The 56,357-nt window shown below is 70.5% G+C and carries 49 protein-coding genes and 2 pseudogenes (2 of these 51 cut by a window edge); 31 read left to right on the top strand and 20 right to left on the bottom strand.

What is annotated here, in order from left to right; translation table 11 throughout:
• Positions 1-356, top strand: the final stretch of a protein-coding gene (locus AB0Q90_RS07085; protein ID WP_363157991.1) for a MarP family serine protease. It extends 838 nt beyond the left edge of the window; only the last 356 of its 1,194 coding nucleotides appear in the window; its start codon lies beyond the left edge, outside the window; the stop codon is at positions 354-356.
• 2 nt (positions 357-358) lie between these two features.
• Here the strand turns inward: AB0Q90_RS07085 and AB0Q90_RS07080 are convergent, their stop codons facing one another.
• Positions 359-868, bottom strand: a complete 510-nt coding sequence (locus AB0Q90_RS07080) for an N-acetyltransferase (protein WP_363157990.1) — start codon at positions 866-868, stop codon at positions 359-361.
• Positions 869-939: 71 nt separating this feature from the next.
• Here AB0Q90_RS07080 and AB0Q90_RS07075 point away from each other — a divergent pair, with 71 nt between their 5' ends.
• Entirely contained in the window at positions 940-1,836 is an 897-nt protein-coding gene (locus AB0Q90_RS07075; protein WP_363157989.1) for a TIGR01777 family oxidoreductase, read from the top strand.
• Between the two features lie 173 nt (positions 1,837-2,009).
• Entirely contained in the window at positions 2,010-3,329 is a 1,320-nt protein-coding gene (locus tag AB0Q90_RS07070) for an NAD(P)/FAD-dependent oxidoreductase (protein WP_363157988.1), read from the top strand.
• A gap of 75 nt (positions 3,330-3,404) precedes the next feature.
• On the opposite strand, the gene AB0Q90_RS07065 is transcribed toward AB0Q90_RS07070, so the two are convergent.
• Positions 3,405-4,847: a regulator gene (locus AB0Q90_RS07065; RefSeq protein ID WP_363157987.1), complete on the bottom strand. Its 1,443-nt coding sequence runs from the start codon at positions 4,845-4,847 to the stop codon at positions 3,405-3,407.
• A 272-nt stretch (positions 4,848-5,119) separates the two neighbouring features.
• Between AB0Q90_RS07065 and lipB the strand changes: the two genes are divergently transcribed.
• The 4 genes from lipB to AB0Q90_RS07045 all read left to right on the top strand — a co-directional run bounded on the left by lipB (position 5,120) and on the right by AB0Q90_RS07045 (position 8,163).
• A complete protein-coding gene (gene lipB / locus AB0Q90_RS07060) occupies positions 5,120-5,917 on the top strand; it encodes a lipoyl(octanoyl) transferase LipB (protein ID WP_363157986.1) in 798 nt (265 codons plus the stop codon).
• A 106-nt stretch (positions 5,918-6,023) separates the two neighbouring features.
• Positions 6,024-6,989: a lipoyl synthase gene (lipA, locus tag AB0Q90_RS07055; RefSeq protein WP_363157985.1), complete on the top strand. Its 966-nt coding sequence runs from the start codon at positions 6,024-6,026 to the stop codon at positions 6,987-6,989.
• A gap of 224 nt (positions 6,990-7,213) precedes the next feature.
• Positions 7,214-7,414: a hypothetical protein gene (locus AB0Q90_RS07050; protein WP_363157984.1), complete on the top strand. Its 201-nt coding sequence runs from the start codon at positions 7,214-7,216 to the stop codon at positions 7,412-7,414.
• A 47-nt stretch (positions 7,415-7,461) separates the two neighbouring features.
• The gene (locus tag AB0Q90_RS07045; protein WP_363157983.1) at positions 7,462-8,163 is read left to right on the top strand and encodes a DUF4191 domain-containing protein; all 702 of its coding nucleotides are present in this window, start codon (positions 7,462-7,464) and stop codon (positions 8,161-8,163) included.
• Positions 8,164-8,235: 72 nt separating this feature from the next.
• On the opposite strand, the gene AB0Q90_RS07040 is transcribed toward AB0Q90_RS07045, so the two are convergent.
• A complete protein-coding gene (locus AB0Q90_RS07040; protein WP_363157982.1) occupies positions 8,236-8,703 on the bottom strand; it encodes an RDD family protein in 468 nt (155 codons plus the stop codon).
• 198 nt (positions 8,704-8,901) lie between these two features.
• On the opposite strand from AB0Q90_RS07040, the gene glnA (AB0Q90_RS07035) reads away from it, so the two are divergent.
• The 4 genes from glnA (AB0Q90_RS07035) (at position 8,902) to AB0Q90_RS07020 (ending at position 12,282) form a co-directional block, all read left to right on the top strand.
• Positions 8,902-10,311, top strand: a complete 1,410-nt coding sequence (gene glnA, locus AB0Q90_RS07035; protein WP_363157981.1) for a type I glutamate--ammonia ligase — start codon at positions 8,902-8,904, stop codon at positions 10,309-10,311.
• A gap of 100 nt (positions 10,312-10,411) precedes the next feature.
• Positions 10,412-10,675: a hypothetical protein gene (locus AB0Q90_RS07030; RefSeq protein ID WP_363157980.1), complete on the top strand. Its 264-nt coding sequence runs from the start codon at positions 10,412-10,414 to the stop codon at positions 10,673-10,675.
• A gap of 99 nt (positions 10,676-10,774) precedes the next feature.
• Positions 10,775-11,692 carry a zinc metalloprotease HtpX gene (gene htpX / locus AB0Q90_RS07025; protein ID WP_363157979.1) on the top strand — a complete coding sequence of 306 codons (918 nt, stop codon included), beginning with the start codon at positions 10,775-10,777 and terminating at the stop codon, positions 11,690-11,692.
• A gap of 2 nt (positions 11,693-11,694) precedes the next feature.
• Positions 11,695-12,282 carry a hypothetical protein gene (locus AB0Q90_RS07020; protein ID WP_363157978.1) on the top strand — a complete coding sequence of 196 codons (588 nt, stop codon included), beginning with the start codon at positions 11,695-11,697 and terminating at the stop codon, positions 12,280-12,282.
• 20 nt (positions 12,283-12,302) lie between these two features.
• On the opposite strand, the gene AB0Q90_RS07015 is transcribed toward AB0Q90_RS07020, so the two are convergent.
• The gene (locus tag AB0Q90_RS07015) at positions 12,303-12,593 is read right to left on the bottom strand and encodes a hypothetical protein (RefSeq protein WP_363157977.1); all 291 of its coding nucleotides are present in this window, start codon (positions 12,591-12,593) and stop codon (positions 12,303-12,305) included.
• Positions 12,594-12,802: 209 nt separating this feature from the next.
• Between AB0Q90_RS07015 and AB0Q90_RS07010 the strand changes: the two genes are divergently transcribed.
• On the top strand, positions 12,803-13,318 hold the full coding sequence (locus AB0Q90_RS07010) for a DUF1269 domain-containing protein (RefSeq protein WP_363157976.1): 516 nt from the start codon (positions 12,803-12,805) through the stop codon (positions 13,316-13,318).
• A gap of 55 nt (positions 13,319-13,373) precedes the next feature.
• On the opposite strand, the gene AB0Q90_RS07005 is transcribed toward AB0Q90_RS07010, so the two are convergent.
• Positions 13,374-14,714: a DUF2252 domain-containing protein gene (locus tag AB0Q90_RS07005; protein ID WP_363157975.1), complete on the bottom strand. Its 1,341-nt coding sequence runs from the start codon at positions 14,712-14,714 to the stop codon at positions 13,374-13,376.
• Positions 14,715-15,241: 527 nt separating this feature from the next.
• A pseudogene (locus tag AB0Q90_RS07000) lies at positions 15,242-15,574 on the bottom strand (SARP family transcriptional regulator); the annotation flags it as partial.
• A 27-nt stretch (positions 15,575-15,601) separates the two neighbouring features.
• Between AB0Q90_RS07000 and AB0Q90_RS06995 the strand changes: the two are divergent.
• A pseudogene (locus AB0Q90_RS06995) lies at positions 15,602-16,087 on the top strand (alpha/beta hydrolase); the annotation flags it as partial.
• 87 nt (positions 16,088-16,174) lie between these two features.
• A complete protein-coding gene (locus tag AB0Q90_RS06990; protein ID WP_363157974.1) occupies positions 16,175-17,362 on the top strand; it encodes a winged helix DNA-binding domain-containing protein in 1,188 nt (395 codons plus the stop codon).
• Positions 17,363-17,462: 100 nt separating this feature from the next.
• Here the strand turns inward: AB0Q90_RS06990 and AB0Q90_RS06985 are convergent, their stop codons facing one another.
• The gene (locus AB0Q90_RS06985; protein ID WP_363157973.1) at positions 17,463-17,777 is read right to left on the bottom strand and encodes a hypothetical protein; all 315 of its coding nucleotides are present in this window, start codon (positions 17,775-17,777) and stop codon (positions 17,463-17,465) included.
• Positions 17,778-18,016: 239 nt separating this feature from the next.
• Here AB0Q90_RS06985 and AB0Q90_RS06980 point away from each other — a divergent pair, with 239 nt between their 5' ends.
• Positions 18,017-18,376: an arsenate reductase family protein gene (locus AB0Q90_RS06980; RefSeq protein ID WP_363157972.1), complete on the top strand. Its 360-nt coding sequence runs from the start codon at positions 18,017-18,019 to the stop codon at positions 18,374-18,376.
• A 113-nt stretch (positions 18,377-18,489) separates the two neighbouring features.
• Positions 18,490-19,161, top strand: coding sequence for a hypothetical protein (locus AB0Q90_RS06975; protein ID WP_363157971.1), 672 nt, complete (start codon positions 18,490-18,492; stop codon positions 19,159-19,161).
• A 2-nt stretch (positions 19,162-19,163) separates the two neighbouring features.
• Here AB0Q90_RS06975 and AB0Q90_RS06970 read toward each other — a convergent pair whose 3' ends face one another.
• Positions 19,164-20,003 carry an alpha/beta fold hydrolase gene (locus AB0Q90_RS06970; RefSeq protein WP_363157970.1) on the bottom strand — a complete coding sequence of 280 codons (840 nt, stop codon included), beginning with the start codon at positions 20,001-20,003 and terminating at the stop codon, positions 19,164-19,166.
• Between the two features lie 66 nt (positions 20,004-20,069).
• On the opposite strand from AB0Q90_RS06970, the gene AB0Q90_RS06965 reads away from it, so the two are divergent.
• From AB0Q90_RS06965 to AB0Q90_RS06940, 6 genes are all read left to right on the top strand, one after another.
• On the top strand, positions 20,070-20,525 hold the full coding sequence (locus AB0Q90_RS06965) for a MarR family transcriptional regulator (RefSeq protein WP_363157969.1): 456 nt from the start codon (positions 20,070-20,072) through the stop codon (positions 20,523-20,525).
• 224 nt (positions 20,526-20,749) lie between these two features.
• Entirely contained in the window at positions 20,750-21,778 is a 1,029-nt protein-coding gene (gene glnII, locus AB0Q90_RS06960; RefSeq protein WP_363157968.1) for a glutamine synthetase, read from the top strand.
• A gap of 134 nt (positions 21,779-21,912) precedes the next feature.
• The gene (locus tag AB0Q90_RS06955; protein ID WP_363157967.1) at positions 21,913-22,932 is read left to right on the top strand and encodes an NAD-dependent epimerase/dehydratase family protein; all 1,020 of its coding nucleotides are present in this window, start codon (positions 21,913-21,915) and stop codon (positions 22,930-22,932) included.
• Between the two features lie 52 nt (positions 22,933-22,984).
• Positions 22,985-24,241: a sensor domain-containing protein gene (locus tag AB0Q90_RS06950; protein WP_363157966.1), complete on the top strand. Its 1,257-nt coding sequence runs from the start codon at positions 22,985-22,987 to the stop codon at positions 24,239-24,241.
• Positions 24,226-24,882, top strand: a complete 657-nt coding sequence (locus AB0Q90_RS06945; protein ID WP_363157965.1) for a response regulator transcription factor — start codon at positions 24,226-24,228, stop codon at positions 24,880-24,882. Before AB0Q90_RS06950 ends, AB0Q90_RS06945 begins: the two co-directional genes overlap by 16 nt.
• A 137-nt stretch (positions 24,883-25,019) precedes the next feature.
• Entirely contained in the window at positions 25,020-26,558 is a 1,539-nt protein-coding gene (locus AB0Q90_RS06940; protein WP_363157964.1) for a DUF1996 domain-containing protein, read from the top strand.
• A gap of 59 nt (positions 26,559-26,617) precedes the next feature.
• On the opposite strand, the gene AB0Q90_RS06935 is transcribed toward AB0Q90_RS06940, so the two are convergent.
• On the bottom strand, positions 26,618-27,031 hold the full coding sequence (locus AB0Q90_RS06935) for a hypothetical protein (RefSeq protein WP_363157963.1): 414 nt from the start codon (positions 27,029-27,031) through the stop codon (positions 26,618-26,620).
• A gap of 99 nt (positions 27,032-27,130) precedes the next feature.
• On the opposite strand from AB0Q90_RS06935, the gene AB0Q90_RS06930 reads away from it, so the two are divergent.
• The 5 genes from AB0Q90_RS06930 to AB0Q90_RS06910 are packed head-to-tail and all read left to right on the top strand — an operon-like array spanning position 27,131 to position 32,368.
• Entirely contained in the window at positions 27,131-27,631 is a 501-nt protein-coding gene (locus AB0Q90_RS06930; protein WP_363157962.1) for a tetratricopeptide repeat protein, read from the top strand.
• Positions 27,632-27,680: 49 nt separating this feature from the next.
• Complete coding sequence (locus tag AB0Q90_RS06925) at positions 27,681-29,603, top strand: hypothetical protein (RefSeq protein ID WP_363157961.1); 1,923 nt, start codon at positions 27,681-27,683, stop codon at positions 29,601-29,603.
• 60 nt (positions 29,604-29,663) lie between these two features.
• On the top strand, positions 29,664-30,578 hold the full coding sequence (locus AB0Q90_RS06920) for a metal-dependent hydrolase (protein ID WP_363157960.1): 915 nt from the start codon (positions 29,664-29,666) through the stop codon (positions 30,576-30,578).
• A complete protein-coding gene (locus tag AB0Q90_RS06915; RefSeq protein ID WP_363157959.1) occupies positions 30,578-31,621 on the top strand; it encodes a PDR/VanB family oxidoreductase in 1,044 nt (347 codons plus the stop codon). The genes AB0Q90_RS06920 and AB0Q90_RS06915 overlap by 1 nt, the downstream gene beginning before the upstream one ends.
• Before the next feature lie 57 nt (positions 31,622-31,678).
• A complete protein-coding gene (locus tag AB0Q90_RS06910) occupies positions 31,679-32,368 on the top strand; it encodes a TetR/AcrR family transcriptional regulator (protein ID WP_363157958.1) in 690 nt (229 codons plus the stop codon).
• On the opposite strand, the gene AB0Q90_RS06905 is transcribed toward AB0Q90_RS06910, so the two are convergent.
• The 3 genes from AB0Q90_RS06905 to pulA all read right to left on the bottom strand — a co-directional run bounded on the left by AB0Q90_RS06905 (position 32,365) and on the right by pulA (position 39,862).
• A complete protein-coding gene (locus tag AB0Q90_RS06905; RefSeq protein WP_363157957.1) occupies positions 32,365-32,718 on the bottom strand; it encodes an isomerase in 354 nt (117 codons plus the stop codon). The two genes, AB0Q90_RS06910 and AB0Q90_RS06905, sit on opposite strands and share 4 nt — an antisense overlap.
• Before the next feature lie 57 nt (positions 32,719-32,775).
• Positions 32,776-34,392: a fused response regulator/phosphatase gene (locus tag AB0Q90_RS06900; RefSeq protein ID WP_363157956.1), complete on the bottom strand. Its 1,617-nt coding sequence runs from the start codon at positions 34,390-34,392 to the stop codon at positions 32,776-32,778.
• A gap of 79 nt (positions 34,393-34,471) precedes the next feature.
• Positions 34,472-39,862: a pullulanase-type alpha-1,6-glucosidase gene (pulA, locus tag AB0Q90_RS06895; protein WP_363157955.1), complete on the bottom strand. Its 5,391-nt coding sequence runs from the start codon at positions 39,860-39,862 to the stop codon at positions 34,472-34,474.
• Between the two features lie 222 nt (positions 39,863-40,084).
• Between pulA and AB0Q90_RS06890 the strand changes: the two genes are divergently transcribed.
• Positions 40,085-42,142 (top strand): carbohydrate-binding module family 20 domain-containing protein, encoded by a 2,058-nt coding sequence (locus AB0Q90_RS06890; protein WP_363157954.1) that lies wholly within the window; start codon positions 40,085-40,087, stop codon positions 42,140-42,142.
• A gap of 4 nt (positions 42,143-42,146) precedes the next feature.
• Here the strand turns inward: AB0Q90_RS06890 and AB0Q90_RS06885 are convergent, their stop codons facing one another.
• From AB0Q90_RS06885 to AB0Q90_RS06865, 5 genes are all read right to left on the bottom strand, one after another.
• Positions 42,147-43,526, bottom strand: coding sequence for an alpha-amylase family protein (locus AB0Q90_RS06885; RefSeq protein ID WP_363157953.1), 1,380 nt, complete (start codon positions 43,524-43,526; stop codon positions 42,147-42,149).
• Between the two features lie 120 nt (positions 43,527-43,646).
• Complete coding sequence (locus AB0Q90_RS06880; RefSeq protein ID WP_363157952.1) at positions 43,647-45,317, bottom strand: glycoside hydrolase family 13 protein; 1,671 nt, start codon at positions 45,315-45,317, stop codon at positions 43,647-43,649.
• Positions 45,318-45,432: 115 nt separating this feature from the next.
• Positions 45,433-46,341 (bottom strand): carbohydrate ABC transporter permease, encoded by a 909-nt coding sequence (locus AB0Q90_RS06875; protein ID WP_363157951.1) that lies wholly within the window; start codon positions 46,339-46,341, stop codon positions 45,433-45,435.
• Between the two features lie 13 nt (positions 46,342-46,354).
• Positions 46,355-47,359, bottom strand: coding sequence for a sugar ABC transporter permease (locus AB0Q90_RS06870; protein WP_363157950.1), 1,005 nt, complete (start codon positions 47,357-47,359; stop codon positions 46,355-46,357).
• Between the two features lie 104 nt (positions 47,360-47,463).
• A complete protein-coding gene (locus AB0Q90_RS06865; protein ID WP_363157949.1) occupies positions 47,464-48,732 on the bottom strand; it encodes an extracellular solute-binding protein in 1,269 nt (422 codons plus the stop codon).
• 381 nt (positions 48,733-49,113) lie between these two features.
• On the opposite strand from AB0Q90_RS06865, the gene AB0Q90_RS06860 reads away from it, so the two are divergent.
• Positions 49,114-50,148, top strand: a complete 1,035-nt coding sequence (locus AB0Q90_RS06860) for a LacI family DNA-binding transcriptional regulator (RefSeq protein WP_363157948.1) — start codon at positions 49,114-49,116, stop codon at positions 50,146-50,148.
• A 131-nt stretch (positions 50,149-50,279) separates the two neighbouring features.
• The gene (locus AB0Q90_RS06855; RefSeq protein WP_363157947.1) at positions 50,280-51,137 is read left to right on the top strand and encodes a phosphatase PAP2 family protein; all 858 of its coding nucleotides are present in this window, start codon (positions 50,280-50,282) and stop codon (positions 51,135-51,137) included.
• A gap of 64 nt (positions 51,138-51,201) precedes the next feature.
• Here AB0Q90_RS06855 and AB0Q90_RS06850 read toward each other — a convergent pair whose 3' ends face one another.
• A complete protein-coding gene (locus AB0Q90_RS06850; protein ID WP_363157946.1) occupies positions 51,202-54,192 on the bottom strand; it encodes a bifunctional [glutamine synthetase] adenylyltransferase/[glutamine synthetase]-adenylyl-L-tyrosine phosphorylase in 2,991 nt (996 codons plus the stop codon).
• Between the two features lie 405 nt (positions 54,193-54,597).
• Between AB0Q90_RS06850 and AB0Q90_RS06845 the strand changes: the two genes are divergently transcribed.
• The gene (locus AB0Q90_RS06845) at positions 54,598-55,047 is read left to right on the top strand and encodes a VOC family protein (RefSeq protein WP_363159445.1); all 450 of its coding nucleotides are present in this window, start codon (positions 54,598-54,600) and stop codon (positions 55,045-55,047) included.
• 70 nt (positions 55,048-55,117) lie between these two features.
• Here the strand turns inward: AB0Q90_RS06845 and AB0Q90_RS06840 are convergent, their stop codons facing one another.
• Together AB0Q90_RS06840 and glnA (AB0Q90_RS06835) are read right to left on the bottom strand one after the other, a co-directional pair.
• Positions 55,118-55,360 carry a hypothetical protein gene (locus AB0Q90_RS06840; RefSeq protein WP_363159446.1) on the bottom strand — a complete coding sequence of 81 codons (243 nt, stop codon included), beginning with the start codon at positions 55,358-55,360 and terminating at the stop codon, positions 55,118-55,120.
• 138 nt (positions 55,361-55,498) lie between these two features.
• Positions 55,499-56,357: the 3' portion of a type I glutamate--ammonia ligase gene (glnA, locus tag AB0Q90_RS06835; RefSeq protein WP_363159447.1), read on the bottom strand. The gene runs 503 nt beyond the window's last position; 859 of the gene's 1,362 nt are visible here — the last part of the coding sequence; the start codon falls outside the window, past its right edge; the stop codon is at positions 55,499-55,501.

Raw genomic sequence — 56,357 nt, 5'->3', positions numbered from 1 at the left:
GGGACGACGACGCGGCCCGCGGTGACGCCGCGGTCGTCGCCGGTTATCCGCAGGACGGCGCGCTGAACCTCCAGGCGGCCACCGTGGCGAGCCGGTTGCGGGCGACGGGCCAGAACATCTACAACGACGGGACCGTCACCCGCGAGATCTACTCGATCCGCTCCACCGTCCGCCCCGGCAACTCCGGCGGCCCGCTGCTGACCACCGACGGCCGGGTGTACGGCGTGGTGTTCGCCCGCTCCACCTCGGACGCCGAGACCGGCTATGTGCTGACCGCGGCCGAGGTCGCCGAGGAGGCCGAGCGGGCGGCGGGGGCGACGGCGCCGGTGGACACGGGCGAGCCGGTCACGTCGTAGCCCTACAGGCCGCGCCCCATGACGACGTCGTCGACGTAGGCCCCGTCCAGGAGGAACTCCTCCGGCAGCACCCCTTCGACCACGAAGCCCTCGGCCTCGTACAGCTTGCGGGCCGGGGTGTTGTGGCCGAGGACGCGCAGGGTGATGCGGCGGGCGCCGCGGCGGCGGGCCTCCTCGACGGCGCCGCGGACGAGCGCGCGCCCCACTCCGCGCCCCCGGGCCTCGTCGGCGACGGCGAGCCCCTGGATCTGGCGCACATGCGCGTTCGAGGCGAGGGGGGTGGGGAAGCCCAGCCGGATGTATCCGACGACGCGGCGGTCGAGCTCGGCGACGAGATAGTCGTCGGGGACGTGGCGCTCGTCGAAGAAGGAGCCGTACGGCGGCTGCGGCGGGGGCGTGACGGCGTGCAGGGTGGACCAGGTGACACGGTCCAGGAGGGCCAGCGCCTCCTCGTCGCCGGGGAGGGCGGTGCGTATGTGCGGGGGCTGGTGGTACTCAGGCACGGCGGACATGGCGGACACCTTACGGCGGCGGCAGGGGGGACTGACCAGGCATTTACGAGTCCCCGGGGCATGATGAAGTCATGGAACCTTCAAGAATCGCGGTGGCGGGCGCGTCCGGTCTGGTCGGCGGCGCGCTGGTGCGGTCCCTCCGGGCGGACGGGCACGAGATCGTGCGGCTGGTCCGGCGCGCGCCGCGGTCGAAGGACGAGGTCCGGTGGGACCCCGAGGGCAAGTACGTCGACACGGCCGGGCTCGCCGGGTGCGACGCGGTGGTCAACCTGGCGGGGGCGGGCATCGGCCTGCGGCGCTGGACCGACGCCTACAAGACGCGGATCCGGAGCAGCCGGGTGCTGGGCACGGCCGCGCTCGCCGAGGCGGTGGCGTCCCTGGACGAGCCGCCGCGCGTCTTCGTCAACGGCAGCGCGATCGGCTACTACGGCGAGACCGGCGACCGGATCGTCGACGAGGACACCCCCGCCGGGCGGGGTTTCCTGCCCGAGCTGTGCGTGGAGTGGGAGGCGGCCGCCGCGCCCGCGCAGGAGGCGGGCGTGCGGACGGTGCTGGCGCGGACCGGGCTGGTGGTGGCGCGCCGGGGCGGCGCCTGGGGCCGGCTGTTCCCGCTGTTCAAGGCGGGGCTGGGCGGGCGGCTGGGCGACGGGCGGCAGTACTGGTCGTTCGTCTCGTTGTACGACGAGGTGGCCGCCGTCCGGCATCTGCTGGAGACCGACGGTCTGTCGGGGCCGTTCAACGTCACCGCGCCGACCCCGCTGACGAACCGTGAGATCACCGCTGCGATGGGGCGGGTGCTGCACCGGCCGACGCTGTTCACCGTCCCGGCGCCGGTGCTGCGGGCGGTGCTGGGCGAGCTGGCCGGGGATGTGCTGGGCAGCCAACGGGTGGTGCCCAAGCGGCTGTTGGAGTCGGGGTTCACCTTCACGTTCCCGGACATCGAGGGGGCGGTCCGGTCCGCACTGTGATGCCGTACGGACCTCCCCTCCTGTTCGTATGCGACCGCCGTGCGACCGTGCCCTGTCGATGCGCGACTGACCTTGACCGATCACGGGCCTAACCTCGACGCGAACTCGGGTATCCCCGGAGCCAGTTGGGGGCATGACGTCTCCACCGGCCGCGCTACGTCGAGGAGGGGCACGTGCTTGAGCCCGCGTATCAGGCGGATGTCGTCGTCGTGGGAGCCGGGGTTGCCGGACTCTCCGCAGCGCATCGGTTGACCAGCGCAGGAGTGAGGACCGCAGTCCTGGAGGCCGCCCATGGGGTGGGCGGCCGGATGTCGACCGAGAAGGTCGACGGCTTCCGGCTCGACCGCATCGGGCAGTTGCTGTCCACGGCGTATCCCCAACTACGCCTGGCACCCTGGCTGGACGCGCTCGAACTGCGTACGTTCGCGCCGGGGGTGCTGCTGCACAGCGACGGCCGCCGTCACCAGGTGAGCACTCCGGCGGCCCCCAGGAGCGCAAGAGGCGCACTCCACGCGGTGCGCGCCCTGGCGAGCGCCCCCCGCTTCCCGGGGACACCCGGAGAACTCGGCACGGTCCGGCTGCGCGCCGAGCTCGCCCGGTTCGCGGGCACGCCCGTCGAACGGCTGCTGGCCCGCCCCGAGTCCTCCGCCGGCCATGCCCTCGCGGCCCGCGGCACACCCGCCCGCACGATCGACGGCTTTCTGCGCCCCCTGCTGGCGGCCCTGCTGTGCGACCCGGACCTGACGACGTCCAGCCGGTGCGCCGACCTCGCGCTGCACGCCTTCGCGAACGGGCGGCTGTGCCTGCCGGAGGGCGGCGCCGAGGTCCTGCCGGAGCTGCTCGCGCGCTCGCTGCCGCCCGGCACGGTGCACACCGGGGTGCGGGTCACCTCGGTCTCCACGACCTCGGTCACCACGGCCGAGCACGGCGAACTCCCCTGCCGTGCCGTCCTGCTGGCCACCGACGCGCGCACCGCCGCCGGGCTGCTGCCCGGACTGCGCGTGCCGGACTTCCACCCGGTGACGGTGGTGCACCACACGACGGACGAGCCGCCCGCGACCGGCGCCGCGCTGCTGCTGGACGCGGACCGGGGCGGACCGGTCGCGCACACGGCGGTGATCAGCTCCGTCGACCCGACCCGCGCCCCCGCCGGCCGCGCCCTGATCTCCTCCACGGTGCTGGGCACGCCCCCGCCCGACCTCGACACAGCCGTCCGCGCCCACCTGGCCCGCCTGTACGGCACCTCCACCGCCCGCTGGGAGACCCTCACCGTCCACCACACCGCGGAGGCCGTCCCGGCCATGCGCGCACCGCACGACCTGCACCGCCCGGTGAGGCTCATGGCGGGCCTGTACGTGTGCGGCGACCACCGGGACACGAGCACGGTCCAGGGCGCCCTGCACTCGGGACAGCGGGCGTCGGAGGCACTCCTGACGGACCTGGGAACGACGGGTTCGCTGCACAGGGCGGACCCGCTACCCCGGGCCGCATGAGAGCGCCCTTAGGGGCGCGGGGAACTGCGCGACAAGCCCCCACCGGCCCGCACACGGCAAACAACCGGTCAGCCGCTACCCCAACGCCGCGACCTTGTCGCGATACCCCCTGACCGGCGCAGCATCCTTGTACGGCTCCAGCCTCCGCTCGAAGTCCTTGACGTACTCGACCGCCCGCACCGACCGCATCTCCGCGGCAGCGCCCGCCGCCTCCGCGCCCAGCGCGCAGGCCTGGTCGAGTTCGCCGAGACCGAGTCGGGCGGAGGCCAGGACCACCCGGCAGAACAGCCGGCTGCGGGCGAACGCGGGCGCACGCAGTTGCAGCGACCGCTCCGCATGCTGCACGGCGGCCCGGAACTGCTGAAGGTCGCGATGGCAGTGCCCGAACTCGTCGGCGAGCTGCGCCTCGTCGAAGAAGCGCGCCCAGTGCGGCGCCTCGTCGCCGGGCCGGGCCGCTTCGAGCGCGCGCTCGGCGCGGACCAGGGAGGCCGTGCAGGCGCGCACCTCCCCCAGCACCCCGTGCCCGCGCGCCTCGGCCGCGTGCAGCAGCGCCTGGACGACGGGCGGGGCGTTGGTCCCGACGCCCTGCTGCGCCACCCGCGCCAGCTGTACGGCCTCCCGCCCGTGCCCGAGGTAGACCGCCTGCCGGCTCATGGTGACCAGCACGTACGAGCCGTAGGGCCGGTCCCCCGCCGCCTGCGCCAGCCGCAGCGACTGGACGTAGTACCGCTGCGCGAGCCCGTGCGCGGCGATGTCGTACGACGTCCAGCCCGCGAGCCGGGTCAGGTCGGCGGCGGCGGCGAACAGCCGGCGGCCGGTCTGTTCGCCGTAGGTGCCGCGCAGCATCGGCTCGCACTCGTGCTCCAGGTAGCGCACGAGGGCCTGCCGGGCGTGCCCGCCGCCGTACATGTTGTCGAGGGTGCGGAAGAGTTCGGCGACCGAGCGGAGTGCGGCGATGTCCCCGCCGGTGACCTTCTGGCCGGGGCCACGCTCGGCCTGGCCGCGCTGGCGGGGCACCCCCGGGCGGCCCTGGACGGGGACCCGGACGGGGGCCGCCTCGCCGCCGCGGGCGACCTTGTCGTCGGCACGGCCGATCAGCCAGTCGCGGCTGGGCACGACGAGTCCGGCCGGGGTGAACGCGATCTTGCGGAGTTCGGCATGGCTGCCGGAGTCCTTGCGCCACAGGCCGCTGATGATGTCGACGGCCTCCTCCGGGGTGGCGGCGAACTCCAGGCCCGCGTAGACGGGCGCGCAGGCGTCGAGACCGAGGTCCTGGGCGGTGAGCCGACGGCCGAGGCGGCGGGTGAAGACCTCGGCGATGAGGGCGGGGGTGGTGCCGCGGGGCTGCTGCCCGCGCAGCCACCGGGTCACGGATGTCTTGTCGTATCTGAGGTCCAGCCCGTGTTCGAGACCGAGCTGGTCCACTCGACGGGCGAGTCCCGCGTTGGAGAACCCCGCTTCTGCGATGAGCGCGGCGAGCTGGCGGTTGGGAGTGCGCTGCGCGGGTCGTTCCGTCATCTGCGGTGCGGTCTCCTGCCTTTCGGGCCCCCGAGAGGCCTTGGTGGCCTGCGGTGCCCGGATTGCCTGTGAGCAGCCCTTTTGGCCTCGTGAACGGCGCGAATGTAGCGGAGCGTAAGCACCCGATCGCACACTTCCACGTCCATTCATCCGATCGTGTGAGGATCGCCCTGCGGGGCTGACGCGGGGCTGGCCGACCTGGTCCGCGGCGGCCGGTCGTACAGTGGCGTAGGCACCATTCGTGCCTTACGACGTGCAGGGAGGCGCTTGCCGTGAGTGAGTTGCGGTTCGTCCGTATGGGTTTCGGTGCGGACGCCGTCGAGTACCAGGAGGCCTGGGACGAGCAGCGCCGGGTGCACTCGGCGCGGTTCGCCGACGAGATCCCCGACACCGTGCTGCTCCTTGAGCACCCGCCGGTCTACACCGCCGGCCGGCGCACCGCGGAGAGCGAACGGCCGCTCGACGGCACCCCGGTCATCGACGTGGACCGCGGCGGCAAGATCACCTGGCACGGGCCGGGGCAGCTGGTGGGCTACCCCATCCAGAAGCTGCCGCGTCCGGTGGACGTCGTGGCGCACGTCCGCCGCCTGGAGGAGGCCCTGATCCGCACGTGTGCGGAGTTCGGCCTGGAGGCCACCCGCGTGGAGGGCCGCAGCGGTGTGTGGGTGCTCGGCGACCCGGTCGAGCAGCGCCCCGCCATCGGTGGACTCTCCCTCGACTTCGACCCCAGGCTGCACGACGACGAGTTCGACCCGCGCCTGAACGGCCCCGAGTACGCCCCGTCCAACGCGGGCCAGCGTCGCGAGGACCGCAAGATCGCGGCGATCGGGATCCGGGTGGCCAAGGGCGTGACCATGCACGGCTTCTCGTTCAACGTGAACCCGGACAACAAGTGGTTCGACAGGATCATCCCCTGCGGCATCCGCGACGCGGGCGTCGCCTCGCTCGCCGACGAGCTCGGCCGGGACGTCACGATCGACGAGGTGCTGCCGGTGGTCGAGCGGCACCTGAGGGACGTACTGGAGAACGCGGAGCTGAAGCCCCGGGAGATCGAGAAGGCGTCGGCCTAGGCAGGGAATGGACCCTGGGGGCCACAGGTTGGCCTGACCGGGGGACCGCACAACCACGGGCGTACTCTGGTGTACGCCGAAGAATCGAAGTTACAGGGAGCCGGTCGTGTCCGCAGTCGCACCCGACGGACGCAAGATGCTGCGCCTGGAGGTCCGCAACAGCCAGACCCCCATCGAGCGCAAGCCCGAGTGGATCAAGACCCGGGCGAAAATGGGTCCCGAGTACACCGCCATGCAGAAGCTCGTGAAGAGCGAGGGCCTGCACACGGTCTGCCAGGAAGCCGGCTGTCCCAACATCTACGAGTGCTGGGAGGACCGCGAGGCGACGTTCCTCATCGGCGGCGACCAGTGCACCCGGCGCTGTGACTTCTGCCAGATCGACACCGGCAAGCCCGAGGCGCTGGACCGCGACGAGCCCCGCCGTGTCGGCGAGTCCGTGGTCACCATGGACCTGAACTACGCCACCATCACCGGCGTCGCCCGCGACGACCTGGAGGACGGCGGCGCCTGGCTGTACGCCGAGACCGTGCGCCAGATCCACCAGCAGACCGCCGAGCGCGAGGGCGGCCGCACCAAGGTCGAGCTGCTCGCCCCCGACTTCAACGCCGTCCCGGAGCTGCTCCAGGAGGTCTTCGCCTCCCGCCCCGAGGTCTTCGCGCACAACGTCGAGACGGTCCCGCGCATCTTCAAGCGCATCCGCCCCGGCTTCCGCTACGAGCGCTCCCTGAAGGTCATCACCGAGGCCCGGGACTACGGTCTGGTCACGAAGTCGAATCTGATCCTCGGCATGGGCGAGACCCGCGAGGAGGTCAGCGAGGCGCTGAAGCAGCTGCACGAGGCCGGCTGCGAGCTGATCACCATCACGCAGTACCTGCGCCCCTCCGTGCGCCACCACCCGGTGGAGCGCTGGGTCAAGCCGCAGGAGTTCGTGGAGCTGAAGGAGGAGGCCGAGCAGATCGGCTTCTCGGGCGTGATGTCCGGCCCGCTGGTGCGTTCCTCGTACCGCGCCGGGCGCCTGTACCAGATGGCGATCGAGAAGCGTGGCGCGTACGTCGCCTCGCAGGCTGTGTGAATTCGCGCACAAGCAACTACTGGCCGGTAACGGCCGATTCGACGCGGCTCTGACCGTCCTCGCTGATGAGGGCTTCGTCAGGGCCGCGTCAGCATGTGAGGGCCACGCATCAAGGCTTCATTGGCGTTTGACCGGTCGGTCACGCCCTGGTAACACCAATCAGTGACGCTGGACTTACGCCACGTACACCCATAGCCAAGGCCTTTTCGAGGGGGGACCTCACCATGCAGGCCGCGCCGGTTCGCGCCACCGCCATACCGTCCTTCACGGACGCACTCCGTGCCGTCGAGTCACTGCTCATGAGCGGCGGCCAGCGCACCGCCCGCCGCAACGCCTGGACCTCCGTCATGGAGGACCGCCGCCGGGCCAAGGACCGGGTCGAGGCCCAGCGCGTCCTGGAGCAGACCTTCACCCCGCGCTCCTGACGGCACTGCCGTCGTCGGCACTCCGGGGGACACGTAGACTTCGTGGCATGGCGAGGAAGGACACGGCAGCGGACGCTGCGAATCCCGGGCGACTGAAGCAGATCGCCCTGACCTACAAGATGACCCGCAGGGCCGACACGAAGATCGGTCTTGTACTCGCGGCTGTCGGCATCATCACCTTCGGTGTCTTCCTCGCGATCGGTTTCTTGATCGGTCACCCCATCTATCTCGGCATCCTGGGCCTCCTGCTCGCCTTCCTCGCGACGGCGATCGTGTTCGGGCGCCGGGCCGAGCGGGCGGCCTTCGGGCAGATGGAGGGCCAGCCGGGCGCCGCAGCGGCCGTGCTGGACAACATCGGCCGGGGCTGGACGACGACCCCCGCGGTCGCGATGAACCGCAGCCAGGACGTGGTGCACCGGGCCGTCGGCAAGGCCGGCATCGTCCTGGTCGCCGAGGGCAACCCGAACCGGGTCAAGAGCCTGCTGGCCGCCGAGAAGAAGAAGATGAACCGGATCGTCGCGGACGTACCGGTGCACGATCTGATCGTCGGCGTCGGCGAGGGCCAGGTGGAGCTGAAGAAGCTGCGCACGACCATGCTGAAGCTGCCGCGCGTGCTCTCCGGCCCCCAGGTGACCGCCACCAACGACCGGCTGCGCGCCCTGGGCGACCTGATGAGCAATATGCCGCTGCCGAAGGGCCCGATGCCCAAGGGCATGAAGCTGCCGAAGGGCGGGCCGAAGGCTCGCTGACCTCCCTACGTCAGAAAGGGGGCGCCCGGAGTTCACACTCCGGGCGCCCCCTTTCTCGTTCCCGTGGACGGGCTAGACGCGCACCTCGACCGTGCGGGCCAGCTGGTCGTGCAGGCCGCGGCCGTCGCGGTCCCAGATCAGGGCGGGGACGGCGAGGAACAGCAGGACCGTGCGCAACAGGGCCCGGACCGGGTGGGGGCGGCCGGTGGCGAGGGCGACCACCCGCAGGCCGAAGAGCCGCTTGCCCGGGGTGAAGCCGACCGTGCCGACGGTGAGGACGATCAGCGCGAAGAGCACGATCGGGGCCCAGAGCTGGGCCGCTTCGTTATAGCTGTCCGTGATCAGGCCGTATGCGATCAAGAGGCACAGGCCCCAGTCCACCGCCAGGGCGCCGAACCGGCGGCCGGGACGGGCGATCGATCCCGGCCCCTCCTCCGGCAGGCCGAGCTGTTGGCCCCGGTATCCAAAGTCGACACCGGCTTCCTCGGCGGCCGCGCGGGGGCCGGAGAGCCAGGATCCGATTGCTTGCCTCTTGTCCACGCATCCACGGTACTGCGACCGTTTTGGGATACGGACAGGTGGGGTACGCCGGGCGATGTCCGGTTAACGTGTGCGAAACAAATGGGTCACGCCCGAGAAATCACGCGTCCCTAGGGTCGAGTGCAGCGTGTGCCACCGCACTGGCCGCACGAACGAACTACCACCCCGGCACGGACGGTCGGGAGTAGGAGGAGCTGGATGTTCCAGAACGCCGACGAGGCCAAGAAGTTCATCGCGGACGAGGACGTCAAGTTCATCGACGTCCGTTTCTGCGACCTGCCGGGTGTGATGCAGCACTTCACGATTCCGGCCGAGGCCTTCGACCCGGCCGAGGAGCTCGCGTTCGACGGCTCCTCGATCCGCGGCTTCCAGGCCATCCACGAGTCCGACATGGCGCTGCGCGCCGACCTGTCCACCGCGCGGATCGACCCCTTCCGCCGCGACAAGACGGTCAACATCAACTTCTTCATCCACGACCCGATCACCGGCGAGCAGTACTCCCGTGACCCGCGGAACGTGGCGAAGAAGGCCGAGGCCTACCTCGCGTCGACCGGTATCGCGGACACCGCGTACTTCGGCCCCGAGGCCGAGTTCTACGTGTTCGACAGCGTGCGCTTCAAGACCTCGGAGAACGAGTCCTTCTACCACATCGACTCCGAGGCGGGCGCCTGGAACACCGGTGCGGTCGAGGACAACCGCGGTTACAAGGTCCGCTACAAGGGCGGCTACTTCCCGGTCCCGCCGGTCGACCACTTCGCCGACCTGCGTGCCGAGATCTCCCTGGAGCTGGCCAAGTCCGGCCTCCAGGTCGAGCGCCAGCACCACGAGGTGGGCACCGCCGGCCAGGCCGAGATCAACTACAAGTTCAACACGCTGCTCGCCGCGGCCGACGACCTCCAGCTCTTCAAGTACATCGTGAAGAACGTCGCCTGGCGCAACGGCAAGACCGCGACCTTCATGCCGAAGCCGATCTTCGGTGACAACGGCTCGGGCATGCACGTGCACCAGTCGCTGTGGCAGGGCGGCTCCCCGCTCTTCTACGACGAGGCCGGCTACGCGGGCCTGTCGGACACCGCCCGCTACTACATCGGCGGCATCCTCAAGCACGCCCCGTCGCTGCTGGCCTTCACCAACCCGACGGTGAACTCGTACCACCGTCTGGTCCCCGGCTTCGAGGCCCCGATCAACCTGGTGTACTCGCAGCGCAACCGCTCCGCCGCGATGCGTATCCCGATCACCGGCTCGAACCCGAAGGCCAAGCGCGTCGAGTTCCGTGCGCCCGACTCCTCCGGCAACCCGTACCTGGCCTTCTCGGCGCTGCTCCTCGCGGGCCTGGACGGCATCAAGAACAAGATCGAGCCGGCCGAGCCGATCGACAAGGACCTCTACGAGCTGGCTCCCGAGGAGCACGCGAACGTCGCGCAGGTCCCGACCTCGCTCCCGGCCGTTCTCGACTCGCTGGAGGCCGACCACGAGTTCCTCCTCCAGGGCGACGTCTTCACGCCGGACCTGATCGAGACGTGGATCGACTTCAAGCGCGCCAACGAGATCGCTCCGCTGCAGCTGCGTCCGCACCCGCACGAGTTCGAGCTGTACTTCGACGTGTGATCGACGCCTGAACCGTCCGACGGCGCCCCCGCTCCTGTTTCTCAGGGCGGGGGCGCCGTCGTATCGTGGGGGTACTGCTGTTCGAGAAGGGTCAACGGGGATGTCCGAACGGGACGACGGCGAGCGGGAGTTCGACATCAAGTGGGCTGACTCCGCCGAGCACAAGGAGCCCTCGGCGCGGGCCCGGATGCTGGCTGCCCGCTGGAAGGAGAACCCGCCCGACCCCGCGCCCTTCCGCGCCGACCCCGACCATGTGGCACGGCGGCAGCGCCGGTCGGGCTGGATATCCACGGCCGTGGTGCTCGGCTGTGTCGCGGCGGTGATCGTGCTGCTGGGGTACGTCAATTTCCGGGCGTCGTACTAGGGACCTTTTGCCGCCCCTGGGGCCGTTCGGGACCGTCGCTCGGCGGGGGTGCGGTGCACACTGGCAGTGGGACGAGTGCCTGACTGCGGGGTGATGCAGATGCACAGTCGCTTCCGGAGCGACCCGCGGCTGACCGCCCGTATGGGGATCACGCTGTTCCTGCTCGGGCTGTTGTACGTGGTGTTCGTGGCCGCTTTGGTCGTGCTGCTGAAGTCCTGGGTGCTGGTCGTGGTGGTCGCGGCGGGGCTCCTCGGGGCGCAGTACTGGTTCTCCGACCGGGTCGCGCTGTTCGCGATGCGGGGACGGGTCGTGGAGCGGGAGGAGTATCCCGAGCTGCACGGGGTGGTCGACCGGCTGAGCGCCATGGCCGACATGCCGAAGCCCGTCGTCGCCGTGTCGGACATGGATATGCCGAACGCGTTCGCCACCGGGCGCAATCCCGATCATGCCGTGGTGTGTGTGACGACGGGGCTGCTGCGGCGGCTGGAGCCCGCGGAGCTGGAGGGTGTGCTGGCGCACGAGCTGTCGCACGTGGCGCACAAGGACGTCGCCGTGATCACGATCGCGTCGTTCCTCGGGGTGATCGCGGGGCTGATCGTGCGGTTCGCCTTCTACTCGCAGCTGTTCGGCGGCGGGCGCAGGGACCAGAACACGGCCGTGGTCTTCATGGCGGTGATGGGGGTCTCGGCGGCCGTGTACGCGATCAGCTTCCTGTTGATCCGGGCCCTGTCCCGGTACCGGGAGCTGGCGGCGGACCGGGCCGCGGCGCTGCTCACCGGCCGGCCCTCGGCGCTGGCCTCCGCGCTCACCAAGGTCTCCGGCGACATCGCGCGGATCCCGACCAAGGACCTGCGGACGGCGCAGGCCTTCAACGCCTTCTACTTCACCCCGGCGCTGGGCCGGGAGCCCTCGCTCGCGCGGCTCTTCTCGACCCACCCGAGCCTGGAGCAGCGGCTCGACCAACTGGGGCGGATCTCCACCGAGCTGGGTGAGGCGACGGCACCCGGAGGGGCGTGAGCATGGGGCTGCTGGACATCCTGCTCGGCCGTACGAAACCGGTCGCGCCCGATCTCGACCAGCTCTTCGCGCTGCCCTCGGCCGCGGTGACGCTGGAGGCGGCGGCCGGGTTCCGGCCGACCGGGAGCGGAGCGGTGTGCTTCGCCACGGTCGAAGGGGCGGTGTTCGAGCAGACGCACCGCGAGGTGCAGGCGCTGCTCGACGCGGACGCCGAGCGCGACGGGCCCCCCGTCCGTCTGCACCGGGACGACTACGGCTACTCCTGGCTGGTCTCCGAGCGCACCCCCGACCAGCTTCCGCAGCTGGTCAACGATCTGCACGCGGTGAACAGCTCGATGGAGGTCAACGGCTTCGGCCCGCAGCTGCTGTGCTCGCTGGCGGGTTTCCGGCACACGGCCGACGACCGGCCGCTGGCGCTGGTCTACCTCTACAAGCGCGGCACCTTCTACCCGTTCGCCCCGCTGCCCGGCGAGGCACAGCGGCGCGACAACGCGCTGGAGCTACGGGTGAAGGCGGCGCTGGTGAACGATCTGCGGATCGAGCAGGACCTCGGCCGCTGGTTCCCGGTGTGGGGCGCCCCCGGACTGTGACCGGGGGCGCCGCCAGGAGGTCACTTGGTCCGCTGACGCTCCTGCCGACGGGACTCGAAGGGATGCTCGCGGCGATAGCGGCGCTCCCACTTGGCCTGCATCTCACGGCGCTTGCGGTAGGCCTGGTACGACGACGGCATCATCGAACTCGACGAGGACCCCCCGGCGGAACCCGACGAGGGCCTGGACGACGAGCTCCGCCCGTACTGGAGGTACAGGAAGAGCAGGGCGACGGCGGCGAGCCAGTAGACGCTGTTTCCGAATCCCAGGACGACCAGGACGGCCGTCCCGGAGAGAATGATGGTGCCCATGACGGGCCTCCGTGGGCGTGGATCGGTGATGAGAGAGAGTAGCCCCAAGTCCCCGGGGTGACGCCTGCCCTGCGGCAAGCGGGACGGGCAGCTCCGCAATGCGTGTCCAGCGTAGGAAGGCGCTCACTCGGCGTGCATCCCCTTTTCTCCCGGCCTAGAGTCTGAGCACGTGTGCAAAAGCCACATTCACGTGCATAAGGGGTGCCCGGATGAGTGATCTCTTCGTCATCGCCTACAACGACGTCGCCACGGCGAGCCAGGTGCGCGACAAGCTCTTCGAGCTGTCCAAGGAGCACCTGGTCGAGCTGGACGACGCCGTGGTCGTCGAGCGCAACCAGGACGGCAAAATCAAACTGCACCAGGCCGTCAACCACACGGCCGTGGGAGCGGCCGGCGGTGCGCTGTGGGGCGGTGTCATCGGACTGCTCTTCCTGGCGCCCCTGCTCGGCGCCGCGGTGGGCGCGGCGGCCGGCGCGGCCGGGGGCGCGTTCACCGACACGGGCATCGACGACAACTTCATGAAGGACCTCAGCCAGAATCTGCGCCCGGGCGCAGCCGCGCTGTTCGTGCTCGTCAGGAAGGCGGCCGAGGACAAGGTGATCCCGCAACTCACCACCTACGGCGGCAAGTTGGTGCAGACCTCGCTGAGCAGGGCGGACGAGGACCATCTGCGCGAGGCCATCGCGGCGGCGCGCAAGCCGAAGGCGGAGACGCCCGCGGTGTGAGGATGGGATGACGGACCGGACGACGGTGGCGCCTTGCGGTGCCACCGTCGTTCTGTCATGTCTCCGGTGCCGCCCTGACGACACCCGCCGCGATCGCGGCGCTCAGGGCCGCGTGGTCGGCGGCGGTCTGGTCGGCGTAGCCGGAGGCGAAGTCGGTGACGGCGCGGTCGAAGGTGTCGGCGCCGCCGAGGTAGCCGGCGATGGCGATGCGGTCGCCGGAGCGGGCGTGCGCGCGGGCCAGGGTCGTGCCGCAGAGCCGGGCGTAGGCGAGGAGGTCGGTGGGGCTCATGCCGGCGACATCCGCGGAGCCCTTCATGTCGCGCAGCTGCCGCCAGTAGAAGGCGCGGCCCTGCGGTCCGGTCATCCAGCCCAGGAAGATGTCGCTGGCCGCCTGCAACAGCCGTTGTCCGGCGACGACCCGGTGGCCGGGGTGGACGTACGGCCCGTTCGGCAGGTGCTCCTCCAGGACGGACTTGCGGGCCTCCTTGATCTGGAGGAAGAGGAGGTCGTCGTCGTCGCGTCCGGCGAGGAGCACGATGAAGCAGCGGGTGCCGACGCTGCCGACGCCGACGACCTTGCGGGCGGCGTCGACGAAGCGGTAGCGGTCCAGGAGCAGTCGGCGCTCCTCGGAGAGGGTCGAGCGGTAGTCGCTGAAGATCTTGCGCAGGGAGGCGGTGTCGGAGGCGCCGGCGGGTTCCAGGAGCGGCGGGTCCTGGATGATGCGTCGACGGCCGTCGACGAGTTCCGTCAGTTTGCCGACGGCCTGGAGGCTGGTGCGGCGGCGGGCGCGGGTGAGGCTGGCCTCGGCGCGCCGGCGGAGCCGGGCGGAGCGGGCGATGGGCAGCAGGCGCTCGGTGTCGATGCGCTCGTACCAGACGTCGAGTTCGCCCAGGCCGGCCAGCCGCCGCATGTTCTCGCGGTACGCGGCCACCGCCTCGGTCACCGCGCCGCGCGTCTTGGCCTCGCTGTGCCCGTTCTCCCGGCCGGCCACGGCGATGGAGGCCGCGAGCCGTTTGACGTCCCACTCGAAGGGGCCGGGGAAGGTCTCGTCGAAGTCGTTCAGGTCGAACAGCAGGGCGCGTTCGGGCGAGGCGTACAGACCGAAGTTGAGCAGATGTGCGTCGCCGCACAGCTGCACGGTGAGCCCGGTGTGCGGCTGCGCCGCGAGATCGGCGGCCATCACGGCCGCGGCACCGCGCAGGAAGGCGAACGGCGAGGCGGCCATCCTGCCGTAACGGATCGGCAGCAGCTCCGGCAGCCGGTCACGGCCCTGCCGTTCCAGTACGGCGACGGGGTCGGGGCGGTCGACGGAGCGCAGCCGCCCGGCGTGCGCGGAACGGGACACGCGCTTACGAGCGTCCCTCCCGCGCCGGGCACGCTCCTCCGGCGTGCTCATGCGCCGATCCGTACCGGTGCCCGGAGTATGCCGTGCCGCTCCATCACGCCTCCTCGCATCCGCGCCGTCTGATGGCAGTGAAGGACGCGGGGGGTGTGGGCGCATGCCTGGGGTGGCGAATGGGTGATGGCGGGGGCGAGGAGGGGTGGCGGTGGGGCTGAGGACGGTGGCGGTGGGGCTGAGGAGGGTTGCGGCGGGGCTGAGGAGGTTGGCGGCGGGGCTGAGGAGGGTTGCGGAGGGGCTGAGGAGGGTGGCGGTGGGGCCAGGACGGGGGCGGGCAGCCCTTGGCAGCGGCTCGCTCTGCTGCCGCGTGCGCACCCGCCGGCCGCGCCCCGAGACGGCTCGTACTCCTCCCGTGTGCGCACCCGGCGGCAGCGTCCCGAGACGGCTCACATCAGCGCCTCGGCGCGTGCGAGCCAGTCGTCCACGGGTCCGAGTGTCAGCAGACCGCTGCCCGCGCCCGCGAGTTGGCCCGTGGCCGGCCGGAGGCGGGCGTGCGCCTGCCGCAGTGCGGCGCGGTCGCCCAGGTCCAGGGCGACCGTGACAAGCAGCCGGCACCGCGCCGCGTCGAAGGAGGCCGCCTCCGGCAGGGCGGCCAGGGTCTCCTCGGCGGCGGTCACGATCTGCAGCGCCTGCCGTGGGTCGTCGCTGCGGGTCCAGATCGCCGGCACGTCGTAGGCGCCGATCACCCGCGCGGTCAGCTCCGGATCACCGAACTCCTGCGCGGCGGCGATCGTCGCGAGCCGGTGCTCGCGCGCCGCCCGCAGTCCGCCGCCCCCGGTCACGGCAAGGCTTCGGAGCAACCCGACCGTCGACTCCAGCCGGGACCGGGCCCCCACCGCAACCGTACGGTCGTAGGCCTCGGCCGCCGGCGTCCAGACCAGGCCATCCTGCCCACCCTGGACATGTGGCAGGTGATGCGGGGCACCGCCGCCGGTGTCGGTTTCCACCTCTATCTGATGGCCCAGCCCCCGGGTCTGCCCGAGCGGATGATCAGTGCCGCCGCGGACGAGTTCTTCGGCCACTTCCTCGACGTGTGGGCGCGGGATCCCGAGGCGATCCCCGCCCCCGTCCGGGCCGCGTACCTGGAGGCCTGCCGCGACGCGGTGCCGTCCATCGTGGCCGACTGCCGCGCCTCCGCGACCGTCGACGTGACCCACGACCAGGCCGACCGGGACGCCGGCACCCGGCTGCGGATGCCGGTCACCGTCCTCCAGCAGGACTGGGGCAGCGTCCTCGGCTTCGACGCGGCCGGCCTGTGGCGCGCCTGGGCGCCCGACCTGCGGCACGCCACCGTGGACTGCGGCCACTTCATGGCGGAGGAGGCGCCCGGACAGGTCACCGCGGAGATCCGCCGGCTGCTCGCCCGCTGAGGTGGTGGACCGCGGTCGCGTTGTCAGTGGTCTCCAGCAGGATGTCCTCGGAGCGCGACGACGGGTGGAGGACGGGTGGAGGAAGCGATGAGTGGCGGGCAGCGGTACATCGGCGTGGCGGAGCGGCGGGCGCGGCTCGCGGAGCGGCATCGGCTGACCGGGGCGGCGCGGGCGGCGGCGCCCGAGGAGGTCGCCGGCTCCCTGGTCGCGCTGCACGGCTCGGATCCGGCGACCGTGTATCTGGCGGTGGGTGCGCGGCTCGCGGAGGCGGGCAAGACGGTCGCGGAGACGGAACGGGCGCTGTACGAGGACCGTTCCCTGGTGCGGATGCACGGCATGCGGCACACCGTGTTCGTCTTTCCCACCGCCCTGACCGCGGTCGTGCACGCCTCCACGGGGCTCGCGGTCGCGGCCCGGGAGCGGGCCTCGCTGGTCAAGGACATGGCGAAGGCGGGGGCGCCGGACGCGGAGTGGCTGCGCGAGGTGGAGGCCTCGACGCTGGCCGCGCTCGGACGGCGCGGGCAGGCCACGGCGGCCGAACTCGCGGGGGACGAACCGCGGTTGCGGGAGCAGTTCGTGTACGCGGCCGGGAAGAGCTACGAGGGGGTCCACACCGTTTCCTCGCGGCTGCTGAGGGTGCTGGGGGTCGAGGGAAAGGTGGTGCGGGGACGGCCGTTGGGGTCGTGGACGTCAACGCAGTTCCGGTGGGCGCTCGCTCCTGAGCATCCCGAGCTGGACGGGGCCGGTGCACAGGCCGAGCTGTTGCGGCGGTGGCTCGCGGTGTGCGGGCCGGCGACCGAGGCCGATCTGAAGTGGTGGACGGGGTGGCGGGTGACCGACGTGCGCAGGGCGCTGGCCTCGATCGGGGCGCGGGCGGTGGACCTGGACGAGGGCACGGGATACGTCGTGGACGGCGACGTGGACGCGGTGGCGGCGCCCGCGGAGCCTTGGGCCGCCCTGTTGCCGGCGCTGGATCCCACGGCGATGGGGTGGCAGCAGCGGGACTGGTATCTGGCGCCGGAGCTGCGGGCGGCACTGTTCGACCGCAGCGGGAACGTGGGGCCGACGGTGTGGTGGGACGGGCGCGTGGTGGGGGGCTGGGCACAGCGGGGGGACGGGGAGATCGTGTGGCGCGTGCTGGACTCCTCCGGGGTGGGGCGGGAGGCGCTGGCCGCGATGGCGAGTGAGGCGGAGCGGTTGCGGAAGTGGGTGGGCGCGGCCCGGGTGACGCCACGGTTCCGGACACCGCTGGAGCGGGAGTTGGGGGCGGGGTGAGGTCCGGGCCGGCGCCCCGGCCCAACCGGCCGCAGATCCCCGGCGCCGGAATGAGCAACGCCGAGTGCCCCCCAGCAGAGGGGGCACCCGGCGACGCCGTTCACCTCGAATAACGCATGAGCGCCCGGACCATGTGGCAGGTCGTGTCCGACGGGGGGTGTACCCCGATGAGTTCCGCGGTGGTTCGTATCGTCTCGTTGCGGGCCTGGTTCGGGACGTACACGCCCGAGTCGAGCAGGGCGATGGCGAGGCGCAGAGCCTTGAGGCGGCGGTTGTGGGTGATGTACCAGTCGCGCGGGCGGCCCGGCGGCAGCGGGCGCTTCTCCACGGGCGCGTACGGCAGGTCGAGCAGAACGGGGCGCTTCGCGGTGGACTGGGTCGGCAACGGCTTCTGCTTCAGTGCGGCAGCGGGCACGGGCATCCTCCTGTCGCGGTCAGGGCGCCGTCCGTCCGGACGCTCCGGCGACACCCTCGAACACTGCTAACAGTTTACTGCCCACCACTGACAATCAGCAGTCCTCCACAAAGCCTCAAAAGCCCAGGTGGAGGCGGGAATTGTGGCCCTGTCACGGCTGCTGGCCGGTGAGGTGCGTGGGGCGGCAGGAAATCGAACAGAGCCGGGGCGGACCGCCAGGACGGATTACCGTGTGCGGCATGGAGATCTGGATCAATCCGGCCTGCTCGAAGTGCCGCAGCGCCGTTCAGCTGCTCGACGCCGAGGGCGCCGACTACACCGTCCGCCGCTACCTGGAGGACGTACCGAGCGAGGACGAGATCCGCGCCGTACTCGACCGCCTCGGCCTGGAGCCCTGGGACATCACCCGCACTCAGGAGGCCGTGGCCAAGGAGCTCGGCCTGAAGGAGTGGGCGCGGGACGAGGCGTCGCGCGAGCGTTGGGTCAAGGCGCTCGCCGAGCATCCCAAGCTGATCCAGCGCCCGATCATCACCGCGGACGACGGCACCGCGGTGGTGGCCCGCTCCGAGGAGGCGGTAAGGGACGCGCTCTCCCGCTGACCCCAACTCCCGCGTGACACAGGTCACTTCAGTGACTCCTGTAACCGCTGAGTAACTTCGTTCGGTATCTCGTACATAGCGGCGTACAGCTCCCGACCTCCCAGGAGGCGCGTATGTCACGCAGGAGAACGCTCAGTACGAAGAAGAAGCTCGCGCTGCTGGTCAGCGCCGCGACCGTGGCGGGAGGCGGCGCCTTCGTCATGGCGAGCACCTCGAACGCCGCACCGACGCCGAAGACGGCCGCGGAGTCGAGCGTCTGCCAGGGGCTCGCCACCGCGCTCGGCAACAACGAACGGTTCATCGCGGACCAGCGGGCCAACCCGGACGCGCAGTCCGAGGCCCGGATCGCCAACCGCGAGGCCGTCGTCAAGCAGATCAAGGTGCAGCAGGAAGCGTCCGGGTGCGTCGTCGGGGAGTCGGCTCAGGGCTCCCAGGCACAGCAGCCGTCCCAGTCCGCGTCGCAGCCCGCGCAGCCACCCGCGTCGCAATCCGCGCAGCCACCGGCGTCGGCGCCGGCCTCCCAGCCCGCCGCCTCCGGCCAGCAGGTCTGCAACGGTTCGACCGTCACCCTCTCCGGCGAGGGCGGCGCCCCGGCCGCGTCCAGCAACCAGTTCCCGGTGGGCACGAAGCTGAAGGTCACCAACCTGGACAACAACAAGTCCACGACGGTGGAGGTCACTTCGGTCTCCGGCAGCTGTGCGCTGCTGAACAACGCCGCCTTCGAACAGGTCCGTGAGCCCGGCAAGTTCCTCATCCGCCGGGCGCTGATCGAGAAGGTGGGGTGAGGCTAGCGGCTTAGGAAATCGCCGAGGCGGTGGGCGAGTTCGGGGGGAGCGGACTGCGGCAGCGCATGGTGGGAGACGTCGGGGACCACGTCGATCTCCGCCCGCGGCAGCAGCTCGCGCGCCTTCTCCGCCACTTCGTACGTGTCATGGGTCCTGCTGTTCCCGGCCAGGAGCAGCAGGACCGGCACGTCCAGGGCGCGGAGCGCCTCGGCCGACGGGCGGGGGCCGGTCACCGGCTTCGCGGAGGGGAAGCCGGCGGCCGCCTCCTGGAGGCGCAGCCATGCGGGGTCCGCTCCCCCGGTCTCCCACTCCAGGAAGGCGCGCACCCGGGCGGGCGTGGGCCGCAGCAGCATCGGCAGCGCGCGCATCAGGTACGCCGCCTTGAACCCGGCGAAGCACTGGGTCGGGTCCAGGAGGAACAGGCGGCGCACCCGCGAGGGCGCGCGCAGGGCGTAGTGCAGGGCGATCCAGGCGCCGTAGGAGTGCCCGCCGAGGTCGGCCCGGTCGACGCCGAAGCCGTCGAGGACCGCGTCCAGCCAGTCGCCGAGGTCGGCGACCTTGCGGGGCGGGCGGTCGGCGGTGCTGCGTCCCGCGACTCCGATCAGGTCGACGGCGTACACCCGCCGTGTCCGCGCGAGCTCGCCCGCCTGTGCGTACCAGGACGCGGCGGTCGCCCCACCGCCCGGCAGGAGCAGCACCGGAGGCCCGTCGTGCGGGCCGCAGACGTTGACGTAGGTCGTGCCGAACGGCGTGGGGACGGTCACCGCCTCCCGGTCGGCGGGCCATCTGGCCATGACCTTGTCGTAGGCCGCCAGGAATCCGTCCCTGTCATGGCTGCCCATGAACCCCCCTTATTATCTCGTTCAGCAAGATACTCGACTGGCGAGATAGTAGCGAAGGAAGAGCCCATGCACACCGAGGGACCGGAACTGGAGATCGTCCATCTGCTGCGCGCGGTGACCGTCGAGCTCGGGCTCCACAGCGCCCGGTTCGCGCAGGCCAACGACATGCACCCGACGGACGTACGGGCCCTGATCGCCCTCATGGACGCCTCGCGCGCGGGTGAGGAGATGACCGCAGGGCGGCTCGGTGCGGCGCTCGGGCTGAACTCCGCGGGGACCACGGCGCTGGTCGACCGGCTGGAGCGGGCCGGGCATGTGCGGCGGGTGCGCGGCGAGCGGGACCGGCGCAGGGTCGTGATCGAGGTGAGCGAGGAGGCCGTCCGGCTCGGCCAGTCCTTCTTCGGGCCGCTGATCGGGCGGACGGTGGAGCTGTTCCAGGGCTACGACGAGCGGGAGCGGGCCGCGATCAGGGGCTTTCTGACCGGGGTACGGGACGCGGCGGCGGCCGCCGGGCCGTCCTAACCCCATCGCATACGAGTCCTGCGCCCGCAGCCGTCACGCACCGCGCGGGCCCTCACAGCGTGAGCCGCGCCACAGCACCACCAGGTAACACGGGGTTCACATTCGAGCAATGACCGGGAAATCGCCTGTTGACAGGCTCGCGGGCGACAACGGCGGCGCCCCAGTGCCGCAGCGCCGCAGCACCCGCAAGTGCGCCTAGAGACCCACCCCGAAGGATGTGGCCCGTGAGCTTCAAGGCTGAGTACATCTGGATCGACGGCACCGAGCCGACGGCCAAGCTGCGTTCGAAGACCAAGATCCTTGGCGACGACGCAAAGGGTGCCGAGCTGCCGATCTGGGGCTTCGACGGGTCCTCCACCAACCAGGCCGAGGGCCACGCCTCGGACTGCGTGCTCAAGCCGGTCTTCTCCTGCCCGGACCCGATCCGCGGCGGCGACGACATCCTGGTCCTGTGCGAGGTCCTGAACATCGACATGACCCCGCACGCCACGAACACCCGTGCCGCGCTGATCGAGGTCGCCGAGAAGTTCGCCTCCCAGGAGCCGATCTTCGGCATCGAGCAGGAGTACACCTTCTTCAAGGACGGTTACCCGCTCGGCTTCCCCAAGGGCGGCTTCCCGGCCCCGCAGGGCGGCTACTACTGCGGCGTCGGCGCGGACGAGATCTTCGGCCGTGACGTTGTCGAGGCCCACCTGGACAACTGCCTGAAGGCGGGTCTGGGCCTCTCCGGCATCAACGCCGAGGTCATGCCCGGCCAGTGGGAGTTCCAGGTCGGCCCGCTGTCCCCGCTTGAGGTCTCCGACCAGATGTGGGTGGCCCGCTGGCTGCTCTACCGCACCGCCGAGGACTTCGGCATCTCCGCCACCCTCGACCCCAAGCCGGTCAAGGGCGACTGGAACGGCGCCGGCGCGCACACCAACTTCTCCACCAAGGCGATGCGCGAGGGCTACGACGCGATCATCACCGCGTGCGAGTCGCTCGGTGAGGGCTCCAAGCCGCTCGACCACGTCAAGAACTACGGCGCCGGCATCGACGACCGTCTGACCGGTCTGCACGAGACCGCCCCGTGGAACGAGTACTCCTACGGCGTCTCCAACCGCGGCGCCTCGGTCCGTATCCCGTGGCAGGTCGAGAAGGACGGCAAGGGTTACATCGAGGACCGCCGTCCGAACGCCAACGTCGACCCGTACGTGGTGACCCGCCTGATCGTCGACACCTGCTGCTCCGCCCTGGAGAAGGCCGGCCAGGTCTGATCCGCCCAGCGGCTCCAGCAAGGGGCGCCCGCCACTACGGCGGGCGCCCCTTCTGCGTGTCGTACGCGGCCCTGAACTCTGCTGATGGCAGAGCCCTGTTCCCGCCCGCCGCCGATACGGGCAGAGTCACCTCCATGAGACTTCTGATATTGGGTGGTACGGAGTTCGTGGGGCGGGCCGTCGTCGAGGCGGCCCTCGGGCGCGAGTGGGAGGTGACCGTCTTCCACCGGGGGCGGCACGAAGCACCGGACGGGGTGCGGGTGTTGCACGGTGACCGCCTGGCCGAGGACGGGCTCGCGGCGCTGGCCGAGGGCGAGTGGGACGCCGTCGTCGACACCTGGTCCGGGGCGCCTCGCGCGGTGCGCGACTCGGCGCGGCTGCTGCGTGACCGGGTCGGGCACTACGTCTACGTGTCGAGCCGCTCGGTGTACGAGTGGGCCCCGCCCGCCGGATACGCCGAGGACGCCGCCGTGGTGACCGGGGCCTCGCCCGACGCCGAGCAGACCGCGTACGCGCAGGACAAGCGCGGCGGCGAACTGGCCGTCCTCGACGCCTTCGGCGCCGACCGCTCGGCGCTGGTGCGGGCGGGCCTGATCCTCGGGCCGTACGAGAACGTGGGCCGGCTGCCGTGGTGGCTGAACCGGATGGCGCGCGGCGGCGCGGTGCTGGCGCCCGGGCCCCGGGACCTGCCCCTCCAGTTCGTCGACGGCCGCGACCTCGCCGAGTGGATCCTCGGCGCCGCCGAACAGGGGCACAGCGGCCCGTACAACGTCACCGGAGCCTCCGGCCACGCCACCATGGGCACCCTGCTCGACGCCTGCGCCGCGGTCACGGGCGGCCGGGCCGAACTTCGTTGGACCGACCCGGAGGTGATCCTCGACGCCGGGATCGAGCCCTGGGTGCAGCTGCCGGTCTGGGTGCCGCCGGGCAGCGACATGCACGACGCCCTGCACAACTGCGACGTCTCCCGGGCCGTGGCGACGGGCCTGCGTTGCCGTCCGGTCGAGGAGACCGTCGCCGACACCTGGAACTGGCTCCAGGGCCTTGGCGGTTCGGCGCCTCAGCGCGACGACCGGACGGCGAAGGGACTGGACCCGGAGGTGGAGGCGAAGGTCCTGGCGTCGGCCGGGGGTGTACCTGGCACCACCCCCTGACCCGGGTGCGGGGCCCCGTGACCCGCTCCCCCGGCTCGTCCAGACTTGCCGCATGACGACAGAGACGAAGAGCGGCAGCAGGGCGCGGGGCATGGTGCTCGCGGGGGCGCGCGGACTGGGACTTGCGGTGATGCTGCTGCCGGGGGCGGTGCTCTGCTTCACGCTCACCCTGGTGTCGATCGCGCTGATCCCGATCGGGGTCGGGATCGTGACGACGCCGTATGTCCTCACGGGGGTGCGGGCGTTCGCGGACTGGCGGCGGATGCTCGCCGCCCAGTGGGCCGGGGTGCGGATCCCGTCGGCGTACCGGCCGATCCCGCAGGGCGCCAATCCCTGGACGCGCACCTTCGGGATGCTGCGCGACCCGGCGACCTGGCGGGATCTGCGGTGGCTGCCGGTGGACATGACGGCGGGGTTCTTCACCGCGCTGCTGCCCGGGGTGCTCGTGCTGTATCCGCTGGAGGGGTTCGCGCTGGCGCTGGGGCTGTGGCGGGCGTTCCCCGACGGGTACTGGTACGGGTTCGTGCCGATCACCGGGCAGGCCTCGGCGCTCGGCGCCGCAGTCCTGGCCGCCGGGTTCCTGCTGCTCGCGCACCTCTACAGCACCCGGCTGCTGCACGCCCACTTCACGCTCACCCGGGCCCTCCTCGCGCCCAGCCAGACCGAACTCGCCGAGCGCGTACGGGTGTTGACCGAGACCCGGCGCGATGCCGTCGACACCTCCGCCGCCGAACTGCGCCGCATCGAGCGGGACCTGCACGACGGCGCCCAGGCCCGGCTGGTCGCGATGGGCATGGACCTCAACACCATCGAGATGCTCCTCGACAAGGACCCCGAGCAGGCCAGGCAGCTGCTCGCGCAGGCCCGCAGGTCCTCCGTCGACGCGCTCGCCGAGCTGCGCGACCTGGTGCGCGGCATTCATCCGCCGGTCCTCGCCGAGCGCGGACTGGGGGACGCCGTCAGGGCGTTGGCGCTGCGGCTGCCGCTGGCCACCGAGGTGAACGTGGAACTGCCGGGCCGAGCGGACGCACCGGTGGAGTCGGCCGCGTACTTCGCCGTGAGCGAGGTCCTCACCAACGCGGTCAAGCACTCGGGCGCCGACCGGATCTGGGTCGACCTGCACCACCGTGACGGCATGCTGCGTGCGACGGTCACCGACAACGGCAAGGGCGGCGCGGCGATCGGAGCCGGCTCGGGGCTCGCCGGGGTCGAGCGCCGACTGGGTACATTCGACGGCGTCCTGGCCGTCAGCAGCCCCGCGGGCGGTCCCACCATGGTCACCATGGAGCTCCCTTGCGCGTTGTCCTAGCCGAAGACCTGTTCCTGCTGCGCGACGGCCTCGTCCGGCTCCTTCAGGCCTACGACTTCGAGATCGCCGCGGCGGTCGAGAGCGGCCCGGAACTGGAGCGGGCGCTGGCCGAACTGGCGCCGGACGTCGCCGTGGTCGACGTCCGGCTCCCGCCGACGCACACCGACGAGGGTTTGCAGTGCGCGCTGCGGGCCCGCCGGGACAGACCCGGCCTCCCGGTCCTGGTGCTCTCGCAGCACGTGGAGCAGCTGTACGCGCGCGAGCTGCTCGCCGACGGCGACGGCGGGGTGGGCTATCTGCTCAAGGACCGGGTGTTCGACGCCGAGCAGTTCGTGGACGCCGTACGGCGGGTGGCGGCCGGCGGCACGGCGATGGACCCGCAGGTGATCCAGCAGCTGCTGACCCGGCGGGCGGCGCAGGACCGGCAGCCGCTGGACCGGCTGACCCCGCGGGAGCGGGAGGTGCTGGAGCTGATGGCGCAGGGCCGGTCCAACGCGGCCATCGCCGGCCAGCTCGTCGTCACGGAACGGGCCATCGCCAAGCACACCTCCAACATCTTCGCCAAACTGGATCTGGAGGTCTCGGACGACGACAATCGGCGCGTCCTGGCGGTTCTGGCCTATCTGGACGAAGGGCGCTGAAATGGCAAGCCCCGCACGGCAGTTGCCGTGAAATTTCTGGGACTGCTGAACACCTGTGGGACTCCGTCCGTATGGAACGGAGCCGCTTCACTCCTGTCGGGCGCCTCGCTGCCCCGCAAGGAAGTCAGAGGAGTTCCATGGGACGCAACACACGAAAACGCCGTACGCCGCTGGCCACCAAGGCCATAGCCGCATCGGCGGCCCTAGCGCTCGGTGGGGGCGGGCTGATCTGGGCGAACTTCTACGCATCCGCGCACGAGTCAGGCACGGATCAGAACCGGACGAAGGCGACGGCGGGCCAGATCGCGACGATCCAGTGCCCGGACGTCGGCCAGCAGCTCACCGAGGTACCGGACGGCGCCCGTTCCGGTGTCGACACGGAGCTGGCGAACCTCGACAAGCAGATCACCGAGGCCTACGCCCGGCTCGCGTCCACGCGCCAGGCGCAGTCCGGTGACTCGGGATTCGTCCAGAACGCGATCCTCGGCCCGCTGAAGGACAAGCGGACCGCGACGATCGACCGGATCCGGATCAACATCCAGCGGGCCGGCGGCACCTTCGCCGACGCGCTGAAGCAGAGTGCCTCCTGCACCGGGGTCCCGGCCGAACAGCCGCAGACCAACGACGGCGAGGCCGATCAGGACGGCGACGGCCAGGACCAGAACCAGGATCAGGACCAGAACCAGGACGGCGACGGTCAGGACCAGGGTGACGGCCAGGACCAGGGCAACGGCCAGGGCGGAAACGGCCCGACCGCGGACGACTTCGTCGACATCACCCAGGTGCAGGCGAACGCCCAGAAGGGCGTCGGCGCCAACGGTCTCCCGGCGAACGGCAGGTCCGGTTCGAGGGGCACCTTCACCACGAGGTGCGGCACCAACTCGAACGACAACCACAACACGGACAACGTGATCGTGGCCCCGGGCGTCAGCAACGGCGCCCACCACCTGCACGACTACGTCGGCAACCAGAACAACGACGCCTTCGCGAGCGACCAGGACCTGGCGAGCGCCGACACCACCTGCCAGAACCAGGGCGACCGGTCGTCGTACTTCTGGCCGGTGCTGCGTCTGCAGGACGGCACGCAGGACTTCGACCAGAACGACGCCGGCGGCGGCACCGAGGGCAACGTGGGCAAGATCCTCGAACCCAAGGTGGCCCAGCTGAAGTTCGTCGGCAACAAGCGGGGTCCGGTCGTCGCGATGCCGACGGCTCTGCGCATCATCACCGGTGACGCCAAGGCGTTCGTCAACGGCAACGCCAATGCCAACGTGAACTGGAGCTGCACCGGCTTCGAGAACCAGGTGCAGCTGAAGGACAAGTACCCGATCTGCCCCGAGGGCAGTGACGTGGTCCGCACGACCAACTTCCAGAGCTGCTGGGACGGCCAGAACATCGACAGCGCCAACCACCGCACCCACGTGGCGTTCGTCCAGGCCGACGGCACCTGCGCCAACAACTTCAAGGCGATCCCGCAGCTCCAGGTCCGGCTGGTCTACGAGGTTCCCGCCCCGACCGTCGAGAACGGCCAGGTCGTGAACCCGTACGCGGTGGACACCTTCCCGGAGCAGCTGCACAAGCCGATCACCGACCACAACGACTTCATCAACTTCTTCTCCACGAGGCTGATGAACAAGATGGTCAACTGCATCAACACCAACCAGCGTTGCCAGTGAGCCCGTGAGAAAGCCGGCGGTGAGTGAATCTCACCGCCGGCTTTCGCATGCCCAAAGGCTCAGTGCCCCGAATGCTGACCCGAGTGCCGGCCCGAGTGGTCCGTGCCCTCCTCGATGTCCCCGCCGAGCGTCTCCCGCAGCGCCGTCAGCGTGCTGGTCTCGTCCCCCACGGCAACCCACTTGCGGCCGACGAGGTAGTGACCGCCGTAGTCCTTGGCGCCGTTGATCCACTCGCGCTGGCCGCGGTCGGTGGCGAAGGTGGCGAGGATGAACTTGCCGTCGCTGTCCTTGCAGATGGCCTGGCGGATGTCGTCGGCGTCGATCTGGATGTCCGGCGTGCACTTCGCCTCGGCGGCCAGCTGCTCCAGGCTGCCGGTGGCGGTGTCCGGTACGGCGCTCTCGTCACCGCCGGATCCGCACCCCGCGAGCAGCAGCGCCGCGGCCACGGCGAGCATCGGTCGGGTGAGCTTCATCTGTTCCTCCTGCCAGGGGCCTCCCGGTGGATACGGCTCCCGCGCGCGGGGCATTCAAAATACCGGCGCCCCCGTGCACGCGCGTGCGAAGGTGAGCCCGTGGACCAAGACTGGGAAGACCGCGTGACCGCCGCCTGGGCGACCTTCGACAGCTACGCCGAGGAGGAGGGCGCCGACTTCCGCGCCGTGATCGACGCGCTCGTGGCGGAACTGCCGGACGACAGCCCGCTGGGCCCCTTCGAGCAGGCCTGCGCCTGGGACTCGACGGGCCATTCGGACCGGGCCGTGCCGCTGTACCGGGAGGCGCTGGCCCGCGGTCTCGACGGCTACAAGGGCCGGCGCGCGAAGATCCAGCTGTCCAGCTCGCTGCGGAACACCGGGCAGCCCGAGGAGGGCATCAAGCTGCTGACCCCTGAACTCGACGCCCCCTCCGACGAGTTGGACGACGCGGTACGGGCCTGTCTCGCGCTGTGTCTGTCCAGCCTCGGCCGGGACCGCGAGGGCCTCTCCCTGGTCCTCGGCGCGCTCGCGCCCCATCTGCCGCGCTATCAGCGGTCGATGGCGAACTACGCCCGGCTGCTGGTCGAGCCCGAGGGCTGAGTCACCCGGGTGGGGGTGACCAACCAACGGTTGGCTCGTTTGGCTGGACGTGCAGTCACAGGATGTCGCCCCGCGCCCCACACCCGCCTCCGCCGCCGACCCCGTCGTGGACGTCGAACAGGCCGAGGCCGCGCTCGTCGAGCACTACCCCCGGCTCGTCCGGCTCGCCTATCTGGTGCTGCCGCCGGGGCTCGGGCGCAATCGGCGCGTGCTGACTGCCCATGCCCTCACTCAGCGGGCGCTGCCCCGGGGGCGGACGTCCACACCGGTGATCCCGGCGCAGTCGACCGGGCGGGAGGGCGACCCGGGGTACGCCTTCGTCCGCCTGCGGGTGGTGCGTACGGCGCTGGAGGCGGGGCTGCCGCTGAAGCGGAAGGCGTGGCCCAAGCGGTCGCAGTTGCCGCCGCTGCTGCCCCAGGTGTGGGGGCTGAGGCTCTTCCCGCGTTCGGGCGGCGCCGACGAACTCGCCCTGGACCAGCGGCTGTCGGCGCTCACCGGTCCGGCGCGCGCGGCATATGTGCTGCGCGGCCTGGAGAAGCTGCCCGACGGTGACGTACGCCAGGTCCTGACGGCGGCCGGGGTGGCCGACGTGGACGCGGCGTTCCAGGAGGCGGACACCGTCGCCGCGCAGTACGCGCTGCTCGACTCCCCCGAGTTCGACCCCTGTTCGCTCCAGGCGCGGCCCACCGATCTGATGCGGCGCCGTCAGCACACCAAGGCCGCGCTCGTCGCGGGGGCGGCGCTGGTGGTGTGCGGGGCGCTGCTCGGGCTGCCCGGGGAGGGGTGGGGGCCGGACGGGGCGGCGGCGCCGTCGTACGCGCAGAACCCGGCGGCGCAGGCCGCGCTCGATCCGAGCCTGCTGACGAAGGTCGCCCCGGCCGCCTGGCAGGCCGCCTCGCGCACCGACTTCTCCGTCTGGCCCGCGCGCGGTGAACTCACCGGCGACCGCGCCCTGTTGCGCCGTGTGCTCGCCGTCTGGGCCCGCCCCGGCGAGACGGTCCGCGTCTCGGCCACCCCCGGCACCCCCTCCGGCGGCCCGTCCGGCCCGCCGCAACTCCTGTACGCGGGCGTCGTCGACAACGCGCGCGTGGTGATCCTCTACGACGGTCTGCGCATCGCCCGCTATGCCGAGCCGAAGGACGGCACGGCCGGTGCGGCGCTGGACTTCGCGCGGGTCGACGGCGCGACCGGGCCCGAGGCGACCGCGGTGGTGCTGGGCCGGTCCGACGGCAACGTCCGCTATCTGATGGCACCGTGGGTGAAGAAGGCCGCCGAGCGGGACCTGCTGAAGCCGGGGTCCGGTGCGATGCCCCTGACCGTGACCGACGGGGTGACCTCGCCGCTGGCCAGTCCGGCCGCCCAGCAGTCGAGCTGCACCTCGTGGAACGTCCTGCAGGTGACCGACGGTACGGGGACGCGGCTGCTGTCGGACCTCGGCGAGCTGGTCCCGGCCCGGCTGACCACCGGCCGGCCGGAGTCGGTCCGGGACGCGTCCGGCGCGCAGGAACTGCGCTCCTGGGCGCCGTACGCCTGCTCGCTCTCGGCCGTGCGCGGGCAGGGGGTGCGGTCGGTGAACGCCTGGGAGTTCGCGCGGCAGCCACTGCCGGACGCGAGCAGCTCGGCCGCGTGGGTGTGCACGCGCGCCGAGACCTGGCGCGGCGGCGGGACCCGGGTGCTGGCCCAGTTCCACACCCCGGGCGGGACGTACGGGGCGGTGGCGGCGAAGGCCGAGAACGTCCCGGCGTGCGGTCCGCGCGACCCGCATGTGCTGGCCGGAGTGCTGTGGAAGTCGGAGACGGGGTCCTGGTACCTGCTGGCGGCGGGCAGCAAGGACACGGCGTCGATCCGGACGACGGGCGGGGTGAAGGCCTCGGCCGAGGGCGCCCTGCTGGCGGCGCGGACGAAGCAGGGCGCGCAGGCCGAGCTGAAGGGAACCCTGGAGAACGGGCGGTCGCTCAGCGGGCTGCGCTAGGCGTCAACAAGTCCGTGCACGGGGGTTCACGCCGGACTTACCCGTCAGTACATTGACGCCATGTCTAACAAGCAGGCCCGGGTGCCCCAACCCGTCGAGGACGAGCGAATACCGCTCAAGGCGCGCAAGGTGTCCTTCTCGTGGGAGGACACCCCGTTGCACTGGGTGCCTGGTGATCCGTTCACCACGCACACCATCAACGTGCTGCATCTGCTGCTGCCCGCCGGTGAACGCTGGTTCGTGCATGTCTACAAGCAGGTCCTGCCGTACATCCGGGACGAGCGGCTGCGCGAGGACGTCATCGGGTTCATCGGGCAGGAGGCCATGCACTCCCAGGCCCATGACGAGGTGCTGCCGCACCTGAAGGAGCTCGGGCTCGATCCGACGCCGTACACCGCGCAGGTGGACTGGTTCTTCGAGAAGCTGCTCGGGGACAAGACGCTGCCTCCGGGCCGGGCGCGCCGGTGGTGGTTGATGGAGCGGGTCGCGCTCATCGCGGCGATCGAGCACTACACGGCGTTCCTGGGCGACTGGGTGCTCAACGCCGAGGAGCTGGACCGGCGTGGCGCCGACCCGACCATGCTGGACCTGCTGCGCTGGCACGGCGCCGAGGAGGTCGAGCACCGGTCCGTGGCCTTCGACCTGTTCATGCATGTCGACGGCAGCTACCGGCGGCGGGTGCGGACCTGGGCGAGCGCGTTCACGGCGCTGGTGTTCCTGTGGCAGCGCGGGATCCGCTTCTTCATGGCGAACGACCCGACACTGCTCGACGGCAAGGCAAGCTTCCGGGCGTTCCATGTGCGGGGCCGGCGCGGTGTGCTGCCGACGACCGGGGACATGGTCCGTTCCATCCCGCGCTATCTGAGCCGTGAGTACCACCCCTCCCAGGAGGGCTCCACCGAGCAGGCGGTCGCCTATCTGGCCTCCTCCCCTGCCGCAATCACCGCCCTCGCCGCGGAGAAGGGGGCCAAGTGATGGCCAGGTTGAGGACGGTCATGGTCGTCGCCGGGGCCGCGCTGCTCGTGCGGCGGACCATGCGGCGCCGGATCCAGGCCGCGCCGCTGTGGCCGCTGCCCACGCTGGACGAGCCGATCTCCGGGCGGCCCCGGTCGCGGGCGCTGCGGCTGCTGGTGACCGCGCACGAGCAGGTCGCCGACGGGGTCGTACGGCTGCGGCTTGAGGGGCACGGGCTGCCGCGCTGGGAACCCGGGGCGCATCTGGACCTGGTGCTGCCGTCGGGTCTTGTGCGGCAGTACTCGCTGTGCGGCGACCCGGAGGACACCTCGTCGTACACCGTCGCCACACGGCTGGTGGAGGACGGGCGGGGCGGCTCGCGCGAGGTGCACGAGCAGGTGCGGGAGGGCATGGAGCTGGAGGTGCGCGGGCCCCGGAACCGCTTCCCGCTCGTCCAGGCTCCCGCGTACGCCTTCGTCGCCGGCGGCATCGGCATCACGCCGGTCCTGTCGATGCTGCGGGCGCTGCCGGAGGGCACCGACTGGCGGCTGCTGTACGGCGGGCGGACGCGGGCCTCGATGCCGTTCCTTGAGGAGGTCGAGAAGCTCGACGCCGGGCAGGGCCGGGTGACGGTGGTCGCCCAGGACGAGGACGGACTGCCCGATCTGGACGCGCTGTTCGCGGACCTCCCCGAGGACGCCGCCGTCTACTGCTGCGGGCCGGAAGGGCTCATGGCGGCGGTGGAGGAACGGGCGCCGCAGGTCCATCTGGAGCGGTTCACGCCACGCGCCACGGCCCCGGGCGGCGCCTTCGAGGTCGAACTCCGGCGCAGCGGAAGGGTGTTGACGGTACCGGCCGACTCCAGCGTGCTGGCCGCCGTACGCAAAGAGCTGCCCGACACGCTGTACTCCTGTGAGCAGGGGTTCTGCGGGACCTGCCAACAGCGGGTGCTGGAGGGCGAGGTGGACCATCGGGACGAGCTGTTGACGGACGCGGAGCGTGACGACTCGATGCTGATCTGTGTGTCGCGGGCCCGCAGTGGGCGTCTGGTGTTGGACATGTGAACACCCTTGGTCGGTCCGGCCCGTTCGGGGGCCGGATCCGATCGGTAAGGTGTTCGCATGACTACCGGGGTACGCCGCAGAATGGGCGTCGAGGAGCGACGACAGCAGTTGATCGGCGTCGCTCTCGAACTCTTCAGCCGCCGCTCGCCCGACGAGGTCTCCATCGACGAGATAGCGTCGGCCGCCGGCATCTCCCGCCCGCTGGTCTATCACTACTTCCCCGGCAAACTCAGCCTGTACGAGGCCGCGTTGAAGCGCGCCTCGGACGATCTGGCGTCCCGGTTCGTGGAGCCGCACGAAGGGCCGCGGGGCGCGCGGCTGCTGCGGGTGATGCGCCGCTTCTTCGACTTCGTCGACGACCACGGCCCCGGTTTCTCGGCGCTGATGCGCGGCGGTCCGGCGGTCGGCTCCTCCACCACGAACGCACTCATCGACTCCGTACGGCAGGCCGCCTACGAGCAGATGCTGGCGCAGCTGGGGGTCGAGGACCCGCCCGCCCGCCTGGAACTGGTCATCCGCTCCTGGATCTCGCTCGCCGAGTCGACGGCGCTGATCTGGCTGGACGGCCGGCGCATCCCGCGCGAGGAGCTGGAGCTCCAGCTGGTGCACGACTTCGCCGCGCTGGCCGCCGTGAGCGCCGCCTACGACGAGGAGATGGCGGCGCTGCTGCGGCGCGTACTCAAGGACGAGCCGATCGACGGCCCGTTCAGCGACCTGGCGACCAGGCTGATCTCGCTGGCGTCCTAGATCACGGCCTTGGTGTAGGAGGCGTCGAGGTCGCGGATCTCGGCGGACAGGTGCAGGGTCAGGCCGTCCTGCGGTCCGACGTGCTTGCGCAGCAGGTCCACCACGGCCTCGGTGAGCCGTGCCTTGGTCTCGTCGCTGCGTCCGGCGAGCAGGGCGATGCTGACGTTGACGATCGCATGGCCCTCCTTCTCGGCGCCCACGGCCTCGTCCTCGGTGCGCAGGACCCGTGTCTTGCACGCGTCCGGCTTCGCCGCCGCCGTCTCGACGACCACCGGGTGCAGGGCAAGGGCGAACTCCTCCCAGTCGACGTGGTCGAGGTACGGGGAGCGTTCGACGGTGATCTGCGGCATGGGCACTCCTGTTCGGGACGAGGACAGGGGTCACCCTAGCCTCAGGGCCGACCTGGCTCATCCCCGTCTCAGGGCCAGCATCGCGATGTCGTCCTCCCGGTCGTGCCCGAAGCAGCCGAGGAGGGTGTCGCACAGGGCCTCCAGGCTCGGCGGGGCGTCGGCGGCGGCCGCACGCAGTTGCTCCATGGAGACGGCGAGGTCGATACCGCGGGTCTCGATGAGCCCGTCGGTGACCATGAGCAGGCGGTCGGTGGGCGCCAGGAGCACCTCGGTGGGCGCCGGCCGTTCCAGACCGAGGCCGAGCAGCGGGCCGCTCACCTTCACATACTCGGCGTCGCCCCCTTCGCGCACGATCAGCGGCGGTATGTGGCCGGCGTTGGCGATCCGGGTGTGCCCGGTGTCCGGGTCGACGAGGGCCAGGCAGACGGTCGCGGTGACGTCGGGGTGGTAGTGCTGGAGCACCCGGTCGAGCCGCTCGGCCAGCACTTCGGGGTCGCTGTCCTGCACGCAGTAGGCGCGCAGCGCGTGCCGGATCTCGACCATCACGGTGGCCGCGTCCAGCGAGTGCCCGACGACGTCCCCGACCGCGGTGAGCGCACCGCGGTCGGTGTGCAGGGCCGCGTAGAAGTCGCCGCCGATCTCGGTCTGCCGGGAGGCGGGCACATAGCGGGTGACCAGGTGGAGGCCGGGCAGCCGGGGCAGCTTCTGCGGCTGGGGCAGGAAGCTGTGCTGGAGGGTGAGCGCGATGTGCCGCTCCACCTGGTACATCAGCAGCGGTTCGGCGGCGAGGGCGGTGGCCTGGGCGAGCCGGGCGACGGGTTCGCCCGCCGCCGGGTCGAGCAGGGGGGTGCCGCGCACGGGTGTGGCGATGCACACCGGCGTCCGGCCCTCCTGGGTGAACGCCAGCACCAGCCGGGCGTCATCCGGCAGGCCGGGCCGGAAGAACCCGGCGGGCCACAGCGGCGCGGGCACGACCGTGCTGTGCACGCCGGTCCGGCCCTGCGCGATCCGGGTGATCAGCCGGGCCACCGCCTCGTGCGCGCTGGTGTCCGGCAGCGCGAGCCGGCTCCTGGAGGTGCCCACGCTCAGGTCGCCGTCCGGGCCGACGACGAAGACGGCGGCGGCGCCGCCGGTGAGCCGGGCCGTGCCCTCGACGGCCGCGTCGGCCAGCTCCTGCGGACAGCGGGCGGCCTGCACCGCGACGATCGCCTCGGAGAGCAGGCTCAGCCGGTGGGCGAGGGTCTCGGCGTCGGAGTGCCGGCGGGCCGCACGTACCGCCGCCCGCACGACGGCCTGGATCTCACGGGGTTCGGCGGGCACCGTCAGATAGGCGTCCCCGCCCGCGTCGAGACCCTGGCAGCGGTCCGCCGGGCCGAGCGCGGCGGCGGAGAAGTGGACGACGGGCAGCGCCGCGGTGGAGGGCCGGGCCCTGACCCTGCGGCACAGTTCGTAGCCGCTCATGTCCGGCAGCCCGACGTCCACGAGCGCCACATCGGGCAGGACGCCCCGGTGCAGCCGTGCGTCGAGTTCGACGAGGGCCTCGCCCCCGCTGCCGACCGGGACGACCCGGTGTCCGGCGCGGCGCAGCACGGCGCCCATGGCGTAACGGTTGGCCGCCACGTCGTCGACGACCATCACCGTCGTCGCATCCGTGTCCTGGTCGTAGCCGTCCATTCTCCGACAGCCCCTCGGGGCGGAAAGCAAAGGTGGAGCGGGCCCGGAACCGGGTCCGCTCCACCAAAGTAGTGCTGTATCAGGCGGTTCGGGAGAATACGGCGACAGTGCGCCCCGGAACGGCGAAGGTGCCCGATTCCCCCTCGTAGGACGAGGACTTGACGGTAGAGTCCGCGCCCGAGGCCTGGACCTCGTGCAGCCGGTAGTCCTGGCCGGCGAGCGCAGCGATCCGCTGCTCCTGCTGCTGCGGCGTCGCGTTGAAGACGACCACCAGGTCACCGAGCGCCATGGTGATCACGCCGGGCGTCTCGTCCGTCCCGGACAGCGGGAACGCGAGCCTGGACTGCACCTGGTCCGCCGTGTCGAGCGAGAAGACGCTCTCCGTCGTGCGGATCCGCAGCAGATCCCGGTACGCGGCCGAGGCCCCGTCGATCTGCTCGCAGCCCACCTTCACCGTGGCCAGCAGGGGCTTGGCGTACGGCCACTTGGACTGGTTGTCGGCGGCCATCGGCAGGCCGCGGCCGAAGCCGTTGCCGTCGGTGCAGTTCCAGTGGATGGCGTTGAACCAGTCGCCGCTGTCGTAGGAATTGCGGTCCAGGGACTTGGAGCGCAGCAGGTCGGTGCCGGCCTGGGAGAGCGCCGGGCCCTGCGAGAGGGTCGCGGTGGCCATGGCCAGCACCTGCATCCTGGCCCGGTCGTCCGCGCTGACGGAGTCGGCCAGCTTGAAGGCGAGCGCGTCGAACAGCGACTCGTTGTCGTGCGCGTCGGCGTAGGCGAGGGCGTCGCCGGGAGCGTCCGCGTAGCCGGCGGGTGCGCCGTTGTAGTCGACCTCGGCGCCCTTGACCTCCTTGCCGCTGGTGTCGGTGAAGCGGTAGCCGGCGAGATTGCCGGACAGGCCCACCTTGATCAGGTCCTGGTAGTGCAGCAGGCGGGCCTTCTGCTCGGCCGTGGTCCCGTTGTTCTTCGAGGAGTTGGGCTCGGTGTACAGCCCGGACGCGAAGCCCTGGATGCCGGGGTCCTCGTCGAAGGGGCCGCCGCCGCGCACCGCGTCACGGGCGCGGTCGGAGAAGGTGGCGATGCCGGTGCCGGCCATGTTCAGCTGCGTGGCCTGCTCGAAACGGGCGTCGTCGGCGACCTCGCCGAAGTTCCAGCCCTCGCCGTAGAGGATGATCTTCTTTCCGTCGACGCCGTCCTTCTCCGGGGTGAGCGCGTCGAGGGCCTTGCGGACGGCGAGGATGTTGGCCTTGGGGTGGTGGCCCATGAGGTCGAAGCGGAACCCGTCGACCTTGTACTCCTTGGCCCAGGTGACGACCGAGTCCACGACGAGCTTGCCCATCATGGCGTTCTCGGTGGCCGTGTTGGCGCAGCAGGTGCTGTTGGCGACGGAGCCGTCGGCGAGGAGCCGGTGGTAGTAGCCGGGCACGATCCGGTCCAGGACGGAGGTGTCCGCCTGGCCGCTGCTCGCGGTGTGGTTGTAGACGACGTCCATGACGACGCGCAGGCCGTCCTCGTTCAGCGCCTTGACCATCTCGCGGAACTCGACCGTGCGGGCGGTGCCGTCGGGGTCGGTGGCGTAGGAGCCCTCGGGGACCGTGTAGTGGTACGGGTCGTAGCCCCAGTTGTAGGCGTCCTTCGCGGCGATCTTCGCCACGCACTCCTGCTGCTTGTCGGAGTCGGCCGGGTAGGAGGCGAGGTCGCAGTCGGCGGTCGCCTGGTCGGACTTCTTCTCGGGGATGGTGGCGATGTCGAACGCGGGCAGCAGATGGACGTACGACGTGCCCGCCTCCGCCAGCTTGCGCAGGTGCTTGGAGCCGTCGCTGAGCTTGTCGGTGAAGGCGCGGTAGGTGCCCGGGTCCGAGGCCGTGTCGTCCTCGACCGAGAAGTCCCGGACGTGCAGCTCCTGGATCTGCGCGTCCTTCAGCGGGGCGGCCTTCGGCTTGGTGTACGTCGACCAGCCCGCCGGAGCGAGGGCCTTGTCGGCCAGGTCGACGACGAGGCTGCGCTCGGAGTTCGCGGTCAGGGCGACCGAGTACGGGTCGGTGACCTTGTTGGTGACGACCTTGCGGACGCTGGGCGCCCACACCTTCACGACGTACCGGTAGGGCTTGTTCTTCCAGGACCTCGGGCCGGTCACGGACCAGACTCCGGTGGCGGCGTCCCGCTTCATCTTCACGGTGGAGCCGTCCAGCTCCAGGGCGACGCTCTGCGCGGTCGGTGCCCAGACTGCCAGCGTCGGCCGGCCGTTGTCGAAGGTCGGGCCGAGGTCGGCCTTCGTCCCGTCGTACAGGTCGTCGAGCACGCCGCCGATCTGGACGCCGGTCGCGGCGAGGACCGCGCCGTTGACGGCCCGCTGGGAGGCGACGACCTGGCCGCGCAGGGCCTCGCGGACCCGGTCGCGGTCACGGGGGTCGACGGTCCAGGCGGTGTAGTTCTTCAGGTGCGGGAACTTCGCCTTCTGGGCGTCGGTGAGCTCGGTCTTCGACAGCCGCAGCCAGCGCTGGTCGTCGCCGGTCAGGGCGCCGTCCGTGACGGCGATCGAGCCGGTGCGCGAGTACAGCAGCTGGGTGGAGGCGGCCGCCTCGGAGCCGTTCCAGGCGACGGTGTTCCGGTCGATCCAGACCGCCTTGGAGGTGGTCAGGTCGAGGGCGGCCGCGCTGCCCGCGGGCTGCGGCAGCAGGTACTTCTCCTGCCCGTTCAACAGCCACACCTCGTGGCCGTTCGCCTTGAGGTCCAGCGACTGGTCGGACGGGAGGTCCTTGTCGTCGCCCTTGTGGATGATGTAGCTGAGGCTGGTGGCACCCTCGCTGAGCGGCACCTCGAAGACCGCGCCATAGGCATCAGTGTCCACCGGCTTCAGGGGGTTCGACCACTCGGTGGGGTTCGCGGCGCCCGTCCAGACGTGCAGGCCCCAGCCGTCGTAGTTGCCGTCGGCGCGGTGGTAGTGCAGGACGGCCTTGCTCTTGTCCTGGGCCGGGTACTCGGGCCGCTCGGTCTGTACGGCCTCCTTGCCCTGCTCGATCCAGATCTCGCCGGTCTTGGTGACATCGATCGTGCGGTCGGCGGAGACGTCCTTGGTGCCGTCCTTGTCGATGACGAGGAAGCCGATGTTCGAGGCGCCGGGCTTCAGCTTGACGTAGGCGAAGGCGCCGTAGGCGTCACGGCCGATGAACGGGTGGCTGTCCGGCCAGTTCGTCGACTCGCCGTCGGCGAGGTCGCCCCAGGCGTACAGGCCCCAGTTCGCGTAGTCGCCGTCGGTGCGCTTGTAGTGGACGACCGCGTAGTCCCGGGAGGAGGCGGTGGGCGTCTCCTCGGCGGGCGGGGTGCCGGTGGTGGACGCGGCCGTCGCCGAGGCGGTCCGCCCGGCGGAGTCGATCACGACCGCCTTGTAGCGCAGGGCGGTGCCGGGCTGGACGTCCTTGCCGATGGTGTGGGTGACCTTGTAGGGCGCGTGGTCGGCGGAGCCGAGGGTCCGCCACTTCCCGTTGCCGGTCTGGGCGGCAAAAACGACTCGGTTGAGCTGACCGCCGTCGACATCGGCGGAGATCTCCACCGTGCCGGTGGCTCCGGCGTCCGGGGCCTTCAGGGTGATCGTCGGCTTGGTGGCGGGGGCCGCGGGCCTGCCGGTGGCCTTGAGGACGATCGCGGAACCGGCCGGGACGCTGACGGTGATCTTCTTGTCGGCGTCGGAGGTCACGGCGGTGTCGGCACCGTGGATCCCCTTGAAGCCCATGCCCGCCGAACCGGTCGCGAACGTCGCCGACTTGGCCTCGCCGGCGTTGTTGAAGGCGACGACGTACTCGGTGCCGGTCCTCGCGTCGGTGCGGGAGAAGGCGTAGACGCCGGCGCCGTCGGCCGCGTAGCGCTCGGTCTGGATGCCGTCGGTGAGGGCCGGGTTGGCCTTGCGGAGCTTGGCGAGAGCACTGATCTGCTCGTAGAGCGGCGCACTCGTGTCGTAGGCGTCGCTCGCGTGGGTGCGGTCGGTGCCGATCTGGTCGTCGTCCAGGTAGTCGGCGGTCTTGGAGGCGAACAGTGTCTGGCGGGCGTCCTTGTCGCCGCCGGAGCCGGTGAAGCCCTGCTCGTCGCCGTAGTAGACGACCGGGTTGCCGCGGCTGAGGAACATCAGCTCGTTGGCGAGCTCCGCCTTCTTCAGCAGCTGGGCGTCGGTCGCGTCCTTGTCGTCCTGGTTCAGGAAGTACCCGATCCGGCCCATGTCGTGGTTGCCGAGGAAGGTGACCTGCTCGTACGCGTTGGCCGTGCCGGTCGTGTACTTGTAGTCGTCGGCGAAGACCCCCGCGAGCTGCTGTGCGCTGCCGCCCTGGGAGGCGTACTGGCGGGCCGCCTCCTGGAAGGGGAAGTCGAGCGTGGCGTCGAGGCGGCCCTGGGTGACGTACGGGGACGTGATGTCGGTGTCGGCGGAGTAGACCTCGCCGAACATGAAGAAGTCGTCCCGGCCCTGCTTGGCCGCGTAGGAGTCCAGCGCCGTGGCCCACTGGGTCCAGAACTCCATGTTGACGTGCTTCACGGTGTCGATGCGGAAGCCGTCGATGTCGAAGTCCCTGACCCACCGCTGGTAGATCTTCGCCATGCCGCTGACGACCTCGGGACGCTCGGTCCACAGGTCGTCGAGGCCGGAGAAGTCGCCATGCTCGGAGGACTCACCGGCGAAGGTGGAGTCGCCCCGGTTGTGGTACATCGTCGGGTCGTTGAGCCACGACGGCACCTTGTTGTTCTTGGTGACCTTCGGCGTGCGCGCGAAGGAGTCGCTGTCGACCTCGGGGAAGTCACCTGTTCCCGCATAGTCCGCGTCGTCGAACGGCTCGCCGTCCTCGGTCAGATACGGGAACGCGCCCTTGGAGAGGTAGTCGTACGACTTCTCTTCATAGTCGACGACGTCGGCGGTGTGGTTGGTGATGACGTCGAAGTAGACCTTCATGCCCTTGGCGTGCGCCTTGGAGATGAGGGTCTCCAGGTCCTGGTTCGTCCCGAAGTGCGGGTCGACCTGGGTGAAGTCGGTGATCCAGTAGCCGTGGTAGCCGGCCGAGGCGTTGGCCCCCGTGCCCTGCACGGGCTGGTTCTTGAAGATCGGCGCCATCCAGATGGCGGTGGTGCCGAGGCCCTTGATGTAGTCGAGCCTCTTCGTCAGGCCCTTGAGGTCGCCGCCCTGGTAGAAGCCCTTGTCGGTGGGGTCGTATCCGGTGGACAGCCGTGAACCGGTGAGACCGCCCTCGTCGTTGGACTTGTCCCCGTTGGCGAAGCGGTCCGGCAGGACGAAGTAGAACTGCTCACGGGTGGCGTCGTGGCGGGCGGGCTCGGCGGCGAGTTTCGCGTCCGAGGGCGGCGCGGGCGGTGCTTCCGCATGCGCGGCGAGCGGCTGGACGAGGGCTGCGGCGAGCGCGGCGACGGTGACGGCCGCGACCCGTCTGGCATGGGCGGTACGGCGCGTCGGGGGCGCCGGCCATCTCGGTATCAAGGCGTGAACTCCTTGCGATTACGGCTCAGGTGGGTCCGACCCCTGCGCCGCGGGACGGCTTCGTCACCGGGCGCCCGCGCGACCGTATCGCTAACGAAAGCTTTACAGCAAGAGGCTTGAAACTCATAGCAAGAACTTTCACGAGCAGCCTTGACGTGTTCTTCTCAACTGCCGCACGCTCACAAGCTGTTGAATCCAACACCTTTCGTTTCGGAGCCGCTCATGAACCGACACCATCCCCCAGGCGTCCTTCGCCGCGCCGTGACCGCCGGCGCCCTGGCACTCGCCGGCCTCGTGGCCGTCCCCGCCTCCCCCGCCCAGGCGGACGCCACCGCCTCCGGCGATGTGATCGCCAACCTCTGGTCCTACAACTGGGAGTCCGTCGCCGCCGAGTGCACGGACGTGCTCGGCCCGAACGGTTACGGCGCCGTCTGGGTCGCCCCGCCCGCCGAATCGCTCAAGCAGTCCAACTACTACTGGTGGGACGTCTACCAGCCGTACTCCTACGAGCTCAGCGGCCGCTTCGGGACGGCGGCGCAGTTCGCCTCGATGGTGGACGCCTGCCACGACGCCGGCGTGAAGGTCTACACGGACGCGGTGATCAACCACACCGCCGCGCAGACCGGCACCGGCTACAACGGCACCACGATCAGCAACAAGTACGACACCCCGGACTGGGACCCGGACGACTTCCACACGTCCGCCGAGTGCGCCGACTCCGACCTGATCATCGACGACTGGTCGAACCTCACCGAGATACAGAACTGCGAACTGCTGGGCCTGCCCGACCTGGAGACCGAGGACGACGACGTCCGCTCCGGGATCGCGGCCTACCTCAACAAGCAGCTCGCCCTCGGCGTCGACGGCTTCCGCATCGACGCCGCCAAGCACATGCCGGTCGCCGACCTCAACGCGATCTGGGCGAAGCTGGACAACACGGCCTCGGGCGCGGAGCCGTACATCTTCCAGGAGGTGTACCCCGGCTCGACCCCGGCCGCCTCGGACTACTACGGCGCCGGTGACGTCCTGGACTTCACCTACGCGAGCAAGCTGAAGTCGGCCTTCCAGGGCAACGTGAGCGACCTTGAGTCCCTCTCCTCTGCTGGCGTGCTGACCCCGGCCCACTCGGTGTCCTTCGTGACGAACCACGACACCGAGCGCAACGGCCTGCACATGAGCTACAAGGACGGTGACACCTACCGCCTGGCGAACATCTTCCAGCTCGCCTACAAGTGGTCGACCCCGACGGTCTACTCGGGCTTCGAGTTCTCCTCCTCCGACCAGGCCCCGCCGAACTCCAGCGGCTTCGTCACGGACACCGACTGCGCCGGCGGCTGGTACTGCCTCCAGCGCGACACCGCGATCACCGGCATAGTGAAGTGGCACAACGCGGTCGGCTCGGAGTCGGTGGCCAACTGGTCCACCAAGTCCTCCGGTGTGATCGGCTTCGGCCGCGGCACCGCCGGCTACGTCGCGATCAACAACGGCTCCTCGGCGGCGACGTACACCTTCGCGACGGGGATGGCCGACGGCACGTACGCGAACGTGACCGACAACGGCGCGACCACGGTGACGGTCTCCGGCGGCAACGCCACCCTCACCATCCCCGCGAAGAGCGCGATCGCCTTCTACGACGGCGAGTTCACCCCCTGCGACACCGCCTGCGAGGAGCCGGACGACGGCACCTCGACGGTGACGGCGACCTTCAACGAGTACGCGGCGACGACGAGCGGCCAGGACGTGTACGTGGTCGGTTCGATCGCGGCGCTCGGCGCCTGGGACCCGGCCAGGGCCGTGAAGCTCTCGTCCACCGGGTACCCGATCTGGTCGGGCGAGGTGAGCGTTCCCGTGAACACGTCCTTCGAGTTCAAATACATCAAGAAGGACAGCTCCGGGAACGTCACCTGGGAGTCGAACGCCAACAGGTCGGCGTCCACCACGACGTCCGCGGTCTCCCTCGACAACTCCTGGAACGTGGCCGACTCGGGCGCGACCGACGTCACCTTCAACGTCAGCGCCACGACCGACTGGGGCACCAACGTCTATGTCGTCGGTTCCCTCGCCTCCCTCGGCTCCTGGAACACCGCCGATGCGATCCCGCTGTCGTCGGCCGCGTACCCGACCTGGAGCAGGACGGTCATCGTCCCCGAGAGCACGACCTTCGCGTACAAGTACATCAAGAAGGACGGCTCCGGGAACGTGACCTGGGAGTCGGGCACGAACCGCTCGTACACGACCGGCGCGGCGAGCGGCTACACGACCGGCGACAGCTGGAAGTAGGGCTTCAGCAGCTCGACTTGCCCGCGTAGATCGCCAGCGCCGTGTTGGCGCCCAAGGTGGCGGTGAACTGCCCACTGGAGTTCACCGTCACCGTCGTGTTGTTCTGCACGTTGCAGTACGTCCCCGCGGGCAGCGAGGTCTGGTACGTCCGGTTCAGCGAGCCCGACTCGTGGTTGATCGCCACGTAGCCCTTGCTGCCCCGGCCGAAGGCGATCGCGTCGCCGCCGTTGTCCCACCAGTTGGTGACCGACTCGCCGCGTGTGGCGTTGCGGAAGGCGACCATGCGCTGGATCTCCGGCCAGGCGTGCTGGCACTTCCAGCCGTCCTGCCAGCAGGCGTTGACCGTGCCGCCGTTGGGCGGGCCGGCGTCGATGTCGGACCACTCGTAGCCGGAGTTGATGTCCGGCGCGCCGTAGGGGTGGGCGAGCATGAAGACGTTGGCCAGGGTGTAGTTGGCGCCGTCCTTGTAGTTGAGCGTGGAGCCGTTGCGCTCGGTGTCGTGGTTGTCGACGAAGACGCCGGAGACGCCGCTGCTCATGTAGCCCCAGCCCTCGCCGTAGTTCTTCAGGTAGGCGAGGTTCTCGTTGTTGAAGACGCGCTTGAGGTCGTAGGCGTAGCGGAACTCCTGGACATCGCCGTTGCCCGTGTACTCGGTGGGCTGGACGGCCTCTCCGCTGCCGTAGATGACCTCCTGCTTCCAGTAGACGGAAGGGTTCGTCAGGCGGCTCTTGATGTTCGCCAGGTCCGCCGCGTCGATGTGCTTGGCCGCGTCGATGCGGAAGCCGTCGACGCCGAGCGACAGGAGGTCGTTCATGTAGCCGGCGATCGCGCCGCGGACGTAGGACTCGCTCGTGTCGAGGTCGGCCAGGCCCACCAGTTCGCAGTGCTGGACGTTCCAGCGGTCCTGGTAGTTGGTTATCTGGCTCGTGCAGTCGTCGAAGTCGTACGAGGAGTACAGGCCGGGGTAGGTGTACTTCGTGTACGACGAGCCGCCGGTGCCGGTGCCGCTGCCCGCGGACATGTGGTTGACGACCGTGTCGACGACGACCTTCACACCGGCCGCGTGGCAGGTGTTCACCATGTTCTGGAAGGCCGTGCGGTCACCGAGGCGACCGGCGATCTTGTAGCTCACGGGCTGGTACGAGGTCCACCACTGCGCGCCCTGTATGTGCTCGGCGGGCGGGGAGACCTGGACGTAGCCGTAGCCGGCGGGGCCCAGTCGGTTGGTGCACTCGGTGGCGACCGAGGCGAACTTCCACTCGAACATCACCGCGGTGACGTCCTTGGTGCCGGGCGGGGAGGCCTGGGCGGTGCCGGGGGCGAGGACGGCGGCCGTGGCGGCGAGCGCGAGGGCGGCGCCCGAGACGGTTCTGGTTCTGGCCATGTGGGGGTTCCTTCACCTTTGAAGGGGCTTGCTGAAATCTTTCAGAAACCTTGCGGTGGCCAGATGTTAAAGGCCCGCTGCCCAAAAGGGCAGCGGGCCGGCGGAAGTTGCTGCAAGAAGTTACACGGCCGTGCTGAACCAGACGGTCGTGTCCGCCGGCAGCTTCGTCTCGCCGTCGGCCTCCGTCACCTCGCCGCTGGCAAGCAGTACGCGGCCGTGGGCGGGGGTCGTGATCGACTCGCCGCTGGTGTTGGCCACGCAGACGAACTCGCCGCGCCGGAAGGCGAGGACGCCCTCGGGCGCCTTCAGCCACTCCACCTCGTCGCCCGCGCCCAGGTCGGGGTGGGCACGGCGGGCGGCGAGGGCGGAGCGGTACAGCTCCAGGGTCGAGCCGGGCTCGCCGGTCTGGGCCTCGACGCTCAGCTCGCCCCACGTCGCCGGCTGGGGCAGCCAGCTGCCGCCCGAGCCGAAGCCGTACGACGAGCCCTCGCGGGTCCACGGGATCGGCACCCGGCAGCCGTCGCGGAAGCCGTCCTGGCCCTCGCCGCGGAAGTACGCGGGGTCCTGGCGGACCTCGTCGGGGAGGTCGACGACGTCCGGCAGGCCGAGTTCCTCGCCCTGGTAGACGTAGGCCGAGCCGGGCAGGGCCAGCATGAGGAGGGTGGCCGCGCGGGCCCGGCGCAGGCCCAGCGCGCGGTCGCCGGCCGTGCGGATCTGGGTGCCGAGGCCGGGCGGGTTGGCGAAGCGCGTGGCGTGGCGGGTCACGTCGTGGTTGGACAGGACCCAGGTGGCGGGGGCGCCGACCGGGCGCATGGCCTCCAGGGTGCGGTCGATGACCGCGCGCAGTTCCTCGGCGTCCCATTCGGTGCCCAGGTACTGGAAGTTGAAGGCCTGGTGGAGCTCGTCGGGGCGGACGTAACGGGCGGTGCGCTCGACGGTGGGAGTCCAGGCCTCGGCGACGAAGATGCGCTCGCCCGAGTACTCGTCGAGGATGACGCGCCACTGGCGGTACACCTCGTGCACGCCGTCCTGGTCGAAGAACGGCATGACATCGTTGCCCAGCAGCTTGACCTGATCGCCGGCACCGCCGATGTCCGGCAGGCCCTCGGCCTTCACCATGCCGTGGGCCACGTCGATACGGAAACCGTCGACGCCCATGTCCAGCCAGAAGCGCAGGATGGAGCGGAACTCGTCGCCGACGGCCGGGTGTTCCCAGTTGAAGTCGGGCTGTTCGGGGGCGAAGAGGTGCAGGTACCACTCGCCGTCCTCGACGCGGGTCCAGGCGGGGCCGCCGAAGATGGACTCCCAGTCGTTGGGCGGGAGTTCGCCGTTCTCGCCCTTGCCGGGGCGGAAGTGGTAGCGGGCGCGGGCCGGGGAGCCGGGGCCCTCGCGCAGGGCGCGCTGGAACCACTCGTGCTGGTCGGAGGAGTGGTTGGGGACCAGGTCGACGATGATCCTCAGGCCGAGCTCATGGGCGTCGCGGATCAGCGCGTCGGCGTCGAGCAGGTTGCCGAACATCGGGTCCACGGCCCGGTAGTCGGCGACGTCGTAGCCGGCGTCCGCCTGTGGGGAGGCGTAGAAGGGGCTGAGCCACACGGCGTCCACGCCGAGGTCGCGCAGGTACGGGAGTCGGGAGCGTACGCCTTCCAGGTCGCCCATGCCGTCGCCGTTGCTGTCGGCGAAGCTGCGCGGATAGACCTGGTAGATCACCGCGTCTCTCCACCAGTCGCGGCGGTGGGCGACGGTGGCGACGGCGGAGTTCTGTGCCGGGTCGGCGGAGTGCTGGCTCATGGCTTCCTTGATGCGTAAAGGAGTCATCGGGTGGGGGTTCGGGGGAAGTTGACGAGGCGGCCGCAGTGACAGCGGGGTCGGATGGACACCGCGGCCGCCTCGGGTCAGGGGGCGTCTAGCCCTTGGTGCCGCCGGCGGTGAGGCCGGTGACGAGGTTCTTCTGGACGATGTAGAAGAACGCGGTGACCGGTATCGCGACGAGTACCGCGGTGGCGGCCATGAGATGACGCTGGGCGTCGTGCTCGCTGACGAAGGTCTGCAGGGCGACGGCGAAGGTGTACTTCGTGTCGGACAGCATGAACGTCGAGGCGAAGGCGACCTCACCGAAGGCGGTGATGAAGCTGTAGAAGCCGGCGACCGCCAGGCCCGGCTTGGCGAGCGGCAGGATCAGCCGCACGAAGGTGCCGAAGGGCGAGAGTCCGTCGACGCGTCCGGCCTCGTCGATCTCGAACGGGATGGTGTCGAAGTAGCCCTTGAGCAGCCAGGCGCAGTACGGCACCGCGGTCGAGCAGTAGACCAGGACCAGGCCGAGGTAGCTGTCGATCAGCTGGAGTTCGGACATGATCTGGTACATCGGCACGATGAGGACGGCGATCGGGAACATCTGGGTGACCAGGAGCACCCACATGAACTTCTTGTAGCCCGGGAAACGCATCCGGGAGACCGCGTAGCCGGTGGTCGCGGCGATCATGACGCCGATGACCGTGGTGCCGAGCGAGACGATCAGCGTGCTCCACAGCCAGTCGAAGAAGTTCGTCTCCTGAAGGACGAACGAGTAGTTGTCCAGCGTCATCTTCCCCCAGATGTCACCGGGGTGCAGATAGTCGTCCTTGTCCGGGCCGAGGGACAGGAAGACCAGCCAGGCGATCGGGAAGAGGGCGACGAGGCTCGCGACGGTCAGGATGCCGTGGGAGACGAGCGAGCCGGCGAGGCTGCGTTCGCCGCGGCCGCGCACCTTGCCCTTCGGTTCCATCCGGCGCTCCTCGGTGATTTCGGCGGAGGTCTCAACGGTAGTGGTGCTCATGGGAACTCCTGCCTCAGATCGCGAGCTGCTGGTCATTGCGGTTCAGCCAGCGGCGGTAGAAGGAGGTGAAGACGATCAGGATGGCGAGCAGCAGCATGCCGTAGGCGGCCGACTGCGCGAAGTCGCGCGGCTGCTGGCCGAAGCCGAGGTAGTAGGCCCAGGTGACGAGGATCTGGGCGTCGGGGGCGGTGTCGCCGAACAGCAGGAAGATGATGGCGAACTGGTTGAAGGTCCAGATGATGCCGAGCAGGATCACGGTGGAGCTGACGGAGCGCAGACCCGGCAGGGTGACGTAGCGGAACTGCTGCCACTTGCTCGCGCCGTCCATCTCGGAGGCCTCGTAGAGGGTGGAGTCGATGGACTGAAGTCCGCCGAGCAGCGAGAGCATCATGAACGGCACACCGCACCAGGTGTTGACCATGATCGCGGCGAACCGCTGCCAGAAGGTGTCCTCCAGCCACGCCGGGGTCGGCAGATGCAGGAACTCCAGACCGGAGTTGATCACGCCGCCGTCGGCGAGCATGAAGCGCCAGCCGAAGACGGTGACGAAGGTCGGCACGGCCCAGGGCAGGATCAGGATCAGCCGGTACAGGGTGCGGCCGCGCAGCTTCTGGTTGAGCAGCAGCGCGAGGCCCAGGCCGATCGTGAAGTGGAGGGCGACACAGGCCGCCGTCCAGAAGATCGTCCAGATGAAGTGGGACCAGAACCGGTCGTACGAGGTCTCGCCCCACAGGATGTCGGCGTAGTTGTCGAAGCCGATGAACTTGTACGTGGCCTCGATCTCGTTGACGCCGATCGTGCGGGCCGTGTTGAGGCTGTTGGCGTCCGTGAGCGTGAGGTAGAAGCCGTAGGCCAGGGGGTAGAGCACGAGCACGCCGAGCACGACCACCACCGGGGTGATCATCGCGTAGGCGTACCAGTGCTTCTGGTAGGCGTGCTTCAGGCGCTGGCCCAGCCCGGGCCGCGGAGCGCGGTCACCGCGGCGCTTGCCGGTGGCGCGGTCGATGGCGACTGTCATGGTTCTCGACACCTTCTGGAAGATCAGGAGTTGGGCCAGGCCAAGACCTGCGACCGCCGGGTCCCTCCCCCCATATCAGGCGGGACCCGACGGTCACTGGCGGATTACTTGCTGAAGTCCGGCACCAGCTTGGCGATGGCGGTCTCAGCGCTGCTCAGACCCTCGTCCAGGGACTTCTTGCCGCCGGCGACGGCGAGCAGCTCGGTGTCCACCGGGCCCCACAGGGAGCTGTACTCCGGCAGCGCCGGGCGGGGCTGGGCGACGGCCAGGACTTCCTGGTAGCCGGCGATGCCCGGGTCGGCGACGACCTTGACGCTGTAGGCGTCGTCACGCGTGGGCAGCGTGGAGTTCTTCAGCGCGATGGTCTCCTGGGCGTGCGCGGAGGTCATGAAGTTGACGAACTTCAAGGACGCCTCCTGGTGCGCCGCGTCGGAACCGGCGTAGACCGACAGGTTGTGGCCGCCCGTGGGGGCGCCCTGACCGGCGGAGCCGGCCGGGACCTTGGCGATGCCGAGGTTGGCCTTGTCCTTGAACGCCGAGCCCTTGTAGAAGTTCGTGATCTCCCACGGGCCCTGGATGATCGAGGCGACCTTGCCGCTGACGAACGCCTCCTGGATGTGGGCGTAGGCGTCGGCGGTGGTGTCGGCCTTGTGCAGGCCCTTGCCGTCGAAGAGCTCCAGCCAGGTGCCGTAGGCCTTCTTGGCCTCGGCGGAGTTCACGGTGATCTTCTTGGCGTCGGCGTCGACGGTGTCGGTGCCCTCGCCGTGCAGGAAGGACTGGGCGTAGTAGGCCTGGGTGGAGCCCCAGTAGCCGTCGACGCCGGTCTTGCTCTTGATCGTGGCGGCGGCCTTCTTCAGGTCGTCCCAGGTCTGGGGGGCCTCGACGCCGGCCTTCTCGAAGAGTTCCTTGTTGTAAACAAAGGCGAGGGTGTCCGTGGTGAAGGGGACGCCGTAGGTCTTGCCCTCGTACTTGGCCTGCTCAAGCAGGTTCGACTTGAACTTGCTCTCGTCCGCGAGGGCCTCGGTGCCGTCCAGCGGCAGGAAGAAGCTCTTCTTGGCGAAGGCGGGGGTCCAGCCGACCTCGGAGCGCAGGATGTCCGGGGCGCCCTTGGAACCGGCGGCCGTGTCGAACTTGTTCTGCGCCTGGTCGAAGGGGACGTTGACGTACTTGACCTTGATGTTCTTGTTGGCGGCCTCGAACTCCTTGACCAAGGCCTTGTACGTCGGTGCCTCGTTGGTGGCGTTGGAGGTGTCCCACCAGGTGATGGTGACCGGGCCGTCGGCCTTGTCTCCGCTGTCGCTGTCTCCGCCGCAGGCCGTCGCCGCGAGGGCGAGGGACGCCACCAGCGCGGTGGCCGCTATGCCACGCCGCATGAGTTCTCCTTGAGGGTGAAAGCCCGTGTGGTGCAGGGGGCGGTCCCGTCGTCCGTCCCTGCCGACTTGCCGACTGCGCCGTTGCGGCCGCCGGGCGACGTGAACGTAACAGCCATGTAAGCGTTGCGAAAGACCTTGCAGAAAAAAAGTGCAAGGCGTCTCAGAAGTTACCCGTGCGTGACCTGCCGTCGACCGCCGTGAGACCGTTGTTCTGCGGGGTTGAGCGGGCACGGACCGTGTTGTGCAAGACTCTGCAAGCTCTTGCCATCCGTTTCACGAGGGGACGCCATGTCGCAGCAACCCGCAGCGCGCCGGTCAACCGCCCGCACCCGGCGTCCGATTGGTGTGCAAGGCGACATACGGCCGGTACAGTCCAGTGCCGTGACCACACGGCTTGCGGATATCGCTGCGCAGGCGGGGGTGAGCGAAGCGACCGTCAGCCGCGTCCTCAATGGGAAGCCGGGCGTCGCCGCCACCACCCGTCAGTCGGTGCTGGCTGCCCTCGATGTCCTGGGCTACGAGCGCCCGGTGCGTCTGCGGCAGCGCAGCGAGGGCCTGGTGGGCCTGATCACCCCGGAGCTGGAGAACCCGATATTCCCGGCCCTCGCCCAGGTCATCGGCCAGGCGCTGACCAGGCAGGGCTACACCCCGGTGCTCGCCACCCAGACCCCGGGCGGCTCCACCGAGGACGAGCTGACCGAGATGCTGGTGGACCGCGGGGTCGCGGGCATCATCTACGTCTCCGGACTGCACGCCGACACCACGGCCGACATGCAGCGCTACGAGCGGCTGCGCGCCCAGGGTGTCCCGTTCGTGCTGGTCGACGGCTTCTCCCCCAAGGTGCAGGCGCCGTTCATCTCCCCCGACGACCGGGCCGCGATGACGCTGGCGGTCACACACCTGGTCTCCCTGGGCCACACGCGCATCGGCCTGGCCCTCGGCCCGAAGCGCTTCGTGCCGGTCCAGCGCAAGATCGAGGGCTTTGTGCGCACGATGCAGGACCAGCTGGGCCTGGCCGCGGAGACCATAGAGACCGAGCTCGTCCAGCACTCGCTGTACACCCTGGAAGGCGGCCAGGCGGCCGCCATGGCGCTCATCGACCGGAAGTGCACCGCGGTGGTCTGCGCGAGCGACATGATGGCTCTGGGGGCGATACGGGCGGCCCGGCAGCGGGGCCTGGAGGTCCCGACGGACTTCTCGGTCGTCGGCTTCGACGACTCCCCCCTGATCGCCTTCACCGACCCGCCGCTGACGACGGTCCGCAAGCCGGTCCCGGCGATGGGCCAGGCCGCGGTGCGCACGTTGCTGGAGGAGATCGGCGGGACTCCCGCACCGCACAGTGAATTCGTGTTCATGCCGGAGCTGGTGGTGCGCGGTTCGACCGCTTCGGCCCCTGGGGACCGAAATCGTCCCTAAGGCGGAGAATGATCGGCCGCCGACCGTGCACTCGTAGTACGGCCGGACGTCCTCCCGTCGTAGAACGTGCGACCGGAACCCGACCAGGGGATGATCGGTGGGGGAAAGCATTTCTGGCAGACTCTGTGCCTATGGGTGACACGACCGTGACCGAGCTGGGAGACCGCACACAGGCGGCCGTTCCGAACTCCGTCACGGATTCGGACAGGCCGGGCCTGCTGCGCCGGCTGCGCACTCCCCGGCGGCCCCGGCTGTGGTTCGAGATCCTGCTGATTGCGGTGAGTTACTGGACGTACTCGCTCGTCCGTAACGCGGTCCCGGAGCAGCGGGCCGAGGCACTGCGCAACGCCGACTGGATCTGGCGGGCGGAGCACACGCTCGGCGCGGCCTTCGAGCAGTCGGTCAACCACGCGGTGAACTCGGTGACTTGGCTCATCGTGGGCATGAACTACTACTACGCCACGCTGCACTTCGTGGTGACCCTGGGTGTCCTCGTGTGGCTCTACCGTAGCCATCCCGGACGCTATGCGGCGACCCGTATGGTCCTCTTCGCGACGACCGGCGTCGCCCTCCTTGGTTACTATCTGTATCCGCTGGCGCCGCCCCGGCTGATGACCGGCGGCCACTTCATCGACACCGTCATGGTCCACCAGACCTGGGGTTCGATGGCCTCGGGCGACCTGAAGACCATGTCGAACCAGTACGCCGCGATGCCGTCGATGCACATCGGCTGGTCCCTGTGGTGCGGCCTGACGATCTTCGCGCTCGCCTCTCTGCCCTGGGTCCGCATTCTGGGCCTCCTCTACCCGGCCGCCACCCTGGTGGTCATCGTCGCCACCGCCAACCACTTCTGGCTGGACGCGGTGGGCGGCCTGCTCTGCCTGGCCTTCGGCTACGCGGTGGTACGAACCTGGTACGGGGCGCTGCCTTACGCGCTGCCGCAGCTGGTGCCCGGCCGGGGCGGGCCGCTGGTGCCGGGCAAGGTCTGAGGCCGTCCGCCCCTGCGGTGAAGGGGTCGGGCGAGGTCTGAGCCGCCCCTGCGGGGCAGGGTGCTCAGGCCCCGTAGAACAGGTGCTCCACCACGTTCCGGGCCCGTCGTGCGGTGCGCCGGTAGTCGTCGAGCATGTCCCCGACGTGTCCGGGGCCGTACCCGAGGTACCGGCCCACGGCCGCCAGCTCGCGCCCGTCGGAGGGGAAGGTGTCGCCGGCCCGGCCGCGGACCAGCATCACCGCGTTGCGGACGCGGGTGGCCAGGACCCAGGCCTCGTCGAGGATCGCCGCGTCCTCGGCGTGGACGAGCCCGGCGGCGCAGGCTGCGGCAAGGGCCTCGCGGGTGCGGGTGGTGCGCAGGCCCTGCTGTGTCGAGCCGTGGCGCAGCTGGATGAGCTGCACCGCCCACTCGACGTCGGACAGACCGCCGGGGCCCAGTTTGGTGTGCAGCTTGGGGTCGGTGCCGCGCGGGAGGCGTTCGGACTCCATACGGGCCTTCAGGCGCCGGATCTCGCGCACCGAGTCGTCCCCGAGGCCGTCCACCGGGTAGCGCAGGGGGTCGATCAGCTCGATGAAACGGCTGCCCAGGTCCTCGTCCCCGGCCACCGGCTCGGCCCGCAGCAGCGCCTGCGACTCCCACACCAGCGACCAGCGGCGGTAGTAGGCCTCGTACGAATTCAGCGTGCGCACGAGCGGCCCGGTCTTGCCCTCCGGGCGCAGGTCGGCGTCGATCAGCAGGGGCGGGTCGGCGCTCGGGATCTGGAGCAGGCGCCGCATCTCGGAGACGACGCGGTTGGCGGCCTGTGCCGCCTCCTGGTCGCCGACGCCGTCGCGCGGCTCGTGCACGAACAGGACGTCCGCGTCGGAGCCGTAGCCCAGTTCGTGGCCGCCGAAGCGGCCCATGCCGATGATCGCGAACCGGGTGGGCAGTTCGTCCCCCCAGCCCTCGCGCACGACCGCGCGCAGCGTGCCGGCGAGGGTCGCGGCCGTGAGGTCGGAGACCGCGCCGCCGACCCGGTCCACCAGCGCGCCCTGGTCGGCCTCGGCGGGCTGGGTCTCGGTGCCGTAGGAGCCGACGATGTCGGCGGCGGCCGTACGGAACAGTTCGCGGCGGCGGACGCCTCGGGCGGCGGTGACGGCCTGGACGGCGCCGTCGGCGCGGCCGACCGCGGCGAGGGTCTCCTGCTCCAGGTGGGCCCGGGAGCGCGGGGCCAGGCCGCCGCCCTCGCGCTCGCCCTCGCCGAGCAGCGCCACCGCCTCGGGGGCGCGCATCAGCAGGTCGGGGGCGAGGCGGCCGGCGGAAAGGACGCGGGCGAGGTTCTCCGCCGCCGCGCCCTCGTCGCGCAGCAGCCGCAGGTACCAGGGGGTCTTGCCGAGGGCGTCGGACACCTTGCGGAAGTTCAGCAGGCCGGCGTCGGGGTCGGCGGAGTCCGCGAACCAGCCCAGCAGGACGGGCAGCAGGGTGCGCTGGATCGCCGCCTTGCGGGTGACGCCGGAGGCCAGTGCCTCCAGGTGCCGCAGGGCGGCGGCGGGGTCGGCGTAGCCGAGGGCGACCAGCCGTTCGCGGGCCGCCTCGGTGCTGAGGCGGGCCTCGCCGGGGGCGAGTTGGGCGACCGCGTCGAGCAGCGGGCGGTAGAAGAGCTTCTCGTGCAGCCGGCGTACGACGCCGGCGTGCCGCTTCCACTCGCGGTTGAGGTCGGCGACCGGGTCGCTGCGCAGGCCGAGGGAGCGGCCGATGCGGCGCAGGTCGGCCTCGTCCTCGGGGACGAGGTGGGTGCGGCGCAGCCGGTACAGCTGGATGCGGTGCTCCATGGAGCGCAGGAAGCGGTAGGCGGCGTCCAGTTGGGCGGCGTCGGCGCGGCCGACGTAGCCACCGGCGGCGAGGGCCTGGAGGGCGTGCAGGGTGGTGCCGCTGCGCAGCGAGGCGTCCGCCCTGCCGTGCACCAGCTGCAGGAGCTGTACGGCGAATTCGACGTCCCTGAGTCCGCCGGGGCCGAGCTTGAGCTGGCGGTCGAGTTCGGCGACCGGGATGTTCTCCACGACCCTGCGGCGCATCTTCTGCACGTCGGCGACGAAGTTCTCGCGCTCGGCGGCCTTCCAGACGAGGGGTTCGAGGGCGGCGACGTACTCCTCGCCGAGTTCGATGTCACCGGCTACCGGGCGGGCCTTGAGGAGGGCCTGGAACTCCCAGGTCTTGGCCCAGCGCTGGTAGTAGGCGCGATGGCTGGAGAGTGTGCGCACGAGGGGGCCGTTGCGGCCCTCGGGGCGGAGGTTGGCGTCGACGGGCCAGATGGAGCCCTCGACGGTGGTCTCGGAGCAGATCCGCATCATGTGCGAGGCGAGCTTGGTGGCGGCGCGCAGGGCCTTGCCCTCGTCGGCGCCGTCCACGGCCTCGCCCACGAAGATGACGTCGACGTCGGAGACGTAGTTGAGCTCGTGGCCGCCGCACTTGCCCATCGCGATCACCGCGAGGCGGCACAGGGCGGCGTCCTCCGGGGCGGCGGTGCGGGCGATGGCCAGCGCGGCGCGGAGGGTGGCGGTGGCGAGGTCGGCGAGTTCGGCGGCGCTCTCGGCGACGTCGGTGGTGCCGCAGACGTCGCGGGCTGCGATGGAGAGAAGGCAGCGGCGGTAGGCGACGCGGAGGGAGACGGGGTCGGTGGCCTCCGCGAGGCCGCGTTCGAACTCCTCCACGCCTGGGTGCAGGTCGCGGGGCTCGTAGGTGACGAGGGCGTGCCAGTCGGCGGAATGGCGGGCCAGGTGGTCGGCGAGCGCGGCGGAGGCGCCGAGGACGCCCAGGAGGCGGTCGCGGAGTGGCTTGGCCGCTATCACCGTGTCGAGCAGCTCGCGGTCGGGCTGTGCTTCCAGTAGCCGTACGAGGCCGTGGAGGGCGAGGTCGGGGTCGGCGGTTGCGCCCAGTGCTTCCAGGAGTACCGGGTCGTTGCGTACGGGGGTCAGCTCGGGGCTGTCCAGGAGGCGCTCGGCGGCCGAGGGGTCGGTGAATCCGTGTCGCAGCAGGCGGGTGAAGGTGCTGCTTCTGCGCCCCGGCGCCGTCATGCTCGGCCTCCTGTCCGATCAAGGTCGTACCGGTTGAGCGTAACCGCTGCGCTGGGCTTGGGCTCGGTGCCTGCGGCGGCCCGTTTCGGTTGGGTGGGGTGCGCGTTGCGCCTTGTGTGCGGTTGTGGGTCGGGGCCGTGCCGGGGGGTGTCCGTCCTCGGACCGGCGGTGCTGTGGGTTTGGGGGGTGGTGTGTCTTTACGCCGGCCTCTGCGGGCGGACACCCCCCGGCACGTCCCCTTCCCGCCGTACGCGGGTGCTGGTTCGCTCCCGCTGGGCCCGTCCGCCCCGCCTGCCGTGGGTGGCCGCGGCTCCGTGGGGGTGCGTCGTCGTGTGGGTAAGCGGTGGCGCTGGGCTTCGTTTTCCGGTTCGGTGGAGCTGGTCAGTCTTCAGGGAGGACGTTGGTATGGACTTCACGCTTGAAGTGATCCCGCTGCCTGTCAGCGACATCGATCGTGCCCGGGACTTCTATCGGGACAAGGTCGGCTTCCATGTCGACATCGACCAGGAGGTCATGCCCGGGATGCGTATCGTCCAGCTGACGCCCCCGGGGTCCGGCTGTTCGATCGCGCTCGGGGACACGATCTGGGAGATGGCGAAGGGGGATCGGCCCGCGCCGGGCTCTTACCAGGGGCTCCAGCTGTGTGTGGCGGACATCAAGGCGGCTCGGGCGGAGCTTGTGGAGCGGGGGCTTGAGGTTTCGGAGCCCGTGCAGTATTCGCCGGACGACGGGGCGACGTTCATGTACTTCACTGATCCGGACGGGAACGGGTGGTCGGTGCAGGAGTACCGGCGGAGGGCGGCGGAGCCGCTGCACAAGGTCCTGGGGGATCTGGCGGCCGGGCAGGAGGGGTAGGGGGCAACGAAAAGCCGCGGCTCCTCGGTGCCGCGGCTGTTGTTGTCCTCGCTTCCGGAGGGGGGAAGGGTCAGTTGTGGCCGCCCGGGGCGTGGCCGGCCGGGTTCTGGTTCTCGGACTCCTGGGTCAGTCCGGCGCCGCCGCAGCTGGGCTGCTGGCCTCCGGGCTGTTGCCCGCCGTTGTTGGTGCACTGGGTGTCGGCCGGCGCGATCTTGGCGTCGGCGACACCCGCGCCGCCCAGGCTCAGTGCGCAGACGGCGGCACCGGCGCCAAGCGCCGTTGCGATCCGCTTTGCAAGCAATCCGGCTGTCATTTCGCTCAGCCTCCTTGCGTCTTCTCCCGCCCCAGGCTTCTCTCCAGCACCGGGCAGGTCAAGACGAAGTGGACAATTCCATAGGAAACGACAGGACCGGCCGCACTCCCTGTGAGGGGTGCGGCCGGTGTGTGAGAGTCAGAGGACCGGCAGGTTCTTCCGCAGCTCGAACGCCGTGACCTCGGAGCGGTACTCCTCCCATTCCTGGCGCTTGTTGCGCAGGAAGAAGTCGAAGACGTGCTCGCCGAGCGTCTCGGCGACCAGGTCGCTGCGCTCCATCAGGGTCAGGGCCTCGCCCAGGTTCTGCGGGAGGGGCTCGATGCCCATCGCGCGGCGCTCGGCGTCGGAGAGGGCCCAGACGTCGTCCTCGGCGCCCGGGGGCAGCTCGTAGCCCTCCTCGATGCCCTTGAGGCCGGCGGCGAGCAGGATGGCGTAGGCGAGGTAGGGGTTCGCGCCCGAGTCGATCGAGCGGACCTCGATGCGGGCGGAGCCGGTCTTGCCGGGCTTGTACATCGGGACGCGGACCAGGGCCGAGCGGTTGTTGTGGCCCCAGCAGATGTACGAGGGGGCCTCGCCGCCGGCGCCCGCGGTGCGCTCGGAGCCGCCCCAGATGCGCTTGTAGGAGTTGACCCACTGGTTGGTGATCGCGGAGATCTCCGCGGAGTGCTTCAGCAGGCCCGCGATGAAGGAGCGGCCGACCTTGGAGAGCTGGTACTCGGAGCCCGACTCGTAGAACGCGTTGCGGTCGCCCTCGAAGAGGGACAGATGCGTGTGCATGCCACTGCCCGGGTGCTCACTGAACGGCTTCGGCATGAACGTCGCCTGGACGCCCTGCTCCAGCGCCACCTGCTTCATGACCAGGCGGAACGTCATGATGTTGTCCGCCGTGGAGAGGGCGTCGGCGTAGCGGAGGTCGATCTCCTGCTGGCCGGGGGCGCCCTCGTGGTGGGAGAACTCGACCGAGATGCCCATCGACTCCAGCATGGTGATCGCCTGG

It is taken from the genome of Streptomyces sp. NPDC079141 (genome assembly GCF_040686775.1).
Lineage (GTDB): Bacteria > Actinomycetota > Actinomycetes > Streptomycetales > Streptomycetaceae > Streptomyces.
The sequence above is the reverse complement of the archived record's forward strand: the minus strand, read 5'-3'. Positions and strand labels throughout refer to the sequence as shown.

Excerpts from the sequence above, each read along its gene's own strand:
- AB0Q90_RS07030 (WP_363157980.1), top strand. The coding sequence starts at position 10,412 with ATGTCCGAACGGGACGACGGCGAGCGGGAGTTCGACATCAAGTGGGCT.
- AB0Q90_RS06980 (WP_363157972.1), top strand. The coding sequence starts at position 18,017 with ATGGAGATCTGGATCAATCCGGCCTGCTCGAAGTGCCGCAGCGCCGTT.
- AB0Q90_RS07020 (WP_363157978.1), top strand. The coding sequence starts at position 11,695 with ATGGGGCTGCTGGACATCCTGCTCGGCCGTACGAAACCGGTCGCGCCC.
- AB0Q90_RS07075 (WP_363157989.1), top strand. The coding sequence starts at position 940 with ATGGAACCTTCAAGAATCGCGGTGGCGGGCGCGTCCGGTCTGGTCGGC.
- glnA (WP_363157981.1), top strand. The coding sequence starts at position 8,902 with ATGTTCCAGAACGCCGACGAGGCCAAGAAGTTCATCGCGGACGAGGAC.
- AB0Q90_RS06920 (WP_363157960.1), top strand. The coding sequence starts at position 29,664 with ATGTCTAACAAGCAGGCCCGGGTGCCCCAACCCGTCGAGGACGAGCGA.
- AB0Q90_RS07080 (WP_363157990.1), bottom strand. The coding sequence starts at position 868 with ATGTCCGCCGTGCCTGAGTACCACCAGCCCCCGCACATACGCACCGCC.
- AB0Q90_RS06935 (WP_363157963.1), bottom strand. The coding sequence starts at position 27,031 with ATGAAGCTCACCCGACCGATGCTCGCCGTGGCCGCGGCGCTGCTGCTC.
- AB0Q90_RS07005 (WP_363157975.1), bottom strand. The coding sequence starts at position 14,714 with ATGAGCACGCCGGAGGAGCGTGCCCGGCGCGGGAGGGACGCTCGTAAG.
- AB0Q90_RS06990 (WP_363157974.1), top strand. The coding sequence starts at position 16,175 with ATGAGTGGCGGGCAGCGGTACATCGGCGTGGCGGAGCGGCGGGCGCGG.
- AB0Q90_RS06870 (WP_363157950.1), bottom strand. The coding sequence starts at position 47,359 with ATGACAGTCGCCATCGACCGCGCCACCGGCAAGCGCCGCGGTGACCGC.
- AB0Q90_RS06875 (WP_363157951.1), bottom strand. The coding sequence starts at position 46,341 with ATGAGCACCACTACCGTTGAGACCTCCGCCGAAATCACCGAGGAGCGC.
- AB0Q90_RS06975 (WP_363157971.1), top strand. The coding sequence starts at position 18,490 with ATGTCACGCAGGAGAACGCTCAGTACGAAGAAGAAGCTCGCGCTGCTG.
- AB0Q90_RS06950 (WP_363157966.1), top strand. The coding sequence starts at position 22,985 with ATGACGACAGAGACGAAGAGCGGCAGCAGGGCGCGGGGCATGGTGCTC.
- AB0Q90_RS07050 (WP_363157984.1), top strand. The coding sequence starts at position 7,214 with ATGCAGGCCGCGCCGGTTCGCGCCACCGCCATACCGTCCTTCACGGAC.
- AB0Q90_RS06885 (WP_363157953.1), bottom strand. The coding sequence starts at position 43,526 with ATGGCCAGAACCAGAACCGTCTCGGGCGCCGCCCTCGCGCTCGCCGCC.
- AB0Q90_RS06905 (WP_363157957.1), bottom strand. The coding sequence starts at position 32,718 with ATGCCGCAGATCACCGTCGAACGCTCCCCGTACCTCGACCACGTCGAC.
- AB0Q90_RS06955 (WP_363157967.1), top strand. The coding sequence starts at position 21,913 with ATGAGACTTCTGATATTGGGTGGTACGGAGTTCGTGGGGCGGGCCGTC.
- AB0Q90_RS06940 (WP_363157964.1), top strand. The coding sequence starts at position 25,020 with ATGGGACGCAACACACGAAAACGCCGTACGCCGCTGGCCACCAAGGCC.
- htpX (WP_363157979.1), top strand. The coding sequence starts at position 10,775 with ATGCACAGTCGCTTCCGGAGCGACCCGCGGCTGACCGCCCGTATGGGG.
- AB0Q90_RS06970 (WP_363157970.1), bottom strand. The coding sequence starts at position 20,003 with ATGGGCAGCCATGACAGGGACGGATTCCTGGCGGCCTACGACAAGGTC.
- AB0Q90_RS06890 (WP_363157954.1), top strand. The coding sequence starts at position 40,085 with ATGAACCGACACCATCCCCCAGGCGTCCTTCGCCGCGCCGTGACCGCC.
- AB0Q90_RS07010 (WP_363157976.1), top strand. The coding sequence starts at position 12,803 with ATGAGTGATCTCTTCGTCATCGCCTACAACGACGTCGCCACGGCGAGC.
- AB0Q90_RS06865 (WP_363157949.1), bottom strand. The coding sequence starts at position 48,732 with ATGCGGCGTGGCATAGCGGCCACCGCGCTGGTGGCGTCCCTCGCCCTC.
- AB0Q90_RS07015 (WP_363157977.1), bottom strand. The coding sequence starts at position 12,593 with ATGGGCACCATCATTCTCTCCGGGACGGCCGTCCTGGTCGTCCTGGGA.
- AB0Q90_RS06910 (WP_363157958.1), top strand. The coding sequence starts at position 31,679 with ATGACTACCGGGGTACGCCGCAGAATGGGCGTCGAGGAGCGACGACAG.
- AB0Q90_RS06840 (WP_363159446.1), bottom strand. The coding sequence starts at position 55,360 with ATGACAGCCGGATTGCTTGCAAAGCGGATCGCAACGGCGCTTGGCGCC.
- AB0Q90_RS07065 (WP_363157987.1), bottom strand. The coding sequence starts at position 4,847 with ATGACGGAACGACCCGCGCAGCGCACTCCCAACCGCCAGCTCGCCGCG.
- AB0Q90_RS06845 (WP_363159445.1), top strand. The coding sequence starts at position 54,598 with ATGGACTTCACGCTTGAAGTGATCCCGCTGCCTGTCAGCGACATCGAT.
- AB0Q90_RS06900 (WP_363157956.1), bottom strand. The coding sequence starts at position 34,392 with ATGGACGGCTACGACCAGGACACGGATGCGACGACGGTGATGGTCGTC.
- AB0Q90_RS06880 (WP_363157952.1), bottom strand. The coding sequence starts at position 45,317 with ATGAGCCAGCACTCCGCCGACCCGGCACAGAACTCCGCCGTCGCCACC.
- AB0Q90_RS06965 (WP_363157969.1), top strand. The coding sequence starts at position 20,070 with ATGCACACCGAGGGACCGGAACTGGAGATCGTCCATCTGCTGCGCGCG.
- AB0Q90_RS06855 (WP_363157947.1), top strand. The coding sequence starts at position 50,280 with ATGGGTGACACGACCGTGACCGAGCTGGGAGACCGCACACAGGCGGCC.
- AB0Q90_RS06915 (WP_363157959.1), top strand. The coding sequence starts at position 30,578 with ATGGCCAGGTTGAGGACGGTCATGGTCGTCGCCGGGGCCGCGCTGCTC.
- AB0Q90_RS06850 (WP_363157946.1), bottom strand. The coding sequence starts at position 54,192 with ATGACGGCGCCGGGGCGCAGAAGCAGCACCTTCACCCGCCTGCTGCGA.
- AB0Q90_RS07045 (WP_363157983.1), top strand. The coding sequence starts at position 7,462 with ATGGCGAGGAAGGACACGGCAGCGGACGCTGCGAATCCCGGGCGACTG.